Source organism: Methanosphaera sp. WGK6 (assembly GCF_001729965.1).
In the GTDB taxonomy this organism is placed as follows: Archaea; Methanobacteriota; Methanobacteria; order Methanobacteriales; family Methanobacteriaceae; genus Methanosphaera.
In genome coordinates this window covers 1-57,671 of record NZ_JRWK01000009.1, presented here as the reverse complement: position 1 = coordinate 57,671, position 57,671 = coordinate 1, and the positions used below count along the sequence as shown (strand labels likewise).

Sequence of the window (57,671 nt, the reverse complement as noted above, 5' to 3'; positions counted from 1 at the left end):
TAATATAAATAAAATAAAAGGGTGGATGGTTAAAATATGGCCTTTTTTGAAAATCAGAAACAAAAACCTCAAAATAATGAAATAGATAAATGGATAACAATTAAAAATAAACAATGGAATCCAAAAGTAGGTGATACAATTGAAGGAATATTAATAGATAAAACATTAGGACTAGGCAAATACAAACAAAGCATATACCTAATAAAACAGGAAAATGAAATTATAGAAGTATGGGGAAGAACACAACTGGATAGATTAATGATACAAGTTGATATTAAAGACTATATAAGAATAACATATCAAGGAAAACTCAAAACTAGAAATAACAACAACATAAACCAGTACAAAGTAGAAAAAAGGAGTAATTAAATGATACAACAAGAAAACATGGAAGAATTCTGGAATCCTGAAGAAGAATCAGAAATACAAGGAATAGTGGTTGATAAACTAGAAAACATTGGAAAATACAAAAGTAAACTCTATAAAATACAAGATAAAACAATAATCTATAATATATGGGGAAAAACACAACTAGATAGATTAATGGAAACTGTAATGATAGGTGATAAAATACAAATAACATACAATGGACTAATCAAGACAAAAAAGTTTAAAATGAAGAAATACACAGTGAAAATAATAAATGATGATGAAGAATGACAATAAAAGAAGAAATAATAAAACACGCTAATAACAAGCAAAACATACTACTCTACCAAGAAGATCTAATGGAAATATACCAGACAAAAAATCAAGAAGATCACTGGGCATACATAAACAATCCACGAAAAGGAAAATATGCATTAGAAATAATAATAAAAACATTAAAACCAGGTACAATTACAAAAAATAAGTCTGCAGCAAAACTTCTTGACAATATAGCAGAAATAACAAGAAAAACTCAAACAATAATATTCATAGATAACTTTGAACAAGTAAACAAACGAACACTAGAATACTATGAAGAAATAAACACAATGAATGTTAGTTTAGTAGTAAATATCATGGAAGATAAAGAATTTATAGATGAAACATTCCTTAAAAACTTCATAATCCTAGGTGGTGAGTATAATGAAAACAGATCACACAGCATTAACATAAAATACACACTACTTCTACTATTATCTTTTCTTATTTTTCTATTATTTATCAAAGTACAACTTAGTATTATAAGCTACCTTGCATCAGCATTATGGTTTACATTACTCATGTACCGGTCATTTTATTATATGATACGATAGGTGGAATCATGTCAAAAAATATAAATAGCTTTCTAACATCAATAATTCTTTATTGTTTAATATCATACCTACTTGAACTACCATACTTATTAACAGGACTACTATTTACAATAATAGGATCTCAACTAGAATTACTACTTCCAAGAAACTATAAACAATCAATAATAATTATAATACCAATCATGGCATTTTCAATAATATATCCCATAATAGGAATACCTGTAATTATAGGTTATATATCAAGTATAATCACAGCACTTGTAAGTAAAAATGGTTGTAAATTATTATATCCCTACAGTACAATAACATTCACAGGACCATCAAATTACCTAGAACATGGTGGAAAAGAGGAAACATCTGCAACAGTATTTCTATTAGTACTATCAATAATAGCAATAATACTCTCATTATATGGAACACAAATACTAGATGATGTTAATACAAATACAGGAATACAAAACTATTATACAAACAGAAATAGTCTTTCACAAAATAACTATGAATACAATAGATATACTAATAATTCAGGATATATACACTATGTTTATATAAATCCAAGTAGTATAGAAAATAACCGAAATATAACAACATATAACTATAATAATACTACAACAACCATAATAACAGAATACACACAACCCACATAAACTCAAATCCATCCTAATTTTTATTATTTTTTTTCTAGTAGTTTGCCACCATCACACTATAAATATAATACAAGTATTCAAAAAGCAGAATACTTATAATAAGTGAGGTGAAAAACAATGAAACATAAAAAACTAGTAATATCCATAATACTATTAGTACTATCATTATATATGCTAACAACAATCTCTGCTAAAAATACAACAGATATACAAGAAAATACAAGTCATAACACAAATACAGTAAAACAATTAAACAAAACAATAAAAAATACAACAGCCACAACAATAAAAGTAGATAACCAGGAAGCAACAGCAAGATATGGTGGACAAATATACTACAAACTAGATAACAACAAGGTAAACGAGGGAATAGTATCATTATACGTAAACAACACATACATAAAAAATAAAACCCTGAACAATGGAGTAGAACCAATAGAATGGAATAGTAAGGACCAACTATACAATTACCCAGCAGGAGAATATAATCTAAAAATAAAATACAACAATGAAAATATAGAACTTGAAGACACTGCAACACTTACAATAATACCAAAAACTACAATGATTTACATAACAAACACAACAATAACACAAGATAATAACATACAATTAACATTTGAAGTAGTGGATGATGAAATAATACCAGTAAATGATGGAAATATCACTATATTCTCAGAAGGAACACAAATAACAAAATTCAACATAAATAATACACAAACAATAGAAATTAGTAGAAACTATGCAAATAAAATAATAGATTACACATACACAGACAACAACACATACTATGAAGATGCAAGTGATTCTTATAAATTAGATGTTATAATACCCCTAAATGGAGATATAGATACAAACATAATAATAGATGACATAAAATATGTACACTATACTAATAAATACCTGATTGAAGTTAAAACAACAATACAAGATACAAATAAAAACAACATAACAATTGGCAGACTAGAAGCATACTATAAAGATAATATAATAGCAACAAGTAATAATACAACAAGTATAATTATACCCAACAATTACAATGAAAAAGAAGTACTCATAAAATATGTGGCAAGTGATAACTATAAAAATTCAAGTATTTCCGTCACACTATATCCACCAAAAATTACAACATCCATGTATATACCCTACATGTATGGATATAAAAGCACAGGATCCAACATATATATTACAATAACTTCACAATTCCCAGTAACAGATGGAAAAATAGACATATATGTTAATAATAACTTAATAACAACAATAAATGAATTAAACCAGTCAGGATACTATGCAGTAAACCAAAACCAGACAACAATAGGATACTATCTTGATTTAACAGATTTCACTGAAGGAACATATAATATATCCGCAGAATACTATGATAGTATGGTATTTACTAGTAAAAGTGCTGAAACAACACTTAATGTACGAAAAATAAGCACATACATCTATGGATATGATAGAACAATATATGTAAATGATACAATAAGCTTATATGCATATGTATATGCAAATAACAAGGAAATAGTAAATGATGGACTAATGCTTTTTACAATAGATGATATACTAATTGGTGGCAGACTAGTACAAAACAATAGTGCAAGTATAGAATACATTATTCCAACAACACTCACAGTAGGTCAACATACCCTTAAAATAGAATACACTGGAACCGACCTATTTATTAACACAACACGCACAGTAAATCTATCAGTACAAAAAACAAGTACTACAACAACCATTAGATCATGGACAGTAGATGAAAATGAAAACATAATAATAAACACCACAGTACGAGCATGGAACAAAACAGTAAATGGATTAATAACTGCAACATTAAACAATATAACTATAAATTCAACAGTCACTAATGGAAGTGCATTAATAAAACTACCAAGCACTATCACAACAGAAAAAGCATATAATTTAACTATAAACTATCATGGAACTAGTATACTTGCAGAAAGCTCATATAATAATGAAAACTATATATTCTCTAAAATTAACACTACAATCCGAGTATATTCAAGTATTCGAAGAAATGGTACATTAACAGTAACTGCATCCATATACTCAACAAACTATGCTACAATAAACAAGTCACAAGTACAATTATATGTTGATAAACTATGTGTAAGTAGTATAAATCTAACAAGTAATACTGTAAACTTCACATATAACATGTATAACTATAAAGCAGGAAATTACACAATCAAAGTAATATATAATGGTACAAAAATATTTAATTCAGCACAAAACACTACAACAATAACAAAAACAGAATATCATAGAACAACATACATGAAATTCACGGGAAACACTACAATATATGCACAAAAATCAAAAACAATACAAATAAACACAACAATCACAAGCTATAATACAAATATCACAGAAGATATAACTGCAAAACTAGAAATAACAGATAATGCTGGTAAAATAATAGACTATAAAACAAATCTAGTATTCAAGAAGGGAATATTATATTATAACTATACAATTCCAGCAAACATTACAACTATGGATTATAATTTAAGTATTTACTCACAAAATAGTACAAATTTCCTTGAAACAAGTGCTACATGTATATTACGTGTTGGAGGACAATACACGAGAATTTATCAAAAAAACTTATGGGCATATAAACAAAATTCAGTACTATTTAACACAACATTATATGATACAAATAGTAAAATAGTACCTACAAATACAACAGCAACAATAAAAATATACACAACAACAGCTAATATAATAGATTCATTCACAACAAAATTCATAAATGGTATATTAAGTTATAATTACACACTACATGATAAGCTAATAAATAATTCATATGCAGTAAATATTATAAATCATGGAAATGAGAACTATGCAAGCTCATCTCGTATAATAAATATGACCTTAAACAATAGAAGAACATATATATCCTCAAGTAACAAGTACATAAATCTTAAAGACAACATAGTATTCAATGGTACAATAACAGATAGCATAACAAGGAATGTTATAAACACAAGTAATGGTAATATAGAAGTATACATTAACAATATAAAAGTAGCAAATACAAGTATTAAAAATGGAAAATTCTATTATATATGTAATATGAACTTAACTGCTGGAAAACATAATTTAACATACAAATATACAGGAGATAACATATACAACACAACAAATAGAACATACAATATAACAGTATATAAAACAGCACTACGAATACAATTAAAGTCCATAAAATTAGTAATAGGAAGTATTACTCAAATTAATGCAACAATAACTGATTATAATAATAAACTAGTAACAAATACACTTAAAGCAAAACTATTACTCAATAATAAAACAATAGTATCAAATATAAGTATAACTAATGGAAAACTAGAATATAATTATACATTCAATAATCTTAAATCCTCTGGAAATATTCTTACTTTAGTTATTGATGAAAGTTCTAATTACTCTGCACGAAATTCAACAACAACCCTCTCCCTAATTAAAGACTATCAATTCCTACATGTTCCATATACACTGATTACAACAAATACAAATAAAAAAATAGTAATTATAGGAAATATAACAAATCGTTACAATAAACTAATCACAACAAACACAATACTCAATATACAATTAGCAAACATTAACTTAACTACAATCACAACAAACAATGGTAAATTCACATATAACTACACACTTCCAACAAACATAAACACTGGAACATATGATATAACAATAAAAGCACTTGAAAACAACAAATACTACTCCAATGCAGAACATTTAACACTAAAAGTAATATAACCCCGTTTATCCTCCATAAACACCTTCTTTTATTTTTTTTACTAACCTTTTTTTTCTATTAGTATGCTACTATCATACAGATAATATAACTGAGGGACAAGAACTTAGTTTCAGCTGTCATACACTTAAAATCAAGTCCCTCATATATTCTATAAAAATAAAAGACAGGAAGATAAAATGATATCTAAAAAATATATTCTACTATTACTACTATTAATATTACTTATAACAAGTATAACCACAGTAAACAGTACAAATATAACAAATAACACACAACTAAAGAACAATCATGAAATAAATAATACACAACATGATACAACACAAATAAATACAAAAACAATGAAAAACACAAATAAAGAATATGTAAATATAATAACAGGAAAACTAGTAACACAAGTAAACAAGACAAGTAATATAACACTACAAATAACAAGCCAATACAAAAGACCAGTAAATACAGGACAAGTAACATACACAATAAACAACAACACAAAAATAACAAATAATGTAAAAAAGGGAATAACAATACTTCAATACAAATTCAACAAAACACAGCCATACAATATAACAGCCATATATCATGATAATACAGATAACTACTATGATGGAATACAACAATTCCAAGTAAATATAATAGATCCACGACCCACAATAAACATGATAATAACACCAACAAACACAACAACACAAACTACTACAACAATAACAATAAACTACCAGGACACATACAAAAACCATATAGAAAATGGTACAACACAGATAAAAATAGATAAAAAAGAATTAAACACACAAATAGAACACGGACAAACAATACTCAAATACCAATTCAATAAAACAGGAAATCATATTATACAAGTAACATATCATGGAAACACACAATACAAGACAAGTACAATTACTAAAACAATACAAGTAACAAAACAAACAACAAAAACAATAATAACAAAAGTAAACCCAGTAAAAGATACAACCACAACACTACATGCCATAATAAAAGATCAATATGGAAACAAAATAAATAATGGAACAGCCACATACTACATAAATGGAGTAAAAGAAACAACAAAAACAGTAAAAAATGGGGAAGTAAAATACAATAAAACATTTGACACAGCAAGACTAAGAAACCTAACAATCAGATATAATGGTGATAACAACCACCAAGCATCAGTAGATAAAATAACACTCCATATACAAAAAATAAACACAACAACAAAGATAACTAGAACAAACCCAGTAAAAGACACAACTACAACACTACATGCTATAATAATAGATTATAATGGAAAACTAGTTTCAAGTGGAACAGTTACATGCTACATTAATGGTAAAAAAACAATAACCAAGAATATCACAAATGGAAAGATACAATACAACACCCAATTTACTAAAGCACAACCTACAAATCTCACAATCCGATACAATGGAAACACACAATATAATCCATCAGTAAATAAAATAACACTCTATATACAAAAAATAAACACAACAACGACATTAAAACAAATAAAACCCGTTAAAGGAAATAATATAACATTAAACATGACAATAAAAGATGCAAACAACAAAAAAGTATCAAATGGAACAGTAACAATATATATTCATGGAAAAAAAGTAGCAACAAAAACAGTGAAAAATGGACAAGTACAATGTCCTATTATATTTCCAACAGCAGGACAAAAAAATCTCACAATCAGATACAATGGAGATACACAATACAAGCCATCAATAATAACAATGTCTCTAACAATACAAAAAGCAACAACTAAGATAACAAATACTAAGATAACAAAAAAGAACAATAAAACAATAATAAATGCAATAATAAATGATAATCATGGAAAACAGGTAACTTTAAACACGGCAATAACAATTAAAGTTAACAATAAAATAGTAATATCTAACAAATATGTGGTAAATGGAAAAATAAATATGGTAATAAATAGAATCTATCCAAGAAATACTAGTTATTTGATAAAAACACTGGAAAATAGTCAATATAAATCAACTACTGTAAGTATAAAAACATGAAAAAAGGTGGATAATAGTATACATTCAATATGTATTCATATTCATCATTCTATTTTTTTTAATTTTGAAAAGATCTTCTTTTAATTTTCTAATTCCTTCGTGGAGTTGTGTTATATTTGTATTTCTGTTTTAGTATTTTATCTTGTTCTTTTAATTCTATGAAGAAGGTCATTGTATTATCTAATTTAATTTTAAGGTGTGGTTTTATAAGAAGTATGTTTATATATAATATTATAAGTAGTAATTTATGATACAGGTATGGAGAAAAATAAATGTTTGATGAAGATTATCCTGAAGAACCAACAAGTCTTGCAAAAGTAAAATCAGAAGAGTATGATGGTATATTACTTGGAGAAAATGAGTTAGGAACTGTGCATATTCATGGACCCTATGGAAATAAGGATTCTTGTGTGAAAATAGCTTATCTTATTGGTATGCATCCCCTTGAGAGTAAGTCTCATAGAGCTTTATTTGAAACAGTACTTGATAAGTCTAGTGAACTTAATTATTGCTATTATATTTATAATACTGATGTTTATGAGGTAGATGAGGCAACTGAGGGTCGTATGAGTGGACAATTACTTGCACGGGAATTTATAGCACAACATGTAATTGATAATAAGTATACCTTTGTGATGGATGTTCATGCTAATAAGGGTCTTAGAGGTCCTGGTAAGTATGAGAAGACTAATTTTCTTTTTGCACCTGGCTTTGATGAGAATTCTGAGAAATTCATGAATATTTTACTTTCTAATATGGATGATATTGAGTATTATGCTCCTGAGTATCGTACAAGTCCTGAGTTTATAACTATTCCTATAAATGATTCGGGGATACCTGTACTGGTATATGAAACATTTTCTTATGAGCCTATGAGTAAAACATATAGTCTTGCAGAGAAGTTGGTTGTTAATGTTGATAATTTAGAATTTTAGTTGTTTTTTTTAACTTTCTTTTTTTATGATATTTTCATAAGTTCTAATATGATTGAACTATTAATGAAAGTATTGTAATTTTTAATATTTTTTTTAAAGTATATTCCTAAATATTTATTAATGTCTTCTAAGTATAGAGTATATTAGGAATTATAACAATTGTTATATTTTATAAAAGTATATAATTAAACCAAGCTAATCCTATAATTTAATCAAAACAAGCAAAATTTTTGGTTATTACATTATTTAAAAAAATATATAATTACAAATCACATATTTAAATAAAATAAAGGTGAATCAATGAATATAGAAGATATAAATTTAAAAGACAATTTAATAAATGCTTTAACAAAAAATGAATCAGAAATAACACCAGCAGGATCATTTCCAGCAACATGTATGACAGAACTTATGGAAAAAGATGGGGTACGATTTCCAACAGGACATACTGACGCTGAACAAATGGCAAAAATAGCATCATCAGCATACAGATATGTAGGACTAGAAAGCATGGTACTACCATTTGACCTAGGATTTGAAGCAGATGCAATAGGATGTGACGTAGCACTAACAGACCATGACAACTCATCATCAATAACTCACGCACCATTTGACAGTGTAGAAGACTTTGAAATGCCGGATGATTACATACACAATGCACGTTTTCCAGCACTAATAGAAGCAACAGGAATACTCCAAGAAGAATATGGAGACCAAGACATACCAATAGTTGGAGCAATGAGTGGACCACTAACAGTACTAGGACAATGTCTAGGAATAGAAGGAATTCTTAAAAAACTATCAAAAGACTACTATGTAGTAGAAGATGCATTAGATGCAATAAATGATGGATTAATAGAACAAATAGAATTATACAATGAACTAGGCATGGATGCAATAGTATTATATGAACCAAATGGAACACCAGAACTAGTAGCTCCAGAAATTTATGAACAATTACTCATACCATTCCATGAAGACTTAACAGCAGCCACAGACATACCAATAGTATTACACATATGTGGGGATACAAATGCACAAATAGCAAACATGATGAGTGCGGGATATGATGGAATAAGCATAGCAGATGATGTAGATATAAACTATGCTAAAAAAGTACGAGAAGACATAGGAGCAGACACAGCAATATGTGGAAACATATCCACAACAGACACATTATTCATGAAAACTCCAAAAGAAGTAGAAGAAGATGTAACAGAAGCATTAGAAAAAGGAGTAGATGTATTACTACCAAGTTGTATGATTGCACCACTTTCACCATCACAAAACATTAGAGCAATAGTAGAAACAAGAAATAAATTCTTTGAAAATAAATAACTTAAACTCCCATTATTTTTAATTTTTTCTAGGTTAGAGTGTCGGTCAAAACTACTTTTTGAATTTAATGAGTAAATAATATTTCTGATTAAAATGGCCTATTCATTTATCAGTTAGTTCACATTTAAAATGAACTTTGAAATATGAGAATACTCTTACAGTTATGACTTTTGGCCGAGACTCGTTAACTAAACTTCAAAATTAACTTTTGAAAAGAGTTAATATTAATTCTATTTTAAATAAGAATTATGGGAATAAATTTATTTTTAGCGAACATTCTTTATTTATATTATAGGGAGATATGTGGAATGGAGGTTATTTTTTCTAAATAGGCTTTTTTCTATTTAATATAATTATATGTGGCTATACCATTTTCATGTGTTAATAATATTTTATCCTCCTTAACTAGTTGATTTAGCACAGATTTTATCTCTGTTTTTGTTAACGATGCTGGACTATCATAGTATATTATTTTTATAAGGTCTTCTTCGCTTATAGGGTCTTTATTTTTAATATATTGTCTTATTATTTCTGCATTAATCATAAATATCACCAAAGTAATAATTATTTTCAAAAAAGTATTATTAATACTTTAATTAATATTTTTATTACTATTACTTATAAATGTTTTTATTAAAAAAAATGTGAAAACTAAGTTAAAAGTAATAATTTCCTAAAAGGATATAAAAAAGAGGATGAGATGAAATTCATACAATCATCTTTTATTATATGATATTTTCATACAGTCTTACTCTCATATATAGGAATATATCTGAGAATAATAGAATAATAACTGATCCTATGAATATAGACATAGTACCATAGTTCATAATCAATACACCACCAATACTTGTACCAATGGTTATACCAATATTCAGCATACTAAAGTACATTCCATTAGCAAATTCGGGTGCTTGTGGTGCTGCTGATACAACCCAATATTGCATGATATTATTAAGAACACCATCAAATGCTCCCCAAAGTATCATAAAAATAATGGTTGGTATTGTAACATGACCATATATGTAAAGCATGAGTAATATTATACTAAATAGTACTGGATAGATTACAACGGTTTTATCCGGACTTTTCGTAAGAAGTTTTCCACCAGTCCATGTTCCAATAAGAGAAGCTATACCAAACAAGAATAATGTTAATGTAAGTGTTGTATCATATATCTGTGTTACTGATTGTAGAAATTCAGACATATAACTGTAGGATATACATACACCAGTTACAAGAATTACTATTCCAAGACATGACAGGTAGAATAGTTTTGTTTTAGCAGATTTTATCTGTGAACTATGAGTCATAACAGTACCTTTCATATCTGGGAAGAATATCATTGTTGCAATAGCTGCTATTATATTAATAATTGCAAACCAAATCATTGCTGCAGTGTATCCAATTGTTGTTGCAAAGAATGTAGTTATTGGAACTCCAATAATACTTCCTGCACTAACTCCCATGAGTACTTTACTTATTCCCATTTGTACTTCACTTGGTGGTGCAATTTCTTCTACTACTGCAAATGTTAAACTACAATATGCTGGATATATTATTGCAGGGATTATTCTACAAAGTAATCCTATGTAGAAGTTGGTTGTAAATCCACTTATTAGTGATGTTATTGCAAATACTAGTAATACACTTGAAAATAGCCATTTTCGGTTAAGATTACTTACAAGTAGTGGTATGAATATACTTGTTATTGCAATTATAATTGCAAATACACTCACAAATAGTCCTGCTTGATCTATTGTTATATTGAAGTGCTGGGCAATTTGAGGCAGTATTCCTATGATTCCTAGTTCTGTACTTAGAATTCCAAAGGTTCCAAGTACCATGAGTAGAATAATTTGATTATATTGTTTCATTGTAATGTTCCATTGATTAATAAAATTAATGCATATAAACTTTTTATTTGTTGTGTTTGTTAAGTTTAGTGATGTGTTTTTTATGGTTTTATTTTTCCTTTTTTTAAGTTTTATTTTATTTTTTATTCTATTTTTCTTTATTTTAATTACTTTTTCGTAGTACTTATCATACCCTCTGTAGTATTACTTATCAGATGCTCTTTTGTTTTCAAGGTTCATTTCTCTTATTTTATGATTTTTATCTCTTTTTTTATTACAATTATTACTTATCACATGCTTTAAGTAGTACTTATCATGACCCCCTGCTTATTACTTCTCAGAACCCCTTTGAATACTTATCACTTCCACTTAGATTACTTATCATGTGCTCTCATTACTTATCACATGCTCTTACAGACCCTTTATATTAACAAAAAAAGATAAGAAAAGTATGAAAACATACATTTATAGAATTAAAATGTATGATATCTTTAAATAAAATAAATAATGGTGATAAAAAATGTTTGAATCAATAAAACGAAATAAAATACAAACACTCGAACCAAAAAAAAGTATAATAAATAATGACATAGATATAGGGGAATATAGCCTAATTGCAGCATTTACATTAATTGCAGTACCAACAATATTTTTAATATGCACACAACTAATGATAACAATAGGATACCTTTAATAACAAAAAATAAAAGAATCTGATAAAAATGTTAATTCCAGATAGAATAACAAGATACAAATTAAATCAAGATATCAAAAACAATAAAAAAGTGATGAATATAACATTCTACAAAACAGGAAATAAAAAACTAGACTCATTACTCTCAAATAAATAAATACAACAAATCACTTTTTCCACAATATTCTTTTTTAATAACTTATTTTCATAAAATTTCAAAAAAAATAGAATAAGTATTAATGAATATAATTCATAATCTTATACAAACCTTTATGCCAAACAAATGTTTCACTACTAAAATACCCAATAAGTACAGAAACAACCAAGCATAAAATAAATGTCATCAAAGCATTTGCTGGTGAAAATGCAATAAACAATATACTAAAGATAAGCATATCAATCATAATTATCTTATCATTAATACCATGAATCTTCTTCTTATCAACAACACCAAGAACAGATAAAAAGATAATAGGTGTAACAATTGCAAGTAAAATCCAAACAATTTCAACTAAACTAGATGTAGCAGTCCCTGTAAGATAATATAATACACAAGTATTAAGACAAAATGCATATAATAATCCACCAATTAGCTGAGATAATGTATGTTTTCTCAATGTAAGTCTACTCCACATTACAATAGGTATAAGTAGTCCCAATATCCATCCAAGAGGATTTACAAATAATAATGCTACAATAGGACCTGCAAGACCAATAATATGAATACTAATTTTCCATTTGGTATTAATTAAAACAATAATTAATGCATTTATACCAAAACATAACATTAAAGCACAAGTTAATCTATTAGCTCCAATAAACCATAATAAGTATGTTCCTATAAAATAAAACAGAACTGTTATAAGAAGAGGTTTACCACGCTCTTTTCTATTAGTAAAATCCTTATCCATGCCCTTATATTTAATCCAAAAACTCATGACAAGTAATGGTACAACTGTTGTGATAATAAAACTTATACCTTCAACTACTAAAAAATTATTCTTCTCCATAAAATAATTAATAATTAAAAATATGGGAATAATAATAAGTGGTGGCTCACAAATTCTTGAAACCATATTTGCCCAGAAGTCATATTTTTTCTTTGTAATATTCATTAATACACCTCAATATAATTACTAGTATATTTTTTATACTAAATATTCATATTGTATATGTAAGCTAAGTTTTTTATAGTACTAGAGGATAATATAGTTAATAGACTTAGCATAATCAAGGAGACAAGAAAAATGGATGCATTTGATAGTTTTATCATAGGAGATACAGGAAATATCGAGTTTTGTTTTGAAAACAAACACTTCATCAAAAGACTTGATGACAATAGAATATCAAGAGAGTATATTGTAGATACGATATTTTATGAAGATCCAATAAGATATGAGCCAAGTGGCCAAAATATGTATGAGGTAATTTATCCAGCACCTGAAAACAAGGATTATGCAGAAATAAAAGTAGTACTAGCATGTAAAGGAAATAAAATAGACTTAGTTACAGTAATTCCATTAGGTAAAACAAATAGACAAAAAAATAAGTATAAATCAGATAGTTATAAGAAAGTTGAGAAAAAAAGAATACAAGCAATGCAGAAAAGAAAATACTAATTATCAGGACATTTTAGAAATAGGATTAATTGGTTTAATAAATCCTATTAAAAAAGGAAAGTAGTAATTTAAAATAGTATTAATCATGATATTGTGCTTGATTTTAAAGTTTTTTCCAGATGTTCTACTTATTTCATGTTTTCATGTATTATGATTATAATTAGTATCCTTATTCATTTTAAATAATTAATGATTTTTGTATTTTTAAAGTACTTATAAAAATATATTCAAAAGATTTATAGTTGATGTGATATTAAAGTATTAAATATAATATATCAAGTATAGGAATAATATATTTGATAGGAATTGTTACTGAGTAATATGTAGTGGATTTATTTAATCTAAACTCAATGACTTTTTAGTGGTATATAAAGCATATGAGTGTTTACATGATACTTGGATAAAAGGATTATTCTTTGTTATAGGATTGGCTTTCATAAAAAAAGTGATTGTTTAATACCAGAAGAATTTTTTTTTGGAATGTAAAATATATTCTCAGAGTATTTCATAAAAATAACAATTTATATGATTTTTTTAAATCCAATGTGTTTTAATTATTAGTTATATTTTCTACTTAGTAATTCTAAAAAAATGATTTTATCTAGAATATTATTATACTAAATATACATCTATTTATCTAAAAATCAAAGATTAAAAATAAGTTTAAAAATAATTATATTATTGATAAATTTAAAGTATAGTAGATAAAATATTTTTAATTTAAATGTGGATAAAATTAATATAATCTAATGGAAAATATAAACTGAAATTAAAGAATGTTAAACTTGGATAACTTAACCTGAAAACTAAAAAAATATAGTTAAATAACTATACACAACACAAAATATAGTGATTGTCATGGTTGAACTCAAAATAATAAAAAAAATACAAGATGCAATATCAAATGAAAATATATTAGACATGTTAGATGGAGATGTACTTCCAAAAAAAACAATAACTGATTATGAAGACTACTTCAAAGATCTAAAATACACACTACTAGGAAATGGTGCACTATTTCTAGTAAATGATTCTACAAATGAAATAAGACAACATTATGACAACACATATCAGAAAACCATAAATTATGACAAATTCATCAAAAGTCAAGAATCAAAACAAAACTACTTTGATAATAAAAACATACAATATGAGTTATTTGTAGTTCCAGATAAAAGCATATTACTTCAAGAAAAATTACCATTCAAAACAAACTATCCTAAAAGACATATTGACTACTTACTGGATGTAGCATGTGACTTACTAGAAGTATTAGATGAAAAAGATACAGATGTAACTGATACTCTAATAAACAGGGAAGCAGGAATAAAAATAACTGCATTCATATTATCTAGATTACATGATGAAGAAGACTCAGATTACTACTTGGAACAATTATTCAATAGATTAAATATTGAAACAATAGATAACTACAAAGGGGATTTATTATCTGATAAAAATTGGTCCTATACCGATGATAAAGAATTAAAAGAAGAATTACACATATCTACGAAAAATGTGACATTAATAGAAGATAAAACAATTAACTTAAAAGAAGAAATACCAGAAGAATTCAAGATATGTAATACAAGAGCATCAGAACATATTAAAAATCCAAAAAGTATGACTGATAAAAAATTACTCATACTAGGAGATGCAAGTTCACAAAGAGTAATAATACCACTTGAAGCATACTATGGGGAAGTATTCTACTATAATGATTGTAGATACTTCAATGAAGATTTAATAAATTGGTATAAACCAGATGATGTAATAGAAATAATTACAGAAAGATATCTTGACACAGCATACTGTCCAATAATCAATGAGGAAGTAATACAACTACCAGTAATTGATGATATTAACATGGAAATAAAAAATGGTAAATTAAATATTAATGCTAGATTCAATGATTTACGTAATATTCCTGCAAAAGGAGTATGTATGTTATATATTAATAAACAACTTGTGGATCAAAGAGATACTGATGGAACATATACTAAACAATACACTCTAGAAAACTTTGGAGATAAAATAGAAGTAGTGTTAAAACTTAAATCAGGTATTTCTACTAAGAAAAATGTGGTTGTATATAAAAAATATATACGTCCAACAAAAATTTAAATTATTATATACTTTTTATTTAAATTTGAAAAAGAAGAAATAAGTTAGAATATTTATTTTAAATTAGATTTAATCTTCTGTTTTTCAAAACAATCTACTACTTCTTTTAATTTTTCAGGTATGTTTATTTTCTGAGTACAAATACTTAAACATTTACCACATTCAATACACTCAGATGCAGCAGGTTTTACTGCAGTTTCCTGTATATATAAGGCAGCTATTGATGATACGGGATGAATACTGTAATTATTATAATATTCAAAGTAATCTGATATTGGTATTTGTTTTGGACATTCTTTTAAACAGTACCCACAATAAGAACAAGGTACAGCTATAAGTTGTTGATATTTTCTAGCAATATCTTCAAGGAATTTTTCATCTTCACTACTAATAGGACTAAATTGAGTGAATACTTCTGAATTTTCTTTTAAATCTTCAATAGAATTCATTCCACTTAATACTACACTTATATTTTGTGGAGTTCCTGCAAAGTTAAGTGCCATTTGTGCTGGTGTAGTATTATATTGTATGAATTTTTCATTTAATTGTTCTGGAAGATTTACGAGTATTCCACCTTTAATAGGTTCCATTACAACTACTTCTATGTCATATTTTTCACATAATTCATAACATTTCCTGGATTCTGTAAGGGTACTATTCCAGTCAAGATAATTTAGTTGTAATTGCACAACATCTAATATGTCTCCATATTTTTCTAGTATTTCTTCTAGAAGTTCTGCCCTGTCATGGAAGCTTATTCCAATTTTATGGGCTATTCCTTCTTTTTTCATTTCTTCTATGTATTGGAATGTTTTTACTTTTTTAGCTAAGGGGTAGAATGTTTGGTTAATGTTATGTATGAGAAATACGTCAAAGTAATCCACACCTAGACGTTCTAGCATTTCATCAACAAATTTCTGATTATCATCAGCACTACTTAGTAACCATGTTGGCATTTTATCTGCTATTTTAAATGATTCACGTGGATATCGTTTTACCAGTAATTCTCGTAGTATGGTTTCAGATGCTCCATTATGGTATGCATATGATGTGTCAAAATAGTTAAATCCTTTATCCATGTAGTAGTCTATCATTTCTTTTACTTTGTTTTCATCAATTGTTGTAGGGTCATCTTCATCGGTTAATGGTAGTCTCATTGCTCCAAATCCGAGTATTGTATCTTTACTCATCATAATCACCTATTTAATAAAAAGAGTTAATATCTTTATATAGTTATTATATTTTACATATTATATAATGTTATATAGTATAACTATTGTTATAGGAAAGTAATTACTATGAAAGTTCACATAATATACACACATCCAAGTAAAAAAAGTCTAACACATAAAATAAAAGAATCCTATATAAAAGGACTAGAACAATCAAATATAAAATACACAATATCTGATTTATATGAAGACAATTTCAATCCAGATATGACTGAAGAAGAATATTTAAGAGAATCAAACTACACACTAGAACCAATAAAAGATAAAACAATACTCAAAGAACAAGAACAAATAAACAATGCAGACATACTCACATTCATATTTCCACTATTCTGGATGGATGCACCAGCAAAACTAGTAGGCTGGTTTACAAGAGTATTCACACATGGATTCAGATACCACATAGAAGAAAACAAGGAAACAATGAAAACAATAAACAAAGTAAACTTTCTAATAATAACTGGTAGTAACTATGAAGATTTAAAAGCAGATGGAAAAATAGATGCACTAGAGACAATATTCAAAACAGATAGAATAAATAATAAAGCTAAAAAAACAGAATTCACTTACTTCTCAAGTGCAAGTCATGATAAACTAGATAAAACAAGAGAAAATAAGTATATAAAACAAGCATATGAATTAGGTATTAAAACATCAATAAAAAACTAAAAAGAAAAGATTATCTTCTTCTCTTTCTATAATATCTTCTTCTAGCTCTCCACCTAATAATAAAGTATGCTACAACAAGTAATGCACCAATTCCAATAAATGGAGTTAATTTAGTAATAAGAGAATCACCATTTACTTTAACAAAATTATACTCCCTTGCAAAGTCCATATCACTACTACTTGTATGATTTTCAGTTATCTTAGCAAAATTATAAACAAGATCATAATATCCTATACGTGCACCATCATATTCAATGTAGTCAGGAGCTTTCCCATTCACATCCATGAATTCCTTTACCTTTGTTCCAATTGCAATATAATCATAATAAGTATAAGAACTTTTAGCAAATGTTGAATGTTTATCAGGATTACTTGGTGGATTATAACTTGCTGGTTCTTCTAGTCCTGTACCATTAAGATATGAAGCAGCCATATACAATACCTGTGGTGCAGTATATGAGTTATATGTATCATTCATGGATAAATCACTATCCATTACTTCAGAACTTGCCTTTGCCATTACTGATGGTGATAGAGTATGTGTTTCTATGAGACTTACATCATATGTTTTATTTGAACTATCATAGTTATTAATTGAATTCACAATTTCTCTGGCTATATACTGATTTATTTCATCAGTAGATCTTGTAAGAACACCATCACTTCCTGCATCAGAATATTCTTGTAATGGTTGAATATATGTTATCTGAGCATCATTAAGAAATTTACCAGGGTCATGTATTCCTGCAAAGTTCATACTAGAATAATTATCATCCCATGCTCTTCTTACAAAAGTATTACTAGTTAAGTCAAGATTTCCCATATTTACGAAAATTACCTGTTTTTGTGAACTATATGTTTTATTAACAAGTAAGTTTAGATTAGCTGCATCTACTGCTGCAAGATTCACACTCACATCAGCATTACTTTCAATAGCTCTTGTTCCCTCACCAGGACTTGGTGCCATACTATCTATAATTACTTCTATTTCACCATTACTTATCTCTTCAATATAGTCTTTTATAGAATTTAACATGGATAAATCATTATTACTATCACCTACATTATCTGATGTTAGAAAGACAGTAGTTGAACTTACACTGGGAATTGTTAATAAGATAATTATTAATAAAATTATTCCCGACTTATGTTTCATAATAATATAGAACATCCCCCTTTTAATGTTTTTAATAATTTATTTATTCTCTTAAGTAATTATATTTATAAGATTGAATTGGATAAGTTAATTCTCTTCTTATTTATTGTTCATAAATAATATCATATTCTATGCCAAAAGTAAATTTAAAGAAATCGTGCATGTTCTCATTATTCATGATATTAGATAGGCCTTGTCTAAAAATAATAAGATTCTTTCTTCCCTTTGGTGTTAGGTGATATATAAGTACTCTTTTATTTTCATGAATTCCATTATAACTTTCAATCATACCTCTTTCTCGTAACTCCTTTAATATGGGATATATTTTACTAGGTCTTGTTTTACGTAGTAATCCTAATTCAATACTTGTCTTGAAAAAATCATCTATCTTTGACATTAATTTATAACCATATATATCTTCTTTTGAAAGATTCCATAGAATGATTTGTCGTATAAGTGTATTATACAAATAAAGCATTATTTTTTTATAATCCATATCTGATTGATTAATTAAGGTATACTTATATTCTTTATCCATTTTCTTCACCCTAATGAGTAGTTATAATTATATTTTTTTTAATTACTCCTATTTTATATAATGATTAATTGTTATAATTTAAGAAAAATTCTAATAAAATGTATATATTTCATATATTATATAATTATTTATTCTACTAAGTTTAAGATAATAATATAAATAATCTAGTCATAAATTATCAAAAAAAATAAGTAATGAAAAAAATAGTAATACAAGAAGGAATTACATGAACATATTAATAATTGGTACTGGAGCCATAGGAATAGCACTAGGTGCATCAATGATATCACAAAAAGCAAATGTATCATTCTATGCAAGAGAAAAAACAGCACAAGCAATAAAAACAGAAGGAATACAAAGAATAGGAATATTCAATCATCTTAAATATGATAGTAATAAATTCACAGTATATACAAACTATGAGGAAATACCAAGTAATATATTTGATTACATACTAATAACAAGCAAAACAACAGCAAACAATGATATAAGCAGAGCATTACATGAAAATAAAAGAATACTTGGAAAAAATACTAAAATCATTATCTTCCAAAATGGATTTGGAAATGATGAACCATACATACAATACTTTGACAAAACAAGAGTATACTGTGCAAGAGTAATAACAGGATTTACAAGACCTCAAAGACATATAAGTGAAATAACAGTACATACTCAACCAATACTGATAGGATCACTACAAAATCAAGACACACAAGATATAGAAGTAATATCTGAAATGATTAATAAATCAGGAATACCATCCAAGACAACAAAAGATATAGATAAATATCTATGGGCAAAAATGTTATACAATTGTACATTAAATCCACTAGGAGCTATACTTGACGTAAATTATGGAAAACTAACAGAAAATAATTACTCCATAAATATAATGAATAAACTAATTGATGAAATATTTAATGTAATAACTGCCTCAGGTTACTCCACACTATGGAAAACAAGTGATGATTATAAAAAAGAATTCTATTCAAAACTAGTACCAGACACATATAATCATAAACCATCAACACTACAAGATATTAAAAAGAAACAAAAAACAGAAATAGACACATTAAATGGGAAAATAATACAACTAGCAAAACAAAATAATGTAGAAGTACCAGTAAATGAGATAATATATGACATGATAAAAACAATAGAATCAAACTTTGAGGAAAGTGAATAAAATATGCAATTAACCTGTGATGTATGTGGATGTGAATTTGATCATAGAAGGGCTGGAAAATGTGATTGTGGATATGGTTGTGGAGGAGGAACAGTTAAATGTCCACAATGTGGAATACATGTGGATTTACCACCAGAAATAAGAGATAAAGCAAAAAAAGCATTTGATAATAATACATTATATGCAAGACTTGAAAGAGAATTTAATCTAGATGAATAGGTGATATTGGTGAAATTAGCATTAGCACAGATGAGTATGAGTCAATCAATGGATGAAAACTATGAAAAATCATTAAAACTAATAAGAAGAGCAGCTAAAACTAATGCTGATTTAATATGTTTCCCAGAAGTACAACTAACACAATTTTTTCCACAATACATGAAATTAGATAAAAAACAATATTCAATAGAATTAAACTCAGAATATATAACTGGAATGTGTGATGTATGTAGAGAAAATAATATTCATGCTAGTCCTAACTTCTATATCTTGGATAATGGTAAATACTATGATATGAGTCTACTTATAGATAATCATGGACAAATAATTGGAAAACAAAATATGGTTCATATAGCCCAATGTAAAAAGTTCTATGAACAAGACTATTACACACCATCAGAGGAAGGATTTAATGTATTTAACACACAATTTGGTAAGATAGGTATTGTTGTATGTTTTGATAGACATTATCCTGAAAGTATAAGAACTCAAGCTCTACGTGGTACAGAGCTTATAATCATACCAACAGCAAATACGACAGAAGAACCAGAAGATTTATTTGAATGGGAGATAAAAATACAAGCATTTCAAAATAGTGTAAATATTGCAATGTGTAATAGGGTTGGAGTTGAAGATGAAATGAATTTCTATGGTAAATCAGTAGTCTCTGATTATAATGGAAAAACAATAGCAATAGCTGGTACTGGTGAGGAGTTATTATTTGCTGATGTTGATTTGAGTGCTAGTAGTATGTGTAGGAAGTCTAAGTATTATACTAGTTTAAGAAGAAAAGAATTTTATGAATAGTATTATAAAGTTTCTTCTATTTCATTTAATTCTTTTATAAGTACTCTTTTTCTTTTATTTTTATTTTTTAAAGTTTTAATTAATGGTTTTACAGTTTTTGCTCCTTCAGGGTATTTTAGCATGTTTTTAAGGTATTTTGTTATAATTAAGTAGGCTCCTTTATGTTTTGCTGTTTTTGCTTCTTCACGTACTAGTTTTTCATATATTTTTATTATATCCTGTCCATGTTCTTTTTCATAGAATTTCCTGTATGTGTCTATGGAATCTATGGGGCAATTTGTTATTATATTTTGGTATAGGTCTTCATATCTTTCTTCACTTATGTATATTTCATTTAGGAATTCATAGTGGTGTGTTTTAGTGTAATTTGTTATTAATTGTTCAAGTTCTATAATCCATTCTTCTAGTGTACATACATTTTTTAGTTGTTGGATATATTTCATTTCAGGTATGTTTTTGTATAATAGTTTTTTTAGTTGTTTTTTGTATTGTGTTGTGTCGTCTGTTTTGAGGTATAATTGCATTAGTTTTTCTGTGTCTTCTAGTGTTTCATGAGTTTCTTGTTTTTCTTCAAGTAGGTCTATTGCTTTTTGGTATTGTTTATCTTTAATTTGTTTATCAACTAATATTTCTAGTATTTGTGGACACATTTTGTATTTTAGTAGGTAGTTTTCCTGATTTTTTATAGGGTATTTCATTTTCTTCATAAGTTCATACTTTAAGAGTAGTATTTCTTCGGATATATTACTTGTTTCTTCAATTAGTTCATCTAATACTTTTTCAAGTTGTTTTTGGTAATCTTTAGTAGTATAATATGTTATACCAATTCGTGCTAAGTGTGGTGTTGTGTATTGATTATATTCATATTTTATATTATTTGTAATATAATTAAATGTTTCATCCTGCTCTATCTTATCCTGTACTTCAATTATCATTGATAAATAACTATCACAGGCTGCTAAAATATCATCTATAATTATATATAAATCAATATCTTCTTTTGTTGCAATTTCTTCATATATTGTATATAATAAGTCTTGTACTTCCACATACTTCTCTTGTTTATAAAGTAATCTTATATCCTTTTCAATAAATGATTCAAGCAACTGATGAAATGGTGTTTCCTCATAATACTCACTATAATTATATAATTCTTTCATATCTACGTTAAAAAGGTTATTTAATGTTGACACTGCTTCCCAGTATGCTATATTAGAGTCGGATTCTTTTTGAAATTCATTTAAAAAATCAGATATGAAATTAGTATCATGATTATATTTATTATAAATATAATTTTTCAAATCATTTTCATTAAGATCATATAGTGTATTATAGAATTGGTTATTTTTATTTCCCGGACTAATTATTTTTTTCTTGGATTTCCTTATTTCCTCCATTTTATGGAGTGTTGCTACCATGTGTTTACAATTATCACTACTGTATGCATAAGGACATGTACAATACATTGACTCAATTTCATCATCATTGTATGTTATACTTACATCATAGGTATTATAATAGGATCCTTCTACTTTACTTGTTACTAAATTATTATTAATAACAATATCATATACATACCCCTTCTTGTAATATTCATAGCCACGTTCTAGTCTTGTTTCATCAAAATATTTTTTCCAATTCATTTAATACATCTTCTAGATTTTATTTATAGTATTTATCTTTTCTAGTATGTTAATATTAATTTTATTAAGAATAATGTTAAGTGCTTATGAAAAAATTTAATAAAAAAAAGATTTGTAGGTTATTGGTCTTTAATAACAATTTCATTACGAATTAGTGTTATTATAATTTCTCCTTCTTCATCAAGGTAGTATGGTGCTGGAAAATGCATATCATAGTGGTTTGGTTTGATACTTTCATGATTCATTGGAAATGTCATTCCAATTGCTTCTGCTCGTAGTGGTTGAATGTATTCGCCTTGATCTATTGCTCCTAGTATGAGTTGTATGTCTGGGTCATTAATATCTTCACCACTATACTCAAAATCTAGTTCACCACTTGAGGTAGGAAATAGTATGTCATCATATAATCCATTTTCATCACGTGTTACTTTAAATTCAACAGTTTTATTATTATAAGTACATTTACAGTGTTGAATTATAATGTCAATATCTATTTGTTTTGGAATAACTTCTATTGTCCTGATATCCATTTTTAGAAACTCCTTTAAACTTTTAACTACTTATTTTTTAATTTTATTTTTAATAATATATATAATATACAATTATTTTTTTCTATATTTATCATGGATATGGTTAGTGATGAAAAACAGTGTTAATAGTAAATCATAGTTAATCGTATATTATTGGAATTTTACGGTAATTTCCATTGTTAAAAATGAATTAGAAAAGAATAATATTCAAGCTACAGATACGTCAAGACTTGATGAAGTGGGTGAAGAATGTGTTAAAAAAAGTTTGTAATGTAATTTAATACAATAAGCAAAATAAAATAAAGTGTTTTTAGTAGTTTTAACTATATTACACTTTTCTTTTTTTCAATAGCACCGCTTGGACAAGCATTTATACATAATCCACAATCTACACAGCCAAGTATTTTAGCTTTAGGTTTATCTTCAACTACATTTAACATGCCTAGAACACAGGATTCAAGACAAGCTCCACAATTACTTACTCCATTACAGTTATCTTCATTAATAATAACAGTCATATTCTTAACTTCCTATATAAATTTTCTTTCTTTTAATGTATTTGTTTTGTATGTTAATTCTTTGTAGAATTCATGCATTACTTCTTTATCTTTAAATTCTAATAATAGTTTCATAGAAGCAACATGTATTGTAGCATAATTAGTATCATTAACAATCAATGTATTTATTAAATCAATTGATTTATAATAAATTAATGTGTTACCTGTCCAGTTATTTTCATCAAGGGAGAATTTAATTATTTTCAAGGTACTTTTCTGTAATATGAGTATGCATTTGTTTTCTATAATTTCTTCATCTATCTTGTCTTTTATCATAGCTTCAAAAACAAGATTTCGTTTATTTAAATCAGTTATATATTTAAATTCATCATTATTAATATTTAATAAATTGATTATTTTTTCTTTATTATTAAAATTCATATAAATATTCTCATAGTCTTTTTATACATTATTTATATAGTTATAAGATTATAAATTATATTATAACAAAAAACTGGGGTAGAGGAAAAAATCAATGTTAATTAATTCTTTTAATGATTTCTTTAGTGAAAATGTTTTCAGAAAGATTGATGCCTTTTCAGTAGAGGAAAAAATCTATAACGATGTTTTAGAAGAGATTATATCCTCAGTAAATGATTTAAATTACGATAGTGATGATTCTTGTTTTATGAAAATGGTACGTATTGCAAATAATTTCGTAACATGTGTCTATGAGGGAGATGATGGGGATGTTGGCCATTATAGTGCTAATGTAATCTTTTTAACCCATGGTATATGTGAATCTGAGTTAATAGCTACAATAATTCATGAATTAACCCATCATATTATATGTGAAATAATGGGAATAATATTGGCTAGAGTGTTGGATTGTGAGAAAAATGTTATTATTGAATCATTCACATGGTATTGTACTACTTATACACCTCTCATGATTTTAATTAATGAATTTGCAGCACATACTACTGAAAATTATTTTCTACCACCAGAATATAATAGTTATGGATCATTTATTGAATTACTGGAGTTAATCAGAGCTAATAAGAAAGAATATGTATTAACTGATGAATTAATTCAGGAAGCTATATTATTTGGTAAATATTTAGCAGAAGATGTGATAGATATTTTAAGTAATTTTATAACTGATGATTTAATGTTAGAAATTCATAATCAGTTTTTAAAGGATTCACGAGAAGAAATACATATGGATTTAACATTGGATGATAATATGGATGTTAATTTTAAGTATGATACTATTAGAGAATTCATGCAATTAACTTATCTTTTATCTAATAATAGAGAATCTATTCAGGTTTTAAATGATATTAAATCTAATTATGAATATTATTCTGTTTATGATAATATAGTAGATGATGTTATCCAATTAAACTAATTTTCTTTAAATTTTTTCTTATATTTCTAAATATTTTATATTTTCAATTTTTGATATTTTTAATAATTATATATATTCTGAAGTATAAATATTATATTGTAAAAGAAGTGATGTGAAATTCTTGAACTGTCACTTTGATAAATATACATCAGTCACATTTCTATTTTTAATGTTATTTAAATCACAATTGAATTATTTCAACAATCAACTAAAAGATAAAGAAATAGCTATGAAAGACATTCCAATACTAATGGAATTAAATGGACGAGGATTCGTACATCAAAAAGACATAGCAAAAGACTTAAAAATGGATAATGGACTGTTAACAAGAAATTTAAGAACACTTGAAGATAAACAACTTATCGAAAGAGTCGAAGATGATAAAAACAGAAGACAAAATAAGATAAGATTAACACACGATGGAACAAATTTAATTAGAAAAATTAATGAAGGAATACTACAAAGAGAAAATGAAATATTAAAAAATAGTAATAGTTCCCGTGAAGAAATATATCCATTCTTAATAACACTTCTGGAAAAATCAATAGAATTTATGAAAATAATACAGATGATGAAGTATAATGGAGGTTATATATGAGCCAAAATGAAAAAGGAAAAAATAGTAATATAGATTTAATACTCGGTGACTACAAAACAGCTATAAAGAAATTAGCATGGCCAATGATGGTCAGTATGTTTTTAATCATGGCATACAACCTAGCTGACAGTATATGGGTAGCAGGACTAGGAGCAGATGCATTAGCAGCAATAGGATTTATAACACCATTATTTATGATACTTGTAGGTTTAGGTAATGGAATTGGAGCTGGAGCAAACAGCCTTATTGCAAGATTCATCGGATCAAAAGATTATGAAGGTTCAAACAATGCAGCACTACATAGTCTACTGTTAACATTAATAATAAGTATACTTGGTTCTATTATAATGTATTTTATACTTCCAACAATTCTTGAATTAATGGGTGCTGGAAGTTCATTAAATCTCGCATTATCCTATGGAAACATTGTATTCATGTTCATGATAGTATTCATATACAGTAATGTAGGAACTGCAATTCTACGTTCTGAAGGTGACGTTAAAAGAGCAATGTACTCTATGGCAATAACTGCAATACTTAACATAATTCTTGATCCAATATTCATATACATAATTGGATGGGGAATAGATGGAGCAGCATGGGCAACAGTACTCTCTGGATTTGTTAGCTGTCTTGTACTATTATATTGGATGCATTACAAAAAAGATACATACCTTGATTTATCATTTAAAAACTTCAAATACAGTACGGAATTAGTAGGTAATATATTAAATGTAGCAGTACCATCAACTGCAGAAAACCTAATATTCAGTGTACTTGGTATGATTGAAAACTACTTATTAGTATTAGTATCAGGAACAATAGCAGTAGCAACATATACAGCAGGTTTCAGATTAATTCAACTTGCAATGATTCCACTCATGGGATTCGGTACAGCACTACTTACAGTAGTAGGCGCATCATATGGTTCTAAGGATTACAAACGTTTACAAGATTCCTTTGTTTACACACTTAAACTTGGATTACTTGTAACTACAGTAATGGTAATACTATTCTATATATTTGCACCACAAATTAGTATGGTATTTGCATATAGTTCAAGTGCATCTCTAGCACCATTAATTTCAAATCTATTACGTATAATATGTTTATTCATATATGGTGTATGTCTTGGTATGTGTTCTGCTATGATGTTCCAAGGTGTTGGAAAAGGAATTACATCATTCATATTAACATTTATCAGAGCATTCTTACTTGAAGTTCTATTCTCATACTTATTTGGTGTAGTAATGGGAATGGGAGAAATTGGTATTTACTGGGGTGTAGTTGTAGGTTCAATACTTGGTGGATTAGTAAGTTTAACCTGGGCAACCTTATTTATCAGACGTCTTAGAGGAAACTTTGGACAAAAAAGTAGTAGTGAATAATTAAATTAGTTATTTACTATTACAATAACTTTTTTTTAAAAATATTTTTCAAAAAATAAAATAATTCTAATTCTAAAAAATTTAACTTATTTTTGTTTAATTAAGTTAAAAATAGCTAATTTTTACATAAAATAATTCTAATAAAATTTAGTAAAAATATGGGAGGTTAAATTCAATCTTTTTCAAGAATTGATTTAATTTTATCATTAATTATACATGTGGGCTCTTCTAGCGCCACATGTATGTTATTTAATGTGTATAGTTCCGTTAGATTCACTATTGTTGACCACATTAAATCTAATGTTTTAGGTATATCACTTAGGTCTTCATCAGTTAATTCCGTTAATTTCTTTCCAAGTAAATCTTCAAAATAATGAGTGCACTCATGTAATACATTGTACTCGTTTTTATATAGTCCGATTTGATGATTATTACAATATTTGATGAAGTAACGTAGATAATCGTTTATAAAACGTATTTCTTCACTTATTCCTAAGTCATATATTGTATGATATATCATGGTACTATTTATATTATACTTAATATAAATAAATTCCTAGTTTTGCACAGGAATTCTTAATTTCTTTATTTTTTTCCAGGTTCTCTTTTTCTAATTCATTGATATTGTTTATGATATTGTTTAGTTCGATGTTGTTCTTATGATATAGGTTAATGTATCTTGTGAAGTTTAAATTATAATTATTTTCTCTAATTTCATCTATTGTTGTTAAGTGAGCCATGTCTGTTATTTCTTCTGGTTTATTATATATTTCCATGAGATAATCAATATCTTTATCTGTTGGTTGGTAGTTAATATTGATGAAATATATTTTATCTTCACGGTTTTTGTCTTTAATTAGTAATATGTATTCTTGTTTTCCAAAGAGTTTATTTATCTGTTTTGATGTTGAAATAATGCTTGTAATGTGGTGGTTTTCTGTTAAATCTCTTCTTATTTCTTCATAGTTATTAGTATATAAATAATTTTCTTTTGTAATGTATAAGAGAATACCTTCTTCTTTTAGGTATTGGTGAATTGTTTTATAAGATGTAATGTTAAGTAGATCTTCTCTATTATCTGTTGTATCTTGTTTTATATCTTGTATCCAGTTGTCATGTTTGATTTCTGGAATATTTAATATTATATCATATTTAGTGTTTTGTGTATCAGTAAATAGATTATTTCTAGGTATAATATTGTATTGTTCTTCATCTATGTTCTTAATTGTAATTAGCATTAAAATTAAGCTATATTCAATTATGTCATTAACATAGGCATCTAATTTAATATTATTTTTTTGTAGGTAATCTATGGTAAGTGAATTTGTTGTCATGTTGTATTCAAGAATTTTAGGTTGTTCTTTTTGTAAGTGGTTTTCTATGAGTTTTTCTTCTATTTTTTTGAATACTTGTATGTTTTCTTGTATTTTTCTAAGTTTTGGTTTGTGTTGTGTATTATTTAGTATTGTCTTATAGAGTATTTCTGATTCTTTTGAGTTTAATGGTTTTGTTATCTTGTATATTTCCTTGTATAGTGTGTTTAGTGATTCTAGTCTACTTTTATTGTATATGTTGTAGTTTTCTATGAGGTATATGTTGTTGAATACTTGTTTTGATTTTCTTATTTTGTTGAAGTTGTTGTTTAGTGTATTTAGGTAGAATTTATCTTGTGTTTCATCATAGATTGTTTCATCAGGTTGTACATGGTATGTGTTTTCAGGTTTTGTTATTGTATTGTAGAAGAGTAGTTCTAGTGTAATGTAGTATGTGATTTCTGTTTTTATTCCTGTACTTTTTTGTATTTTGTTTATTTGGTCTAGTAGGTGGTTGTATTTTTTTGTATTAGTCATCAATATCACCTTTGAAGTTGGATTCTTCAAGTATTTTTGTGAGTATTGTGTTTTTTAGTTTTTGTTCTTCTGTTATTATCTTGGATAGGTTGATTATTTTATCATCAATTAATTCTATGAGGTGTGTGTATTCATATTGTTTATTTAGGGGTAGTATTGGTATTTTTATTTCTTTTAGGTTGTTTATGGATAGTATTGATCTTGTTCCACTACTTGCTTTTCTTATCTGGTTTGCTACGTAGGGACTTTTTAGTGCTTGGTATATGTAGTCGGGATGGTATTGGTTGTATGAGTCAGGATCTAATCGTATTATAGCATATCCTGAGGATATTATGCCTGGTGTGTTTGTTTTTGTTTTTCCTTGGTTGTAGTGTATTGTGTTTGGTTGTTGTGTTTTGATTATTATATCATTTTCATGTAGGAAGTATTTCTTGTATTTTAGTTCATCTAATTCTTTGGATAGTAGTTCTTCTTTGAATTGGAAGTGGTTGAAGTAGAGTTGTTCTATGGTGTGTTCTTGTTTTTCTTGTGGTTTGTTATCTATTTTGTTTTTTATTTCCTTTGAGAATTGGAATACATGATTTATTGTTATGTTTGGTGCAAATTCTAGGTTTAAACCTTCTGATATTATGTCTGTGAAGTTTTCTTTTAGGTCTATTATGTTGTTGTTTTTTGATGAGGATATGATTGAATATTTTTTTAAGTTTAGTGTTTTTCTATATCTTGATAGTGGTAGTCCATTGAATACTAGTGCTATGTTTTTTAGTGGAACTAGTTTTATTTCTTCATTTGACATTGTATTTTTACTTTCCTTTTTTAGTGTATTTTTTTTCTTTAAATTGTGATTATTTTTTTAGAAGAAGATATTGTTTATTCTTCTTTATCTTCTTCTTTTTCTTCACTACCATCTTCTACTGTGATATCTACTGTTTTTTCTTCTTTATTAAGTAGGGTTTTAACTAGGTTTGCTCTTGCTTTGTATAGATCTTTTTTAGAATCTATTACTTGTTGTAGTGCTTCTTTTTCATCTTCAGTTAGTTTGGATGTGAATTTGCTTAATTCATCTAAATCTAGGTCTACATCACAGCTTAGTATTTTGTTTATATAGTTTTCTTTTTCATTATTGGTCATTGCATCATATGTTTCATTGAATTTTTCTTGTTGTTTTAGTAGGAATTCTGTTTTTTCATCTGCTTTTTTGTTGTAGTATTTGTTTATATCTATGTATGATAGTATTTCTGGTGTTTCTATGATTTCTTTTAGATCTCCATTGTCCATGGATTCTTTTATTTTGTTGATTTTTTCTTGTCTTTTTTGTGTTAGTTCTATTTCTCTTTCTATTCCTTTGTTTATTATGTCTTTTACATTTATTTTATCAAATATCATTTTTTTATCACTCTTTTATTTTTGTTTTGCATCTTGAAATACATTTTATTTTATATTTAAAAATATTATTTTTCTTCTTATATAAGTATTTTGTTTTGCATGATGAAAAACATAGTAATTTAGAAAACAGAACTATTTATAAAACAAGTATAAACCACTAAAAAGATAAAATAATACATAAAAAGTACTAATTAATAAATTAAACAACACATTACCAAAAAAATAAAAAAGAGAATAAAAAAAATAATCTATAAATTATCCACAATATCCCTAAATACATCAACACTTATTTTACTACTATTGGGCTTATTATCACAGTTAATATTATCAGTAGAATTCATATACTGGCCATACTCATTATTATCCAAAGCATCAAGAAAATTATTAATACTACCTATCATATCAATTAATTCATCCCTATTATTAGGATAATCCAAGTAAAGTGATGGAATATGCATTTTTCTTAGATATTTAATAATAATCTTATAAGTATTATAACAACCAGTACCTCCACCAAATAATATTAAATTATTCAAGGTATTATACATCTGCTCTGCTTTTCTAGTTTTTCTACCAAGAATAATTGTAGCCTCAGCATTACTTAAAATATTATCATATAAACATAATCTGCCACGTACACCTGATGGAACTTCACTAGAGGTGTACTTATTTCCAGTCATAACACTATATCCTTCCATATTAAATGGTGGTGCATTTCTATCAAAATCACTATCATCATATGGATCTTTTTCACGTAAATCATCCTCTGAAATATTAGTAGCTGATAAAACTTCATGTCCTCGTTTATTAACAATATGCTCAATTATCATTGCACAATCTGGAAATACTGCAATCTTCATTAGAATAACACTCCAATATAATTAATATCTTATATATAGAATTAAATTAATAAAGATTTTATTTAATAAAAAAAGTTAACTAAAAAAAGGATAAATGGGGTTTAAGAACGATTTAATGTATTTTTATCAGCTTGGTATAATGAAAAGCTTTCATTTACTGTAGAACCATTTTGCCAGAATACATGTGATAAAGTACCATTAGTATATTGTCTAACATACCCATTAGAATAAGTTACAATATATGAATTATCTGTACCATTTAATGTCCTTGTTCCTGTTATAGACACATTACTTTCCATGGTATTATTTTCTACAACATGTTCTGTATTATTTGTTGTATCATCTTGGTTTTGCATAACTCCCAATCCAATTATTAATGCAACTGCAATGATAAATAATGTTATTGGAACTAATAGTTCACTTTTCAAGATTATACTCCTCCATTCACTTATTAAAACTAAACATTTATAGATTAATAACATATTGGATTAAAATAATATAAATACTTTTTTAGTTAATACTCCAATATAAATAAAAGTGAAAAAAAACATCTTCTATGAATTAAATAAATAATTATAAAATATAAATGCTATTAAACAGGAAGGAGGCATATTTACATGAGTGAAGGAAGTAAAGAAACAGAAAATACTAGAATAGAAAAAGATGCAGAAAACATATCTGAAATAGAATTATTATACACATTTGATGTTATTATATTTGAACATACATTACTCGAATCAGAAAAATATTCCTATAGTATATGTTGGACAAATCCTAAACAAATATATGATGTGGTTATAGAAGATAAACAAAAAGGCAAACTTGTAAAATACGAAGTTGTTAAAAAATCATCACCAAAATTAAGCAAATACTTCAATTTAATAAAAGGTGAAAAACTAGTTGATGATGGATGTCAAATAACATGTACAAGTCATTCAATAGAATACAAACTATAATGGTATTTCAAAAAAAGGGTAGTATTGTGATTTAAACAAATCACTTATTAAGAACACAACCATATCCAGGATTTTTTATACAAAAATTACAGGATATACACTTAGATGGTGTATTATCTCCACCAAGCCATTTATTTGGTAAATCAGGTTCACATAACAATGGTCTGGATAATGAAATAGCTTCAAAACCATCAAATAAATCCTCTTCAGCTTCTTCCAAGCTACGTATTCCACCAACAAGAATAACAGGACAATACACCTGTCTCATAACTTCCATACCTACATCTTTATTATATCCCTCATTTTCATAAGCCTTAATACCAGCAACAATAGATGGAGTACAACTAAGCTCAATAGCACCAATCTGCATATCCGATAAGTATTTACATGTTCTCACACAATCCTCTGGTGTAATTCCATTATCAGCATTCACAGTATCTAATTTAATCCATATTGCAAAATCATAACCTACAACATCACGAATAGCAGTAAATATTTCACCTAAAATAGTACAATTATCAACACCATACTTATCACTACGATGATTATAATTACTATTTAAAAACCTACTTAATAAAAAACCATGAGCTGCATGAATCTCAACACCATCAAAACCAGCCTCTTTCACACGACGAGCACCATCAGCATGATTTTTTATAATCTGTTCAATATCACTAGTACTTAAATTATCAACATCTACTTCTTTATTATCCTTAATATAATTAGCTTGAGTTAATTGTACTATTGCAAGACAATCTCCTTCATGAATAACAGATGCAAGACGAGTATATTCACTTATTCTTTCATCACAATCAATTCTTGGAAAATGTTCATAACCTCTACAATTACTAAGAATACTAGCCTCCACTATAATTGTTCCAACACCACCATATGCTAAATCATGATAAGTCTCATATACCTTATCATTTAAATAACCCTCCTTATCAGCATAACCTGTAACAGTAGCTGATCTTACAAGTCTATTTTTCGCAATAAAATTTCCTCTATGTACTGAATATGATAACATATTTTTATAACATCCTATTTTTTTTAAATATATACAAATATTAGTAAACTATAATTATTTACAACTTTCGATTAATTATATTAACACTACTAAAATTAGATACAAAAAGAATAATATGACAATATTCATAATAAAACATCTAAAAAAAGTTCATATATAATCTATTTAATTTATAAGTATATTTTACAATAATTTATTCATTATACTCATGTTTTATTTGAATTATTTTTTTATGAATTTATGAATATGCAGTGTATTTTTTTTGTTTTATACATTTTCAATGTCCTAAGAATATATTTCATAACTTTTTTAGAAAGATTATAGTGAAATTTTTTACAAAATGTAAAAAAAGTAAAAAATATTTATTAATACTTGTAATATATGAATATAATATATTGAAAAAATTGTGTTTAGAGGGAATATGATTTTATTATAAAATTAAAAGAAGGATACTATCATGATACTCGAAGAATTATTTGGAAAAACTGCACGAATAAAAATAATGGAAGAATTATTATCTAAATGGGGACAATTTCTTACAGCAGAAGAAATATCCACTATGGCAGAAGTTTCTAAAAAAACAGTTTATATTCATATGAATAAACTTGAAGAACTTGGACTTATTACAGTTGAAAAAAAATCTATGAGAAGATATAAATTAAATGAAAATGATGAACGTGCATTAGCTTTAGGATTAATTGAAACAAATGAATATTCAAGACAAAATAGTTCTATGGTTGTGGATTAGGAAATTTCTTCAGAAACACAGGAAATATTCATTAACTTATCCAAAAACACAGTTTAACAATGATACTTTATTTAAATTAAATATTAATCCTGATGAAGAAATTAAAATATATACTTAAGGAGGTAATAACATTGAATGAAGAAAATATTAAACAAAACAATATATTAATTCCTGAAGATTTACCTGAAATACATATAACTGGTTGTGCAGTAGCATCAACACCATATAATATACGTTTGATTTTATTCAATGAAGAATTAGAAAAAACAGGAGATATTTCAGATACTTTAGAATTATTTAAAACTGCAAAAGCAGAAGTAATTATGCACCCTGCAGTAGCAAAACAAGTAGCAGACTTATTAAATAATGCAATTGAAAATTATGAAAAAAATAAGTAATTTAAATTATCATGTCTAAACTAGAAAAAAATATTAATTCTATATTATTTGTCTTAGATATATTAGATATCTGAATAATGTTGTACTTTTAAGTCTGTATAATCCTGTTTTTGATTGGGTTTGATTGGTATTATATTAAATGAGTTTAATTCTTCATTTATTATTTTGCGTATTGGTTCTGTATCATATGCTTTGTCTGCTACTATATAATATGGTTTATATTGTTTTATACTTCTTAAACATGCTTTTGCAAACTGTGTATCATGTTTATGGTTTTTGTTGGATTCTTTTATATTTATCATTTTATTGTCTTGTACTTGTTCTGGTATAATTGTCATTATATTGTTGTTTATTTTTTAATTGAATAAATGGTTTTATATTAGTTATATTTTTTTAAATTTATTTTTTTTAATTATAAAAGGGATTATTTTGAAAATTTAATGTTAATTTTTTAAATTATATTGTTAATTATATTTTTAAGTATTTTATTTGTATTGATTCATATTTTAAATAATAATTTTATTTTTTTGTAGATTTAATTGATTATACTTTTTTAAACTTATATAAATTTATATTAAAAATATTTATTGTCATTTTAATTATAAAAAATTATATAATAAAAATATGACAAAATATTATTTATGGAAGAGAATAATATGAAAGTTATTGGGGTAAGATTAAAGTCATTAAGAGAAGAAAATAACTTCACTCAAAAACAGATTGCAGACTATTTAGATTATGATCAAAGTTATATAGCCAAATTAGAAAAAGGTGAGAGAAATCTAACTGTATATGCATTAGAAGAGTTATGTGATTTATATAATTGTTCTGAAGATTATATACTAGAAGGAAAAGGAACATGTGTTCAATTAAAATATAATTTTAGAAAGAATGTGAAAAAATTAAATATTCATACAATTGCAAAAATGAATAAATTAGTAAGAAACTTAGATTTTTTATCTGAAATAGCAAAGGAGATCGATGATTAAATGAATAAATATCCTAAATATTATTTGGAATTAGATGAAGAAGCAAAAAAATGTAGGGAAATGTGGGATGTATCTGTTGATGATTCTATTGATCTATTTGCTGTAGTGTTAGGTAAAATTAAAGATTTAACAATTATTTTTTTAAATTTTGATAATGATTTTAGTGGATGTTGTCATGAATCTGAAAATAATCAGAAAATAATTTTCATAAATAAGAATCATTCTTATGGAAGACAACGTTTTACTTTGGCTCATGAATTGTATCATTTATTAGTTGAAAAAAATGGGGATTATCCTAATAAATCTAGTGAAAAAAATGCAAATATATTTGCTTCCTGTTTGTTATTACCACATACAGCTTTAAGAAAATATGAGGAAAAAGAGATTAAAGGATGGAATATGGAGAATATTATTAAAGCAGAACAATATTTTCAAATTAGTCACAGTGCTTTTTTAAAAAGATTATTACTGTTAAAAAAAATAAATAAAACCGAATATAATACATTACAATATAATGTGAAACGTAAGGCTATGGAGTTAGGATATCCTACAAAATTATATGATGAAAGTTATGAAAATAATGAAGTAGTTTTAGGAAATTATTTAAAACTAGTAAAAAAATTAGAAGATTATGGATTAATATCTCATGGAAAAAAAGAAGAAATCTTGATGGATGCCTTTTATGATAATTTGGTATTTGATCAAGAGGAGGTTTCAATTGATTAAAACTCCCATAATTTATGATACTGATTGTCTAAGTTGCTTTATAACTATTAATCAAATAAATATTCTTCAAAATTTATTTGAATCAATAATTATACCTAAAACAAGTATTTAAAGAATTTGAAAAAAAAGAAAGATAAACGATTTGATAAACTTATTAATGATGCTATCAACTCTAAATTTATAATAATTAAAGAAATAGAAATAAATACTCCTGCCCAATACATAAACAAAGAACTAAAACGTGGTACTTATACAAAGTATCATATTGGAAAAGGAGAATCAGCAGCATTATCATTAGCAATAGCTAATAATGGAACATTAGCTAGTAATAATACAAGGGATGTTATAGAAATTGTTACTAAGTTTAAAATTGATTGGGTTACTACAGGTGATATTCTTATAGAAGCATATCATAAGCGAATAATCACAGAAGAGGCATGAAATAGTTTATGGAAACAAATGTTAGATAAAGGAAGACATTTAACAACAACTACTTTTACTGAATATTTAAATAATGATAAAACACATCCTCCTAATTATAAAAGATCAATGAACTGATGAACATATATATTCATTAAATTCAATATGTATTTTTTCATATTTTCTTGTTTTTTCTATAATTGTTTATTATTTTAAACTTTTGAAGTTTTTTTAGAATTAGTTTTTTTAGAAGTGGGTGGTGAGGGGTTGGAGAGTTGTTTATATTATGTTTTCTCCTACTTTTCTTGCTTTTTCAAGTTGGTCTTCTTTTTCTTTGATTGCTAGTGGTTCGTTGTTTTCAGATAAGGTTACTATTTCTCCTGTTTGGAATCCGAGCATTCCGAATGCTTGAAGTTGTGCTTTAACTTGTGGCATGTATACTTCTTCTTCTGATGCACCATTGGTTGTGATTATTGAGAATGTTTTTTTGGAGAAAAGTTCTTGTGATGGTTCGTGCATGAAATATGAGTACATTCTGTCTATTACGAGTTTTGCTTGTGCTGTTACGTCGATAAAGTAAATTGGTGTTCCAAGGATGATTCCATCTGCTTCTTCGATTGCTTTGTATACTTTTTGCATGTCGTCATCTATTGCACATTTTCCGTCGTGTGCTTTACAGTAGTTGTCTGCTTGACATCCCATTATTTGTAGTTTTGCAACGTCGATTAATTCTGTTTCTGCACCTTTTGCAGCTGCTGCTTCAAGTGCTGTTTCTAATGCTATTTTCACGTTACTGTTTTCGCCTCTTGGGCTTGCACATAATCCTATTACTTTCATTTTATATCACCTATTATATTATGTTAGTTATTTATAGGGTTTTTAGTATTTATATTGTTGTGTAGTTAATGTTTGTTTTTAGTTTTTCAATGTTTTTTATACTTTAAAAGTTCTTATATGTATTTATTTCGATTTTAATGGTTTTTAAAGTTGTTTTATTTTTTTAAATAATCTTGTTGTGTATTATTTTCTTATTTATTTTGTATTACTTCTTTTTTATGTGTATGGGTTTCTATTTATTTATAATGTTTATTATAAATCATTATGGTTTAAGTTATTTTGGTGCTTGTCTTAGGGGTTTGTTCATAGTTTATTATAATGGTGGTTATGTGGTGTTTTTTTGTTTTTTGTGGTTTAATGTTTTTGGAAAACTGTGTGTATGATAAGAATTTAATATTTCTATTTATGTTGGTCTTAATTTGGATTTAAATATAATTAAGGGATTAGAATTAGAAAATAAGCTTATTTTTAAGGGGTATATTTATATGTGAATAGAAAGTAATATAGTAGTAAGTTAGTTATTAATGTATGATAACTAACGATTTTTTTAGAAGAGAAAAAATAATTATATACCCATGATTATATAATTACAAGGAGGTTTTATAATTAAGGGTTATTATGGATTGATCTTCTTAGTAGTAACAGTAATGTTACTCATAGGATCAGCTGCGGCTACTGATACAACAGACAATGATATAAACAATATGGGTGTATCAGATAGCTTATCAGTAAGTAGTACTTCAAGTATGAATACTACTGGTAATACCGCAACTGCTACAACACAAAACAAGATAAATTCAAGTAGCACATCAAGTAAAACAATTAATAGCATAACTAGCAGTACTACTTCTAGTAGTACAGGAAGTTCATTAAACAATTCATCAACAGCAAGTTCTATTTCATCAGGGACAAAATCAATTAAAAGCAGTTCAAGCAGCACTAATTTAACTACCAAGACATCTGTTACTTCAGTGACAGGGTCTCCTGGTAAAACTGTGACTTTAAAAGCAGTTATAAGATTAAGTAATGGGACATATGTTAAGAATGGTACTGTTGCATTTAAGATTAATGGTAAGACTATAGGTCAAACTAGTGTATCTGGTGGTGGAGCAAAATTAAATTATACAATTCCATCATCATTTGTTAATACTAAATATACTATTACCGCAGTATATGGGGGAAACTCTGTATATGCATCATCAAAAAGCAATGGAAATTTAACATTAACACCAAATACAAGTACAAAAGTATCAGTAAATAAACTAACAGCTTATGCTGGTCAAAATGTACTATTGAAGGCTACTGTTAAGACAAGTAGTAATGTGGGTGTAACTTCAGGAAAAGTTGCATTTAAGATTAATGGTAAAACTGTTGGATATGGTTCTGTATCTAATGGTGTAGCAACATTAAATTATACAATACCAACAAGTTATAAGGATTCAACATATACAATTACTGTAGTTTATGGGGGAAATGGTAAATATATAACTTCCCGTTCTAATGGTGTTTTAAGTGTATATCAAAGACAAGCTACCAGTGTAACTGTAAGTAGTATAGCTTCTGCGGCTGGTAAAACTGTGACTTTAATAGGTACAGTAAAAACTAGTGGTGGAGCATATGTTAAGAATGGTACTGTTGCATTTAAGATTAATGGTAAAACTGTTGGATATGCTAATGTATCTGGAGGTGTAGCTAAGTTAAATTATAATATACCTTCAAATTTCAGAGATGCATCATATACAATTACAGTAGTGTATGGAGAAAACAATTATTATAACTCAAATAAGGCTAATGGTACATTAAGATTATCAAATTCTGCTAATATTATTGTACCAGCAGGTTATGAGAAGTATGTTGTATCTACATCAAATTGTAATATTAAGGCTTCTAATATTCAATCACTAGCTAATAGTATTTTAAATAAGATGTCTGGTTCAAGTACTTTAAGTGTTGCAAAGTATATATTCACATATATTAATAGTATTACATCATATAGTGGTTATTATAATACACGTTATGGTGCTTCAAAGACTTTATCTAATAGGTATGGTAATTGTGTTGATTTAGCACACCTTGTTATTGCAGTTACAAGAGCTTGCAATATACCTGCACGTTATTGTCATGCTACATGTTATTTCCGTAGTGGTCTTGTTACAGGTCATGTATGGGCAGAAGTATATGTTGGTGGCACATGGTATAAATGTGATGCTTCATCTAAAAGTAATACATTTGGTAGTACTGTGAATTGGCGGACTAGTGGGTCTGTTACAAGGTATATTTCATTACCATTCTAAATTCCCATCTTATTTTTTTTAAAACTTTTTTTCTTATTTTTATACTAGACTTTTATTTTTATCTAATTCAGACTATTTTATGAAATACTTTTTTTTTGAAATGGAATTATTTTTTAACAAGAACATATAGATATTATACATATAATATTAGGTGATTTATAATGAAAGTATTATTAGTAAATGGTAGTCCTCGTGAAAAGGGATGTACCTACACAGCATTAACTGAAATAGCACAACAATTAAAACAAAATGATATTGATAGTGAGATATACTGGATGGGATTGAAAACAATTCGTGGATGTATTGCATGTGGTGCATGTAAGAAAAATCCTGGTAAATGTGTATTTGATGATGATATCTGTAATGAGTTAATTAATAAAATGGTTGAAGCTGATGGTGTGGTATTTGGTTCACCAGTATACTATGCGAGTGTACGTGGAGAAGTATGCACATTACTTGATCGTGTATTTTATGCAGCAGGCAGTAAATTTGCTGGAAAACCTGCAGCAGGTATTGTAAGTTGTCGTCGTGGTGGTTCTACAGCATCATATGATAGATTTAATAAGTATTTTGGTATTTCAAGAATGCCTATAGTATCTAGTCAGTACTGGAATGGTGTTCATGGTAATACTCCTGATGAAGTAAAAGAGGATCTTGAAGGATTACAAATTATGAGAACTCTTGCTGATGAAATGGCATGGCTACTTAAGGCTATTGAAAATACTCCAAGACCTGAAGCAGAGAAACCTACACCTACAAACTTTATAAGATAACTTATTATTCTCTTTTTTACTTTCTTTTTTTTGGGGACGTGTTTTATTTCTAAATTATAATTAATTTTATTAGTTTTGTATACTATTTTTTCATAATTATTATACAATATATATAATAATATTATATTCAATTTAACTTTATCAGTGAAAATGAAAACTATTTATATAATTGTAGTATAAACTATTATTTATATCAAAAAAACATTAAACTATTTTGATTATAATAAGGAGTGATGAGAATGGTAGAAATAGTATTAGAAAGAGATGATTGTACAAGTTGTGGAAATTGTGTAGAAATAGATGAAACATTATTTACATTTGATAGTGATGATAAGGCAACAATGGTTGGTGCACAAAGAGATGATGATATGGATGAACTGGAAGTAGAAGATGCATCAATATACCAGCAAGCAGCAGATGCATGTTCTGGTGAATGTATTGAAGTGTATGATGATTAACTTCATCAAAAAAATATACACTTTCCACTTTAAAAGGGAGTGCTTAACCAAATTCATAAATTATAAAAGATAGGTTAATAATCCCCATTATTTTTTTTATTCAATATTTTTAATATCTAGAACAGGTGTACCATCAAGTAGGTCAACACCAGAGAATATTATGAAATTATCTTCAATTCGTTTTATGTTAATTTTAGTAATGCCTATTGGATTTGGTCTGCGAGGAGCATTTGTTGAGAAAAGACCTGTCATTGGACCTTTACCATTAAGGGGAACAGTTAAATCATAACCTTTTGATTTATGAAAGTGAAATATAACATAGTATTCTTCATTAACTTTTAAATCTGCCATAGCTTCTATAAATTCAGGATTTACTTCTAAACTGGCTTCAATAATACCAAAATCTCGTGAATTTTTAGGTAGGTCTTCTAAATTATTGTAGATGGAATGTATTTTTCCGATTGGCTTGTAACTAATCTTTTTAACCAATTTAATCAACCTCTATTTTTGAAAAAATAATTTAAAACTATATAATTATATAACTTGTTTTAAGTTTAAATACTTTTATAAAAAAATATGAACATATTATGATACAATACATATATTCATATAAAAAGATATAATAATTAATTAAAAAGAACAAATATTATTATAATTAATCATTCATAATGGGAATGTTGAATATGAATTTATTTGAAAAATCAGATCTCATAGAATTTAAAACATTAAAATATATCATAGATAATACAGAAGAACATCATATTACTTGTAAAATAAATATAATGATGCAATCAGATAAAATTGACACACCATATTATATGGATACAAAAATAGCAATAACTCATTGTAGTGAAACTGAAAATAAGGGAATAATTCATGCAATGGATGTGTTAAGTCATCATAGAATGTATAATCTTACAGAAGAAAAATATAATGAAATGAAAAATATAATAGAGTATAGTTTTAGTAAGAAAGAACAAACAAAGATATTAACAGTAAATATGACAGATACTAAATATGAAATAGAAATAAGAACGCTCAATAAAACAAAACTAGATAAAATACTATCACAATATAAAATATTATTTGATAAGATAGATGAACTAGCATGAGAAAATACTAAAATAAAATAGTAACTCATATCTCTTTTTTTATTAAAATTTATTCTTAACTAATATGGATAAATAATATAACTTTGTTATACAAATACATTTACCTTAAATTATATTATCTAAAATATACAAAGTATATGTAATTATATTTAATTTCTCAACAAATACAATAAGAGAAATGCTATTAATATAATTTCTTAAAAATATTTAATGTGAGAGGACATGTCAGAAAATAAACAAAAATGGGACAGTAATCTCAGCTTTCTTTTTGCAATGATAGGCTCTGCAGTAGGACTAGGTAATATATGGCGTTACCCCTATGTTGCATATACAAATGGGGGAGGATCATTTCTAATACCCTACATAGTTTCAATAATATGTATGGGTATACCACTACTATTTGTTGAATACGGAGCAGGATTCAAATTTAAAGCAGGAATGAGTAAAATTGTCCGTGAAATAAATAAGAAATATGAATACCTTGGATGGTTTATATTAACACCAACATTTTTTATATTAACATATTATTGTTGTGTAGTAGCATGGGATTTAATATATCTACCACTAAGCTTTACAAAGGGATGGGGAGCAAGTCCTGATAACTTCTTTACAAATATAGTATTAGATGCAGGAAATCCTGGAGGATTATTCCACATAGCAATACTAGTACTATGTGCTGTAGTAATAGTATGGTTTATATTATGGTTTATATCACATCGTAATCTTAATGAAGGTGTAGGTAAATTTAATAAAATATTCATACCATTACTATTTGTAATGATGATTATCATAGTATTATCAGCAATAACTCTTCCTGGAGCAAGTATAGGTATTGCTAAACTATTAACACCAAATCTAAGTGCAATATTTGACCTAAATATATGGTTAGCAGCATTTGGACAAATATTGTTTAGTTTAAGTGTGGGAATGAGTATAGCTCTAGCATATGCAAGCTATCTTGATGATAAAACTGATCTTCCAAAAAATGCATTAACAGTAGCTATTGCAAATTCATTATTTGAAATATTTACAGCTATTGGTGTATTTGCAATTCTTGGATATATGAGTACAACTCATAATATTCCAATAGATCAACTGGTAAGTCAAGGTACAGGTCTTGCATTTGTGGTTTTCCCTCAAATATTTAATGTAATGGGAACACTTGGATATATTATAGGACCATTGTTCTTCTTCTGTTTATTATTTGCTGGTTTAACATCAAACATATCAGTTATAGAACCATTAGCACTTGCAATATCTGATAAATTTGCATTATCTCGTTCAAAAGCAGTTACAATTGTCTGTGGTGCAGGATTTATAATATCCTTAATTTATACAACCTCTATGGGTGGTGACCTACTAGGTATTGTAGATACATTTGCTAATAACTTTGGAGTAGTATTTAATGTTATACTTGAAATAATTATATTTGCATGGATTTATGGTCTTGAAAACATAATTCCAAGTATTAATAAAAATGCTAAGTTTCTTAAATTAGGACATAAATGGACAATACTAGTTAAGTATGTGATTCTAGTAATAGTATTATGTATATGGATTTCTGGTATTGTAACAACATTACTAAGTGGTGAAACATTAACTGTTACTGTTGAATTAATATTATTTATTGCACTAATTGGTATTCCAGCAGTATTAACAAAGCTTCCAGCTAGAAATGATGACTATTAGATAAAATAGTTATCCTCTTAACCACCAAATTATCTTTTTTTTAAAAACATTATTACTCTTCATATATTTCTATTCCAACAATCAAAAATCATATAACCCAATAATAAAATATATTAAATATATATAGATTTCATGTAAACTAAGGGAGATTAAATAATAATGGAGTATAGAACAATAGGAAATACAGGAATTAAGATAAGTGAAATAGCATTTGGAGCAGAATGGATGGGAGCATTCTCTGATGAAGAAGTAACAGAACTTGTCAAGTACTGTAAAAAACAAGGAATTAACTCACTAGATTGTTGGATGTCTGACCCAGATATTAGACGAAAACTCGGAAATGCAATAGCTGATGATAGAGAATACTGGATAATACAAGGACATATTGGTTCAACATGGCAAAACAATCAATATGTACGAACAAGAGACATGACACAAGTAAAAAAATCATTCAAGGACCTACTAGATAAATTTAATACAGACTACATGGACTTTGGAATGATACACTATGTAGATGAAGTAAAAGAATATGAAAAAATAATGAATGGAGAATTCATAGAATACGTAAGACAACTAAAAAAAGAAAACAAGATACATCACATAGGAATAAGCACACATAATGCAGATGTAGCACTACTTGCTGCAAGAGAAGAAGAAATAGAATTAATACTATTTAGTATAAACCCTGCATTTGATATAATGCCTGCAACAGAAGATCTTGAAGTCTACAGAGACAATTCCAAGTACACTGCAGACTTAAATAGTATAGATCCAAAAAGAGTAGAATTATACCAGTTATGTGAAGATAATAATACAGCACTAACTGTGATGAAGGGATATGATGGTGGAATACTCTTCGATGAAAAAGAATCACCATTTGGTGTAGCATTAACACCAGTACACTGCATAGAATATGCATTATCAAGGCCAGCAGTAAAATCCATATTTGTGGGAATAAAAACAATAAAAGAATTAGATGGAGCACTAGAATATTATAATGCAACAGAAGAAGAAAAAGATTATAATAAAATCCTTGCAAAGTCAACAAAACGTTCCTTTGAGGGTCAATGTACATACTGTGGGCACTGTGCACCATGTCCTGTAAATATTAATGTTGCAATGATAACAAAGTATCATGATTTAGCAGTGATACAAGAAGAAGTACCTGAAAGTATACGAGAACACTATAATAACCTCCAAGCACATGCAAGTGATTGTATAGAATGTGGTGGCTGTGAGGATAGATGTCCATTTAATGTGAAAATAATAGAACTCATGCATAAAGCAGAAAAACTATTTGGAAACTAGTATTAATAATACTATTATCTTCTTCTCTTTTTTTTAACTCATATTCTCTTTTAGAAAAGATTTAAACTAAAATTATCCTTATAAAAACTAGAAATTAATCATTAAAAATAATAAAAAAAGCCCCAAATAAGGGGGAAGTTAAAGGGGATTAGAATTATAATACACAACTAATTAAACATATTTAAGTTCATCAGCAGAACATGGATACTGATTAATTAAGTCATACCTGAATAATGCATAACCATTAGATCCACCATCAACTGCTGCTTGTGCATCACTTTCAAGTGTTGTTTTATTTAATTTCACATAACTTCCATTTGATGTTTTATATGTTTGAAGTATAGATACAACTTTTGAGTTTATAGACTGAGTTACTGTATAATTAGTCACATCACTAATCCATGACGTGTTTTTATTATAATCATACCTATAAGCCATTACCATAATCACATCAAGATAATTACTTAAAGCAGTGCAATCCTGTCCATAATATGTTTTAGTTGCACCTTTTTCAGGAAATACAGTTCCAGATAATATGATATTTTTATCATAGCCTTTAACAATAGTGTTTACTTTTTTAACAAAGTCTGTTACTACACTACTATTTACGCCATAAGTACTACCAGAGTATCTAATATAATCAAGACATACTCCATCTACACCATTAATTCTTACAACTTTTTGTATGAATGTTGTAATCATATTTTGTTGTGTGCTATTCATATTTATACCATCACTTGTCTTAAAACATACAATCCATGCATGTACACGTATACCTGTATTATTACATAACTTGATAACATTTTCAAGTGTGGTTGTACTATTTATTGAAGCTCTTGCCTGTACATATACATCTGTTATTCCACTATTTTTCCATACTGTTACATTATTTTTATTAACAACTGCTCCTATTGATACAAAGAGTCCTGTGGTCTTATCTGTATTATTATTTTTTATTGTTATATTGTTTGTGGTCATAGCTGATTTTATGGTTCCATTTGTGTCCACGTAGTATGCATTGATACTTGTTTTTCCATTTAATGTTGTTGGTAGTAGGTATTTATAGGTTGTTGTTGCATTTTTCACACTACTGTTTCCAATTATGGTATTGTTTAGTATGTATATTATTGTTCCATTGTTTAGTTTAGTGTTTTTTAGTGTTATGTTTGATACTTTTATTGTTATATTGCTTCCTGCATCTGCAGTAGTTGGTGTTATGAGTGTTAGGCCTATTTCTGGTTTTCCAACTATTATGCTTGTCTGTGTCTTATTGGTTGAGTATGTGTTTCCTGTTGTGGTGTAGTATGCTTCTATTTTGTATGTTCCATTATATGTTGTTGGTACTTGATAGTATGTTGTTGCAGTATTGTTTTTAACACCTGTCTTTGAGATTATGGTATTGTTTAGTAGTATTGTGACTATTCCATCATTTATTCGGTTGTTTTTATTGTTTAGAATCACATCTACTTTTAGTAGTCCCATACGTACTGTTTTTGGTGGTGTGTTTATTGTTATTTTATTTACTAGTTCTGTATTGTTTTCAGTGTAGAATGCATTATTTATGATGGTTTTAGCACTGCTTAATTGATTGTTTCCACTGTATGTTATTGTTATATGATTAAATCCTATCATGGACTTACTTGTTTTTATAGTAAATTCTACAATTCCATCAACAGGTTTAAGGGTGTATGCTGTGTTATTTACTTTATATGTGTTATCATTTATTTTAAGTCCTATTTTTCCACTTCTTGCCAGGTAATCTGTTCCATTAGTTATATTTACTCTTATTTTCACTGTATCTCCAATATATGATGCATTTGTTGTAGTAACACTTATTACTGGAGCATATGGTGTGAGTGTTAGTGTGGATGTGGCTTGTGTGCCTTGAAGGTAGTTTGTCTCATTTGTCCTGAATGTTATATTGTATTTTCCACTACTGTACTTGTATGGTGATATTTTAAATTTATATGTTGCTGTTCCATTAATGATATTAGTTGTTCCAAGTAATTGATTGTTTAGTAGAACTTCTACTTTCTGTTTTACAACATTAATACCTTTTATTGTTTTAAAGTTTGCTCTAAGAGTTGCAGTATCTCCAAGCTTTGTTGTAGTATTATCTACTACTGCTACTACTTGACTTTTATTGTTATTATCAATAATTAATGCATTAATAAAGTCAACACGTGCACCTGCTATTTTACTATTTCCACTATAGGTTATGGTTATATTATTTTTTCCAACCATTTTACTTGTAGTATTTATTGTAAATGTAGCAGTTCCATTTCGTACTTTTACTATATATGCCGTGTTATTTATCATATAGGACTTCTTATTTATCTTTATTCCAGCATTTCCATTTGTAGAATAAGTGGAATTACTAGTTATATTTACTGTAATCATTACAGAATTTCCAGATACGTTATTTGAAGTAATTTTTACTTCTGGCTTATATCCTTCTACTACAAGTAGAGAATCTGCTCGTAGACCCTCATAGATGTTACTTCCACCATACACATAGTTTACAGTATAATTTGTCTTACTATAAGTGCCTGGTTTAAGATAAAATGTATAATTTATCTCATTATTATTTATCTTTGTCTTACCAATTGTCTTATTATTAAGTTTCACAGCTACATTTTCACCATTTATCACAGAATTATCCCCTGTTTCTATCATAGCATGTAATGTTACATTAGATCCAAGATATTCATGAGTGGTATTTGTAGTTAGACTTGTTTTAATCTTATGATCTTCAATTACACTTTCATAATCTGTAGAACTCGGAGTATCTGCAGGATAATAAATTTCACTAGGACTACCAATATTTCCAGAAGAACTAGCATAATCCATACCATGATAAGAAGTACCACTAGATACTGAACTACCGTCATCATCATAGTCTTCAGCACTAACAACAGATACACTAAAAATCATGATAAATGCAATTAAACATAAAATCTTAGTATACTTAGATATCTTAAAAACCTCCATTAAAATTTAATCATAAATAATTATGTAATTAACAATATATAATGATAATCTTAATAAACAAGAGAAAAACCATAAAAACAACAACCAACAACACATATAAAACCAAAACAAAACATGAAATAAAATTGATTAAAAAATAAAACTTAAATAAGTCAAGTAATAAAAATATATAATAACAAATGGAAAAAAAGTAAATCAACACTTAAATTCCACAAAAAAAATTTAAAGGATTAAAAAAAATCACATGGTGAATCACAATGGAACCACCCCAAAAAAGTATAAAATGCACAATAGATGAACTAACAAACATCCAACTACCAGTAAACACTCAATTTGACCTAACAATAACAAAAAACAATATAGACTATGAATTCAAAATACACCTAAAAGATGACAGTGACAAACTACTAGTACTAGCACCCGATGCAATAAGAGACACAAGCCATGACAGAACAAAACCATACTATGAAAGACTAGACTGGAACTTCACAGAATCAACAATCCACTTCAACGATCCAACAACATACATCCACGATGACATAAAAGGTGGCTGGGGAATAGGAACCATGGACGACTGGTACCTAAAAAATATAAGCCAAATAATCCAACAAATAGCCCAAAAAATATACAAATACAAAAACACCAACAAATACACAAACATACTATTCTATGGAAGCAAAATGGGAGCATTCATGGCACTAACACTAGCAATACTAACACAAGAATCAATAGCAATAGTAGAAATGCCAAAAACAAAAGTATTTGACAGACAAAAAGAATCACTAATAACCAACATATTCCAAAACAAATCACTAAACGAGATAAACAATAAATTCGGACACAGAATAAACATATTTGAACTAATCAAAAAAGAAGAATACATACCAAACACATACATCATAACAAACCTCAACAAAAAATACATAACACTCTTCAAAAAACTAGGAAAACTACCATTCATCAAAAACCAGAAAAACAAAATACACATAAGACTAGACAATGAAAACACAACACAAAAACCACTAGAATCCTACGAACTAAGAAACCTCATACACAACATAAACAAACTAAACGACACAAACTACTTCACAGAATCACAACTACTACACAAAAAAGTACGAGAAGAAAACCAGAAAATAAGCCAATACCAAGAAGAACTAACAATACAACTACAAGAAGCACAAAAAAACAACCAAAAAATACAAGAATACGAACAACAACTACAAACAGAAAAAGAAAAACTAGAACAAAACAACAAAACACTCGAAGAAAACACACAAAAACTAACAGAAAAAGTAAACAAAATAAAAACAAACACACAAAAACTAGAACAACTAGAACGCAAATTCATACTATCCAAAAAAGAAAACATAGAACAAGAAAAACAAATACAAGAAAAAACACAAGAAAACCAAGAACTAACAACACAAATACAAGAAAACAATAAAACACACACACAACAAATAAAAGAACTAGAAAAGAAAAACACAAAAACACAAACAAAACTAGACCAATCAATAAAATACATAAAACAATACAAAACACTACTACAACAATACAAGACAAGAGAAATAAAAAGAGAAGACCAACTAGCATACAACAAAATAAGCATGGACTACTACCAACTAAAAACAACACTTAAAAAGAAACTAACACAACCACTACCATACATATACATAATCCTAAAATCCAGAAAAAACACAACAACAAACATAAAACTACACAGAAAAATACAAAAAAACAGATGGCTAGACATAGGATACTACCTATCCAAAAACAAAGACCTAAAAAGAGACAAATGGTGCAAATGGCTAACACCCGAAACACACTACATATGCTACGGAATAGACGAAAAAAGAAAACCATACGAAAACTACACACAACCACTAAACAGACAAGAAATACTACAACAACTAAAATAAATATTAATCACCCAAACTATTTTTTTTAAAATAAAATGTTTAAAAATGTCGAGTACACACGACAAAATAATATAAAATACAAAATTTGTTCAATACACACGACAAAAAAATTATTTATAAACGTCTATTCTTATAATTATTATAGACATAACTATTTTATATATAATAAACATACCTATATTCATATTAAAAATGTCTGTTATACAAGACAGAATCTATATAATTTATATTTTTGTTTAATATATAAGACAAAAAAAATAATCTTGTGAGGAAGCAGAATATGTCCCAAAAAATACTAAAAAGAAAACAATACACAGAAAAACTAGAACAACTAATAGATACAGAAACCATCAAAGTTCTCACAGGAGTAAGAAGATGTGGAAAAACATACATACTTAAATCAATAGAAAAAACACTTAAAGAAAAACAAATACCTCCTAAAAATATAATATACATATCATTCGAATCATTTGAATATAATTCTATCAAAAACTACATAGATTTAGGTAATCATATCAAAAAAATCACAGAAGAAATAGAAGGTAAAATATATTTCCTATTTGATGAAATACAAAATATAAATCAATGGGAAAAAATAATCAATGCATTACGAGTAGATTATCACTGTGATATATACATCACGGGATCAAACTCAAACATGTTATCTGGAGAACTAGCAACACTACTAGCAGGACGATATATTCAATATCAAATATACCCATTTTCATACAATGAAATTCTAGAATACCATAAAGAAATATTACATGAAGAAATAACACCCACCAAAGAAATAGAAATATTTAACAAATACATGGAATATGGTGGATTTCCAGAAATACTAAAATATCCAGAAGAACTAAAACAGAAGTATCTAGACTCTTTATACAATACAATCATACTTAAAGACATAGTAAAAAGAAATGAAATAAGAGACTATGACTTCTTAGAAAGATTATTATCATACATAATAAACAACATAGGAGGACTATTTTCTGCAAGAAAAATATCAAAATACTTCAAACATGAAAACAGAAAAATATCACTTGATAAAATATTAAGATATATTTCCTACATAATAGATGCAAATATCATCATGAAAAGCAAACGTGAAAACATGAAAGGAAAACAAATACTAACAATAAATGAAAAATATTACTTAGTGGATGTAGGATTATACAATAATTTAATACCAAAACAATACAGAAATATTGGGAGTATTCTTGAAAATATAATATATGTAGAACTCATAAGAAGAGGCTATAAAATCACAATAGGAAAACAAGATAACCTAGAAGTAGATTTTATATGTAGAAACTTAGAAAAAACAATATATATCCAAGTATCATGGTCAATAGTTGACCAAACAACACAAGAAAGAGAAATTAAACCCCTACTAAACATTAAAGACAATAACCCAAAATATATACTATCCATGGATACATTTAATTTCTCAAGAGACAACATCACTCATATAAATGTAATAGACTTCTTAAAAAATGAAACAATATGAGAAATCATATTTTTTTGAAAAGGAGTGAATACACTAGAACAACTATATGTTATTCAAGGTATTCTATTAAAAAAATGAATAAACAAAAATATGTAGTGCTAAGTAATGTTTCCACAATATATAGTCTATTTTAAACACTCTCAATTGGCCTTGTTAATTCATATGGATTATCTGAGTTTCCATACTATATAGTCTATTTTAAACCCGTATTACTGTTCTATAATTTCTTTTTGTTGCTTCTTTGTTTCCATACAATATAGTCTATTTTAAACTATTTTTATTTTTTCAAAATTCATCATAAAACACCTGGTTTTCATACTATTACAGTCTATTTTAAAATTTTGTTCATAATATTTTTTTTCTATTAATTTATTATGAATGTATTTTCTTTGAATTTATACTTCAAATCAAGTTTCCATACTATTATAGTCTATTTAAAATGATTATTTATATGTCTTTTTTTATAATGTAATAAATTTTTTTATTTAATCTTATTCTTCATATCAATAAAAAACATTTATATACTTCAAATTATAATAAGTATAATTAAGAAGAAATTGAAATTAAAATTAAATTGATACTTTCTAAAATGGAGGTTTTTATGAGATTAATTCTAAAATTTAACCCATTAAAAAATAGTAATTATTATGAAATTGGTAAATATGATATTCAAGGTTTTATTTATAATTTAATTAAAGATACTGAATTTAAAAATTATCATAATGTTAAAGGATTTAAGTTCTTTAATTTTTCTAATATTTTTCCAGTTACAGATTTTAAGCAGGATGAATATAAAAACTTAATTATATCATCCCCGAGTAGTGCTTTTATCAAACTACTTTATTATCAATTATCTCATATGGAAGTATTTAGATTAAATAAGTATTATATGGAAATTATTAGTTTAAAAATTTTTAATAAACAGTGTACGGGTTCTATAATTACTGGAACACCTATTGCATTGTTTGAAGATAATTATTCCAATAAATATTTTTCATTTAATAATAATAGTTTTGATTTTTTCTTCAATAGGTTAAAAGATAATGCTATAAAGAAATATGTAGCATATACGGGGGATGATTTTAATTTAGAATCGGATATTTTTGATTCATTTGAATTAACGAGAGAAGTTTCTGTTAGGATTTCTATGAAAGATAATACTTTTATTATTATAGGTAGTCTTTGGAAAACTCTGGAAAAGGAACTTAATAGAGATAATAAGCAATTTTATAATTTTTTATTAGACTGTGGGTTAGGTGAAAAAAATAGTTTAGGTTTTGGATTTATTAATAATAGGAGGTGAAATTTTGATTAATAGTATGTATGAGTTAGGTAAATTTTGGATTAATAAAGATAATTTGGATCAGTTATCTGTTATTTTAGATGCTGATAAATTTGAACATACTCGAAAAGTATTATATGTTAATATTAATATGGATGATTTGTCTTATGATGGTATTATTGAAGAAGATTATAAAAAAGAGGATGATTTACATTATTTATATAAAAAGGGATCATCACGAGGTACTAATCTTTCACCATCAGCATTCATTACTGATGTTGATAAGACATTTGATGGTAAATTTATTAAATGGTTTAAAAATCATGCTAAAAAAGATGAATTTATAAATAATGTTTATACAATTCTTGAAGAGAATAGAAATGTTATATTAAGTAATCTTGGAGAATATTATGGAAATATATCTCCTGAAAATAGGCGTAATGTTTTATTAACAATTCGATTTAAAGATCAGAATGAGTTTAAATATTTGGATAATATGGATGAACCTTATAATATTTTTAGAACTTTATTGTTAGATAAAGCTAATGAAAAATATTATTCTATGACATCGCCTAAAATAAAAAGTAGTGGAAATGCAAAATGCTATCTTTGTGATGAGAAAAAAGAGGTTCATGGTCTAGTTCCAAGTTCTATTGGTTTAACATTTGGAACTGTTGATAAACCTGGAAATACTCCTGAATTAAATAGGATAAATCAATGGAAACAATCAAGTATTTGTGCTGATTGTGCATTATATTTAGAAGCTGGGAAAAAGTTTGTTGAACGTTTCCTGAGTTTTTCAGAATTTGGACTTAGATTTTATGTGATTCCAACAGTATTTTTTAATAATAATGAAGTATTAGATGAATTATATGATGAATTAGTGGACCTTGAAGATAAAAGAAAATATTCTGAAATAAGTGATGTAGAGGAGGAATTATCTGATTTAGTCGAGGATTTGAATGATATTTTGGAATTTAAATTTTTATATTATGAAAAAAATAATAATTCCTTCAACATATTAGGTTATGTTGAAAGTATTATTCCATCATGGTTACAAAAAATATATTTAAGTCAAAAAGAAGTAAAATCATTAACTATTTTCAATGAAGATCATATGAAAGAAATATTTGGAGATAAAGTTACAGGAGATTTTATTAAGTTAGTATCCACTAATAATAAAACATATTTAAGCCAATATAATTGGTATCTTGGATTTTTAAGAGATTTTACATCAACAAGAAATAGTAATAAATACTATCTTGAAATAGTAAACTCCATAATGAGTAATAATACGATTGACTATGATTTTTTATTAGAACAAATAATGAGTGTTATACGAAAAAATTGGAGAAATTATGATGAAGAATATGGATTTATGAGGTATAATGTATTTAAAGGATTACATTTATTGATACTATTAGATAAGTTAAATTTATTTAAAGGAGGTAAAAAATTGTCTTTTGAAGATAAAAAAGGAGAAGATATACTAACTATGTTGGATACTCCTGAAAAAAGAGCATGTTTACTTATAGGTATATTAACAAAAAAACTCACAAGAATTCAATATAAAAGATTGAATTCAACACCTTTTGTTAAAAAATTATGGGGTTTAAACTTAGATAACAAAAAATTAAAACAAGCATATAAAGAAGTAATTAATAAATTAACTGAATATGATTCACTTTATAGTTATAAGAAAATTGAAGAATTGATTTCAATTAATTTATTAGAATCAGATAAAAGTTGGAAATTAAATAAAAATGAAACTAGTTACTACTTTGTATTAGGTTTCACAATAGGTGATAATTTTAAATTAGATGATAAAGGAGTTGATTTAAATGAATAGGTCTGAATTATTATTCATATATGATATAAATGATGCAAATCCTAATGGTGATCCATTAGATGAAAATAAACCTAGAATAGATGAAGATACTGAGAAAAATATAGTTACAGATGTTAGATTAAAACGTACTATACGTGATTATCTAGAAGAATATGCTGATGAATCAATATTTGTAAAAGAAAAAGTAAGTGAAAGTGGTGAAGGAATTCAAGATGCTAAAGCACGTGCAAAGGATTTTTTACCTGAAGGTGATTATGAATCATTAGATGATGCAAAAAAAATCATGAAAGAAAATATTTTATCTGAATGTATTGATGCTCGTCTTTTTGGTGGTACAATACCTATTGAAGTTAAAATAAAAAAGAAAAATCAATCTGGTTCCATAACATTAACAGGACCTGTACAATTTAGAATGGGTAGATCACTTAATAGAGTTAATATTGAACATATAAAAGGAACAGGAGCATTTGCTTCTGGAGATAGTAAATCTCAAAAAACATTCCGTGAAGAATATGTAGTACACTATTCATTAGTTACATTTTATGGAGCAATTAATGAAAATGCTGCAAAATATACTCATATGGGTGAAGAAGATATTAATAAATTACTTGATGGTATGTGGAATGGTACTAAAAATCTTATCACACGATCAAAATTTGGTCAAACACCAAGATTATTATTACAAATTGAATATTCAGAAAATAACTTCTTTATTGGTGATTTGAACAATAAATTATCTATAAAACATGATTTTGATAGTGATAAAGAAATAAGAAGTATTAATGAATTTACATTAGTATATGATCAACTATTAAATAGTTTTGAAAAATATTCTGATAAGATTAGTAAAATTTATTATAAATTAGATGATAGTTTGAAAACAGAGGATAATTCAAATAAATCATTAATTGAAAACATTAATTCCTTAGGAATAGAAACTGAAGAACTTCTATTATAAAGGTGATTATTATGAATCTAGTAGTGTTTGATGTATGGGGTGATTATGCATATTTCAGACGTGGATATACAACTACTTCCACTATTTCATATCCATTTCCCAGTCGAACAACAATTGCAGGTTTCATTTCAGGAATTCTTGGAAAAGAAAGAGATTCATATTATGATTTATTTCAAAAAAACAATAGTAAAATTGGATTAAAAATAATTAATCCTATTGAAAAAACTCGAATTAATTTAAATTATGTTAATACTAAAGAAAGTATTGTTTTATTTGAAATTAAGGGAAATGGAAAAAGAACACAAGTTCCTGCTGAATTTCTTAAAAATGTAAAATATAGAATATATTTATCTTTAGATGATGACGATATTCTAAATGAGTTCTATGGATTATTAAAAGAACATAAAAGTGTTTACACACCATACCTTGGAATATCTGAATGTTTAGCTAATTTTAGTTTAGTAAGTGAAGATATATTTTCTGTAGAACCGATTAAAGAAGAAAATGTTCATATTGACTCAGTAGTTCTTAAAAATAGTGGTAAACTAGTTATAGAATCTGGAAAACGTTATGGTGTTATAAAATCACCAGGTTATATGGATGAAAACAGAGTTGTTTCTGATTTTCTTGAATATTACTATGAAAGTAATGGTAAAAGTATATTGTTAGATTCTTGTGAATATTATAAGGTTGGAGAAGATAATGTCATACTATACTAGTACGCTTTATTCACATCCTGATAAGAAATTAACTGAACATTTATTGAATGTAGCTGATAATTCAAAAAATATTTTTGAAACACTTTGCATAGAAAATAATTCTTTCTATGCAGATATTTCTTTTTTAATTGGATTAGCTCATGATTTTGCAAAATGCACTAGTTTTTTTCAAAGACATTTATTTGATAATTATCAAAGTGAAAAAACATATCATAGTTTTTTATCTGCAATTTTTGGATATTATATCATTAAAGACTATGTGAACAGAAAATGTATTAATGATGTATATTCACCTATTTTAGGATATATTTGTATAATACGTCATCATGGTGATTTAAAAAATATTCATGATAAATCTATGACTTCTGAATATCATAATATAAAAGAGATTCCACCATATATATTTGAACAAATAAATGATATAAAATCCAATGATTTAGTTGAGTTTAAAGATTTTT

59 protein-coding genes are annotated in these 57,671 nt (G+C 26.8%); 38 read left to right on the top strand and 21 right to left on the bottom strand.

Annotated elements, in window-relative coordinates:
* The first annotated feature begins 36 nt into the window (after nt 1-36).
* The 8 genes from NL43_RS05825 (at nt 37) to NL43_RS05790 (ending at nt 9,981) form a co-directional block, all read left to right on the top strand.
* Entirely contained in the window at nt 37-369 is a 333-nt protein-coding gene (locus NL43_RS05825; protein WP_069593112.1) for a hypothetical protein, read from the top strand.
* A complete protein-coding gene (locus tag NL43_RS05820) occupies nt 370-660 on the top strand; it encodes a hypothetical protein (protein ID WP_069593111.1) in 291 nt (96 codons plus the stop codon). It abuts the gene before it with no gap.
* Nucleotides 657-1,241 carry a hypothetical protein gene (locus NL43_RS05815; protein WP_069593110.1) on the top strand — a complete coding sequence of 195 codons (585 nt, stop codon included), beginning with the start codon at nt 657-659 and terminating at the stop codon, nt 1,239-1,241. The genes NL43_RS05820 and NL43_RS05815 overlap by 4 nt, the downstream gene beginning before the upstream one ends.
* 8 nt (nt 1,242-1,249) lie before the next feature.
* The gene (locus NL43_RS05810; protein WP_069593109.1) at nt 1,250-1,888 is read left to right on the top strand and encodes a hypothetical protein; all 639 of its coding nucleotides are present in this window, start codon (nt 1,250-1,252) and stop codon (nt 1,886-1,888) included.
* A 117-nt stretch (nt 1,889-2,005) separates the two neighbouring features.
* Nucleotides 2,006-5,677: a hypothetical protein gene (locus tag NL43_RS05805; RefSeq protein ID WP_069593108.1), complete on the top strand. Its 3,672-nt coding sequence runs from the start codon at nt 2,006-2,008 to the stop codon at nt 5,675-5,677.
* Nucleotides 5,678-5,854: 177 nt separating this feature from the next.
* On the top strand, nt 5,855-7,708 hold the full coding sequence (locus tag NL43_RS05800) for an Ig-like domain-containing protein (RefSeq protein ID WP_069593107.1): 1,854 nt from the start codon (nt 5,855-5,857) through the stop codon (nt 7,706-7,708).
* A gap of 272 nt (nt 7,709-7,980) precedes the next feature.
* Nucleotides 7,981-8,643, top strand: a complete 663-nt coding sequence (locus tag NL43_RS05795; RefSeq protein WP_069593106.1) for a hypothetical protein — start codon at nt 7,981-7,983, stop codon at nt 8,641-8,643.
* Between the two features lie 300 nt (nt 8,644-8,943).
* On the top strand, nt 8,944-9,981 hold the full coding sequence (locus NL43_RS05790) for a uroporphyrinogen decarboxylase family protein (RefSeq protein WP_084790433.1): 1,038 nt from the start codon (nt 8,944-8,946) through the stop codon (nt 9,979-9,981).
* Between the two features lie 340 nt (nt 9,982-10,321).
* On the opposite strand, the gene NL43_RS05785 is transcribed toward NL43_RS05790, so the two are convergent.
* Both NL43_RS05785 and NL43_RS05780 read right to left on the bottom strand, forming a co-directional pair.
* A complete protein-coding gene (locus tag NL43_RS05785; protein ID WP_069593105.1) occupies nt 10,322-10,525 on the bottom strand; it encodes a hypothetical protein in 204 nt (67 codons plus the stop codon).
* Between the two features lie 181 nt (nt 10,526-10,706).
* A complete protein-coding gene (locus NL43_RS05780) occupies nt 10,707-11,858 on the bottom strand; it encodes an MFS transporter (protein WP_069593104.1) in 1,152 nt (383 codons plus the stop codon).
* A gap of 499 nt (nt 11,859-12,357) precedes the next feature.
* Here NL43_RS05780 and NL43_RS08300 point away from each other — a divergent pair, with 499 nt between their 5' ends.
* On the top strand, nt 12,358-12,531 hold the full coding sequence (locus NL43_RS08300) for a hypothetical protein (protein WP_158005560.1): 174 nt from the start codon (nt 12,358-12,360) through the stop codon (nt 12,529-12,531).
* Nucleotides 12,532-12,559: 28 nt separating this feature from the next.
* Complete coding sequence (locus tag NL43_RS08495; protein ID WP_256365394.1) at nt 12,560-12,688, top strand: hypothetical protein; 129 nt, start codon at nt 12,560-12,562, stop codon at nt 12,686-12,688.
* Nucleotides 12,689-12,767: 79 nt separating this feature from the next.
* Here the strand turns inward: NL43_RS08495 and NL43_RS05775 are convergent, their stop codons facing one another.
* Complete coding sequence (locus NL43_RS05775) at nt 12,768-13,646, bottom strand: hypothetical protein (protein ID WP_069593103.1); 879 nt, start codon at nt 13,644-13,646, stop codon at nt 12,768-12,770.
* Nucleotides 13,647-13,778: 132 nt separating this feature from the next.
* Between NL43_RS05775 and NL43_RS05770 the strand changes: the two genes are divergently transcribed.
* Entirely contained in the window at nt 13,779-14,150 is a 372-nt protein-coding gene (locus NL43_RS05770; protein ID WP_069593102.1) for a DUF4258 domain-containing protein, read from the top strand.
* A gap of 858 nt (nt 14,151-15,008) precedes the next feature.
* Complete coding sequence (locus tag NL43_RS05765; RefSeq protein ID WP_069593101.1) at nt 15,009-16,274, top strand: hypothetical protein; 1,266 nt, start codon at nt 15,009-15,011, stop codon at nt 16,272-16,274.
* 53 nt (nt 16,275-16,327) lie between these two features.
* Here the strand turns inward: NL43_RS05765 and NL43_RS05760 are convergent, their stop codons facing one another.
* On the bottom strand, nt 16,328-17,467 hold the full coding sequence (locus NL43_RS05760) for an aldo/keto reductase (RefSeq protein ID WP_084790432.1): 1,140 nt from the start codon (nt 17,465-17,467) through the stop codon (nt 16,328-16,330).
* A 105-nt stretch (nt 17,468-17,572) separates the two neighbouring features.
* Here NL43_RS05760 and NL43_RS05755 point away from each other — a divergent pair, with 105 nt between their 5' ends.
* Nucleotides 17,573-18,175: an NAD(P)H-dependent oxidoreductase gene (locus NL43_RS05755; RefSeq protein WP_069593099.1), complete on the top strand. Its 603-nt coding sequence runs from the start codon at nt 17,573-17,575 to the stop codon at nt 18,173-18,175.
* A 10-nt stretch (nt 18,176-18,185) separates the two neighbouring features.
* On the opposite strand, the gene NL43_RS05750 is transcribed toward NL43_RS05755, so the two are convergent.
* Both NL43_RS05750 and NL43_RS05745 read right to left on the bottom strand, forming a co-directional pair.
* The gene (locus NL43_RS05750; RefSeq protein WP_069593098.1) at nt 18,186-19,331 is read right to left on the bottom strand and encodes an adhesin; all 1,146 of its coding nucleotides are present in this window, start codon (nt 19,329-19,331) and stop codon (nt 18,186-18,188) included.
* Nucleotides 19,332-19,434: 103 nt separating this feature from the next.
* Nucleotides 19,435-19,869 (bottom strand): PadR family transcriptional regulator, encoded by a 435-nt coding sequence (locus NL43_RS05745; RefSeq protein ID WP_069593097.1) that lies wholly within the window; start codon nt 19,867-19,869, stop codon nt 19,435-19,437.
* Between the two features lie 226 nt (nt 19,870-20,095).
* Between NL43_RS05745 and NL43_RS05740 the strand changes: the two genes are divergently transcribed.
* The 3 genes from NL43_RS05740 to NL43_RS05730 are packed head-to-tail and all read left to right on the top strand — an operon-like array spanning nt 20,096 to nt 22,084.
* Nucleotides 20,096-21,058, top strand: coding sequence for a ketopantoate reductase family protein (locus NL43_RS05740; RefSeq protein ID WP_069593096.1), 963 nt, complete (start codon nt 20,096-20,098; stop codon nt 21,056-21,058).
* A 3-nt stretch (nt 21,059-21,061) separates the two neighbouring features.
* Complete coding sequence (locus NL43_RS05735) at nt 21,062-21,277, top strand: hypothetical protein (protein WP_069593095.1); 216 nt, start codon at nt 21,062-21,064, stop codon at nt 21,275-21,277.
* A 9-nt stretch (nt 21,278-21,286) separates the two neighbouring features.
* The gene (locus tag NL43_RS05730) at nt 21,287-22,084 is read left to right on the top strand and encodes a carbon-nitrogen hydrolase family protein (RefSeq protein WP_069593094.1); all 798 of its coding nucleotides are present in this window, start codon (nt 21,287-21,289) and stop codon (nt 22,082-22,084) included.
* 2 nt (nt 22,085-22,086) lie between these two features.
* Here the strand turns inward: NL43_RS05730 and NL43_RS05725 are convergent, their stop codons facing one another.
* From NL43_RS05725 to NL43_RS05710, 4 genes are all read right to left on the bottom strand, one after another.
* Nucleotides 22,087-23,727, bottom strand: a complete 1,641-nt coding sequence (locus NL43_RS05725; protein WP_069593093.1) for an SWIM zinc finger domain-containing protein — start codon at nt 23,725-23,727, stop codon at nt 22,087-22,089.
* A gap of 119 nt (nt 23,728-23,846) precedes the next feature.
* Nucleotides 23,847-24,257, bottom strand: a complete 411-nt coding sequence (locus NL43_RS05720; RefSeq protein ID WP_069593092.1) for a hypothetical protein — start codon at nt 24,255-24,257, stop codon at nt 23,847-23,849.
* A gap of 323 nt (nt 24,258-24,580) precedes the next feature.
* Complete coding sequence (locus tag NL43_RS05715; protein ID WP_069593091.1) at nt 24,581-24,775, bottom strand: 4Fe-4S dicluster domain-containing protein; 195 nt, start codon at nt 24,773-24,775, stop codon at nt 24,581-24,583.
* Nucleotides 24,776-24,787: 12 nt separating this feature from the next.
* Nucleotides 24,788-25,195, bottom strand: coding sequence for a hypothetical protein (locus NL43_RS05710; RefSeq protein WP_069593090.1), 408 nt, complete (start codon nt 25,193-25,195; stop codon nt 24,788-24,790).
* 94 nt (nt 25,196-25,289) lie between these two features.
* Here NL43_RS05710 and NL43_RS05705 point away from each other — a divergent pair, with 94 nt between their 5' ends.
* The 3 genes from NL43_RS05705 (at nt 25,290) to NL43_RS05695 (ending at nt 28,151) form a co-directional block, all read left to right on the top strand.
* The gene (locus NL43_RS05705; RefSeq protein WP_069593088.1) at nt 25,290-26,165 is read left to right on the top strand and encodes a hypothetical protein; all 876 of its coding nucleotides are present in this window, start codon (nt 25,290-25,292) and stop codon (nt 26,163-26,165) included.
* A 121-nt stretch (nt 26,166-26,286) separates the two neighbouring features.
* Nucleotides 26,287-26,763, top strand: a complete 477-nt coding sequence (locus NL43_RS05700; protein WP_069593087.1) for a MarR family winged helix-turn-helix transcriptional regulator — start codon at nt 26,287-26,289, stop codon at nt 26,761-26,763.
* The gene (locus NL43_RS05695; RefSeq protein WP_069593085.1) at nt 26,760-28,151 is read left to right on the top strand and encodes an MATE family efflux transporter; all 1,392 of its coding nucleotides are present in this window, start codon (nt 26,760-26,762) and stop codon (nt 28,149-28,151) included. The genes NL43_RS05700 and NL43_RS05695 overlap by 4 nt, the downstream gene beginning before the upstream one ends.
* A gap of 172 nt (nt 28,152-28,323) precedes the next feature.
* On the opposite strand, the gene NL43_RS05690 is transcribed toward NL43_RS05695, so the two are convergent.
* The 6 genes from NL43_RS05690 to NL43_RS05665 all read right to left on the bottom strand — a co-directional run bounded on the left by NL43_RS05690 (nt 28,324) and on the right by NL43_RS05665 (nt 32,675).
* Nucleotides 28,324-28,671: a hypothetical protein gene (locus NL43_RS05690; RefSeq protein WP_069593083.1), complete on the bottom strand. Its 348-nt coding sequence runs from the start codon at nt 28,669-28,671 to the stop codon at nt 28,324-28,326.
* A 19-nt stretch (nt 28,672-28,690) separates the two neighbouring features.
* Complete coding sequence (locus NL43_RS05685; RefSeq protein WP_069593081.1) at nt 28,691-30,001, bottom strand: N-6 DNA methylase; 1,311 nt, start codon at nt 29,999-30,001, stop codon at nt 28,691-28,693.
* Nucleotides 29,994-30,797, bottom strand: coding sequence for a hypothetical protein (locus NL43_RS05680; protein WP_069593079.1), 804 nt, complete (start codon nt 30,795-30,797; stop codon nt 29,994-29,996). Before NL43_RS05680 ends, NL43_RS05685 begins: the two co-directional genes overlap by 8 nt.
* A gap of 74 nt (nt 30,798-30,871) precedes the next feature.
* The gene (locus NL43_RS05675) at nt 30,872-31,387 is read right to left on the bottom strand and encodes a hypothetical protein (RefSeq protein ID WP_069593078.1); all 516 of its coding nucleotides are present in this window, start codon (nt 31,385-31,387) and stop codon (nt 30,872-30,874) included.
* 248 nt (nt 31,388-31,635) lie between these two features.
* The gene (locus NL43_RS05670) at nt 31,636-32,247 is read right to left on the bottom strand and encodes a DUF2112 family protein (RefSeq protein ID WP_069593077.1); all 612 of its coding nucleotides are present in this window, start codon (nt 32,245-32,247) and stop codon (nt 31,636-31,638) included.
* A 101-nt stretch (nt 32,248-32,348) separates the two neighbouring features.
* Nucleotides 32,349-32,675, bottom strand: coding sequence for a hypothetical protein (locus NL43_RS05665; protein ID WP_069593076.1), 327 nt, complete (start codon nt 32,673-32,675; stop codon nt 32,349-32,351).
* A 189-nt stretch (nt 32,676-32,864) separates the two neighbouring features.
* Between NL43_RS05665 and NL43_RS05660 the strand changes: the two genes are divergently transcribed.
* On the top strand, nt 32,865-33,203 hold the full coding sequence (locus NL43_RS05660) for a hypothetical protein (RefSeq protein ID WP_069593075.1): 339 nt from the start codon (nt 32,865-32,867) through the stop codon (nt 33,201-33,203).
* Between the two features lie 40 nt (nt 33,204-33,243).
* On the opposite strand, the gene NL43_RS05655 is transcribed toward NL43_RS05660, so the two are convergent.
* On the bottom strand, nt 33,244-34,230 hold the full coding sequence (locus tag NL43_RS05655; RefSeq protein ID WP_069593074.1) for an NADH:flavin oxidoreductase: 987 nt from the start codon (nt 34,228-34,230) through the stop codon (nt 33,244-33,246).
* A 457-nt stretch (nt 34,231-34,687) separates the two neighbouring features.
* Here NL43_RS05655 and NL43_RS05650 point away from each other — a divergent pair, with 457 nt between their 5' ends.
* Both NL43_RS05650 and NL43_RS05645 read left to right on the top strand, forming a co-directional pair.
* Nucleotides 34,688-34,978, top strand: a complete 291-nt coding sequence (locus tag NL43_RS05650; protein ID WP_069593073.1) for a winged helix-turn-helix domain-containing protein — start codon at nt 34,688-34,690, stop codon at nt 34,976-34,978.
* 131 nt (nt 34,979-35,109) lie between these two features.
* Nucleotides 35,110-35,376 carry a DUF3467 domain-containing protein gene (locus NL43_RS05645; RefSeq protein ID WP_069593072.1) on the top strand — a complete coding sequence of 89 codons (267 nt, stop codon included), beginning with the start codon at nt 35,110-35,112 and terminating at the stop codon, nt 35,374-35,376.
* Nucleotides 35,377-35,438: 62 nt separating this feature from the next.
* Here the strand turns inward: NL43_RS05645 and NL43_RS05640 are convergent, their stop codons facing one another.
* Entirely contained in the window at nt 35,439-35,714 is a 276-nt protein-coding gene (locus NL43_RS05640) for a transposase (RefSeq protein WP_069593071.1), read from the bottom strand.
* A 318-nt stretch (nt 35,715-36,032) separates the two neighbouring features.
* Between NL43_RS05640 and NL43_RS05635 the strand changes: the two genes are divergently transcribed.
* The 3 genes from NL43_RS05635 to NL43_RS05625 all read left to right on the top strand — a co-directional run bounded on the left by NL43_RS05635 (nt 36,033) and on the right by NL43_RS05625 (nt 37,532).
* On the top strand, nt 36,033-36,365 hold the full coding sequence (locus tag NL43_RS05635) for a helix-turn-helix domain-containing protein (RefSeq protein WP_158005559.1): 333 nt from the start codon (nt 36,033-36,035) through the stop codon (nt 36,363-36,365).
* A complete protein-coding gene (locus NL43_RS05630) occupies nt 36,366-37,091 on the top strand; it encodes an ImmA/IrrE family metallo-endopeptidase (RefSeq protein ID WP_084790431.1) in 726 nt (241 codons plus the stop codon).
* Nucleotides 37,092-37,208: 117 nt separating this feature from the next.
* Nucleotides 37,209-37,532, top strand: coding sequence for a hypothetical protein (locus NL43_RS05625; protein WP_069593069.1), 324 nt, complete (start codon nt 37,209-37,211; stop codon nt 37,530-37,532).
* Between the two features lie 258 nt (nt 37,533-37,790).
* Here NL43_RS05625 and NL43_RS05620 read toward each other — a convergent pair whose 3' ends face one another.
* Entirely contained in the window at nt 37,791-38,348 is a 558-nt protein-coding gene (locus NL43_RS05620) for a flavodoxin family protein (protein WP_069593068.1), read from the bottom strand.
* Nucleotides 38,349-38,971: 623 nt separating this feature from the next.
* On the opposite strand from NL43_RS05620, the gene NL43_RS05615 reads away from it, so the two are divergent.
* The 3 genes from NL43_RS05615 (at nt 38,972) to NL43_RS05605 (ending at nt 41,873) form a co-directional block, all read left to right on the top strand.
* Nucleotides 38,972-40,642 carry an Ig-like domain repeat protein gene (locus NL43_RS05615; RefSeq protein WP_069593067.1) on the top strand — a complete coding sequence of 557 codons (1,671 nt, stop codon included), beginning with the start codon at nt 38,972-38,974 and terminating at the stop codon, nt 40,640-40,642.
* 161 nt (nt 40,643-40,803) lie between these two features.
* A complete protein-coding gene (locus NL43_RS05610) occupies nt 40,804-41,415 on the top strand; it encodes a flavodoxin family protein (protein ID WP_069593066.1) in 612 nt (203 codons plus the stop codon).
* A gap of 239 nt (nt 41,416-41,654) precedes the next feature.
* Nucleotides 41,655-41,873 (top strand): ferredoxin, encoded by a 219-nt coding sequence (locus NL43_RS05605; protein ID WP_069593065.1) that lies wholly within the window; start codon nt 41,655-41,657, stop codon nt 41,871-41,873.
* Between the two features lie 96 nt (nt 41,874-41,969).
* On the opposite strand, the gene NL43_RS05600 is transcribed toward NL43_RS05605, so the two are convergent.
* The gene (locus tag NL43_RS05600; protein ID WP_069593064.1) at nt 41,970-42,362 is read right to left on the bottom strand and encodes a TrmO family methyltransferase; all 393 of its coding nucleotides are present in this window, start codon (nt 42,360-42,362) and stop codon (nt 41,970-41,972) included.
* Between the two features lie 194 nt (nt 42,363-42,556).
* On the opposite strand from NL43_RS05600, the gene NL43_RS05595 reads away from it, so the two are divergent.
* From NL43_RS05595 to NL43_RS05585, 3 genes are all read left to right on the top strand, one after another.
* Nucleotides 42,557-42,985, top strand: coding sequence for a hypothetical protein (locus NL43_RS05595; RefSeq protein WP_069593063.1), 429 nt, complete (start codon nt 42,557-42,559; stop codon nt 42,983-42,985).
* 222 nt (nt 42,986-43,207) lie between these two features.
* Complete coding sequence (locus NL43_RS05590) at nt 43,208-44,674, top strand: sodium-dependent transporter (protein WP_069593062.1); 1,467 nt, start codon at nt 43,208-43,210, stop codon at nt 44,672-44,674.
* A gap of 159 nt (nt 44,675-44,833) precedes the next feature.
* Entirely contained in the window at nt 44,834-45,982 is a 1,149-nt protein-coding gene (locus NL43_RS05585) for an aldo/keto reductase (protein WP_069593061.1), read from the top strand.
* 171 nt (nt 45,983-46,153) lie between these two features.
* Here NL43_RS05585 and NL43_RS05580 read toward each other — a convergent pair whose 3' ends face one another.
* Nucleotides 46,154-48,973 (bottom strand): hypothetical protein, encoded by a 2,820-nt coding sequence (locus tag NL43_RS05580; protein WP_158005558.1) that lies wholly within the window; start codon nt 48,971-48,973, stop codon nt 46,154-46,156.
* 257 nt (nt 48,974-49,230) lie between these two features.
* On the opposite strand from NL43_RS05580, the gene NL43_RS05575 reads away from it, so the two are divergent.
* From NL43_RS05575 to NL43_RS05545, 7 genes are all read left to right on the top strand, one after another.
* On the top strand, nt 49,231-50,895 hold the full coding sequence (locus tag NL43_RS05575) for a hypothetical protein (protein ID WP_069593059.1): 1,665 nt from the start codon (nt 49,231-49,233) through the stop codon (nt 50,893-50,895).
* Between the two features lie 280 nt (nt 50,896-51,175).
* Nucleotides 51,176-52,405 (top strand): ATP-binding protein, encoded by a 1,230-nt coding sequence (locus NL43_RS05570; RefSeq protein ID WP_241776226.1) that lies wholly within the window; start codon nt 51,176-51,178, stop codon nt 52,403-52,405.
* A 601-nt stretch (nt 52,406-53,006) separates the two neighbouring features.
* Nucleotides 53,007-53,708, top strand: a complete 702-nt coding sequence (gene cas6 / locus NL43_RS05565; protein ID WP_069593058.1) for a CRISPR-associated endoribonuclease Cas6 — start codon at nt 53,007-53,009, stop codon at nt 53,706-53,708.
* 4 nt (nt 53,709-53,712) lie between these two features.
* Nucleotides 53,713-55,536 (top strand): TIGR02556 family CRISPR-associated protein, encoded by a 1,824-nt coding sequence (locus NL43_RS05560; protein ID WP_143741330.1) that lies wholly within the window; start codon nt 53,713-53,715, stop codon nt 55,534-55,536.
* On the top strand, nt 55,529-56,494 hold the full coding sequence (gene cas7b, locus NL43_RS05555) for a type I-B CRISPR-associated protein Cas7/Csh2 (protein WP_069593056.1): 966 nt from the start codon (nt 55,529-55,531) through the stop codon (nt 56,492-56,494). Before NL43_RS05560 ends, cas7b begins: the two co-directional genes overlap by 8 nt.
* An 11-nt stretch (nt 56,495-56,505) precedes the next feature.
* Entirely contained in the window at nt 56,506-57,213 is a 708-nt protein-coding gene (gene cas5b, locus NL43_RS05550) for a type I-B CRISPR-associated protein Cas5b (protein WP_069593055.1), read from the top strand.
* On the top strand, nt 57,197-57,671 hold a 475-nt coding region (locus tag NL43_RS05545), incomplete at its 3' end, for a CRISPR-associated endonuclease Cas3'' (RefSeq protein WP_069593054.1). The genes cas5b and NL43_RS05545, both read left to right, overlap by 17 nt.

Coding starts and splice junctions, on each gene's coding strand:
- NL43_RS05760 (WP_084790432.1), bottom strand. CDS start 17,467: ATGATGAGTAAAGATACAATACTCGGATTTGGAGCAATGAGACTACCA.
- NL43_RS05780 (WP_069593104.1), bottom strand. CDS start 11,858: ATGAAACAATATAATCAAATTATTCTACTCATGGTACTTGGAACCTTT.
- NL43_RS05805 (WP_069593108.1), top strand. CDS start 2,006: ATGAAACATAAAAAACTAGTAATATCCATAATACTATTAGTACTATCA.
- NL43_RS05685 (WP_069593081.1), bottom strand. CDS start 30,001: ATGACTAATACAAAAAAATACAACCACCTACTAGACCAAATAAACAAA.
- NL43_RS05825 (WP_069593112.1), top strand. CDS start 37: ATGGCCTTTTTTGAAAATCAGAAACAAAAACCTCAAAATAATGAAATA.
- NL43_RS05740 (WP_069593096.1), top strand. CDS start 20,096: ATGAACATATTAATAATTGGTACTGGAGCCATAGGAATAGCACTAGGT.
- NL43_RS05815 (WP_069593110.1), top strand. CDS start 657: ATGACAATAAAAGAAGAAATAATAAAACACGCTAATAACAAGCAAAAC.
- NL43_RS05785 (WP_069593105.1), bottom strand. CDS start 10,525: ATGATTAATGCAGAAATAATAAGACAATATATTAAAAATAAAGACCCT.
- NL43_RS05570 (WP_241776226.1), top strand. CDS start 51,176: ATGTCCCAAAAAATACTAAAAAGAAAACAATACACAGAAAAACTAGAA.
- NL43_RS05800 (WP_069593107.1), top strand. CDS start 5,855: ATGATATCTAAAAAATATATTCTACTATTACTACTATTAATATTACTT.
- cas6 (WP_069593058.1), top strand. CDS start 53,007: ATGAGATTAATTCTAAAATTTAACCCATTAAAAAATAGTAATTATTAT.
- NL43_RS05735 (WP_069593095.1), top strand. CDS start 21,062: ATGCAATTAACCTGTGATGTATGTGGATGTGAATTTGATCATAGAAGG.
- NL43_RS05580 (WP_158005558.1), bottom strand. CDS start 48,973: ATGGAGGTTTTTAAGATATCTAAGTATACTAAGATTTTATGTTTAATT.
- NL43_RS05610 (WP_069593066.1), top strand. CDS start 40,804: ATGAAAGTATTATTAGTAAATGGTAGTCCTCGTGAAAAGGGATGTACC.
- NL43_RS05605 (WP_069593065.1), top strand. CDS start 41,655: ATGGTAGAAATAGTATTAGAAAGAGATGATTGTACAAGTTGTGGAAAT.
- NL43_RS05680 (WP_069593079.1), bottom strand. CDS start 30,797: ATGTCAAATGAAGAAATAAAACTAGTTCCACTAAAAAACATAGCACTA.
- NL43_RS05790 (WP_084790433.1), top strand. CDS start 8,944: ATGAATATAGAAGATATAAATTTAAAAGACAATTTAATAAATGCTTTA.
- NL43_RS08495 (WP_256365394.1), top strand. CDS start 12,560: ATGTTAATTCCAGATAGAATAACAAGATACAAATTAAATCAAGATATC.
- NL43_RS05655 (WP_069593074.1), bottom strand. CDS start 34,230: ATGTTATCATATTCAGTACATAGAGGAAATTTTATTGCGAAAAATAGA.
- NL43_RS05675 (WP_069593078.1), bottom strand. CDS start 31,387: ATGATATTTGATAAAATAAATGTAAAAGACATAATAAACAAAGGAATA.
- NL43_RS05630 (WP_084790431.1), top strand. CDS start 36,366: ATGAATAAATATCCTAAATATTATTTGGAATTAGATGAAGAAGCAAAA.
- NL43_RS05750 (WP_069593098.1), bottom strand. CDS start 19,331: ATGAAACATAAGTCGGGAATAATTTTATTAATAATTATCTTATTAACA.
- NL43_RS05695 (WP_069593085.1), top strand. CDS start 26,760: ATGAGCCAAAATGAAAAAGGAAAAAATAGTAATATAGATTTAATACTC.
- cas7b (WP_069593056.1), top strand. CDS start 55,529: ATGAATAGGTCTGAATTATTATTCATATATGATATAAATGATGCAAAT.
- NL43_RS05765 (WP_069593101.1), top strand. CDS start 15,009: ATGGTTGAACTCAAAATAATAAAAAAAATACAAGATGCAATATCAAAT.
- NL43_RS05635 (WP_158005559.1), top strand. CDS start 36,033: ATGAAAGTTATTGGGGTAAGATTAAAGTCATTAAGAGAAGAAAATAAC.
- NL43_RS05650 (WP_069593073.1), top strand. CDS start 34,688: ATGATACTCGAAGAATTATTTGGAAAAACTGCACGAATAAAAATAATG.
- NL43_RS05620 (WP_069593068.1), bottom strand. CDS start 38,348: ATGAAAGTAATAGGATTATGTGCAAGCCCAAGAGGCGAAAACAGTAAC.
- NL43_RS05670 (WP_069593077.1), bottom strand. CDS start 32,247: ATGAAGATTGCAGTATTTCCAGATTGTGCAATGATAATTGAGCATATT.
- NL43_RS05770 (WP_069593102.1), top strand. CDS start 13,779: ATGGATGCATTTGATAGTTTTATCATAGGAGATACAGGAAATATCGAG.
- NL43_RS05720 (WP_069593092.1), bottom strand. CDS start 24,257: ATGGATATCAGGACAATAGAAGTTATTCCAAAACAAATAGATATTGAC.
- NL43_RS05725 (WP_069593093.1), bottom strand. CDS start 23,727: ATGAATTGGAAAAAATATTTTGATGAAACAAGACTAGAACGTGGCTAT.
- NL43_RS05820 (WP_069593111.1), top strand. CDS start 370: ATGATACAACAAGAAAACATGGAAGAATTCTGGAATCCTGAAGAAGAA.
- cas5b (WP_069593055.1), top strand. CDS start 56,506: ATGAATCTAGTAGTGTTTGATGTATGGGGTGATTATGCATATTTCAGA.
- NL43_RS05595 (WP_069593063.1), top strand. CDS start 42,557: ATGAATTTATTTGAAAAATCAGATCTCATAGAATTTAAAACATTAAAA.
- NL43_RS05690 (WP_069593083.1), bottom strand. CDS start 28,671: ATGATATATCATACAATATATGACTTAGGAATAAGTGAAGAAATACGT.
- NL43_RS05575 (WP_069593059.1), top strand. CDS start 49,231: ATGGAACCACCCCAAAAAAGTATAAAATGCACAATAGATGAACTAACA.
- NL43_RS05775 (WP_069593103.1), bottom strand. CDS start 13,646: ATGAATATTACAAAGAAAAAATATGACTTCTGGGCAAATATGGTTTCA.
- NL43_RS05745 (WP_069593097.1), bottom strand. CDS start 19,869: ATGGATAAAGAATATAAGTATACCTTAATTAATCAATCAGATATGGAT.
- NL43_RS05795 (WP_069593106.1), top strand. CDS start 7,981: ATGTTTGATGAAGATTATCCTGAAGAACCAACAAGTCTTGCAAAAGTA.
- NL43_RS05710 (WP_069593090.1), bottom strand. CDS start 25,195: ATGAATTTTAATAATAAAGAAAAAATAATCAATTTATTAAATATTAAT.
- NL43_RS05585 (WP_069593061.1), top strand. CDS start 44,834: ATGGAGTATAGAACAATAGGAAATACAGGAATTAAGATAAGTGAAATA.
- NL43_RS05640 (WP_069593071.1), bottom strand. CDS start 35,714: ATGACAATTATACCAGAACAAGTACAAGACAATAAAATGATAAATATA.
- NL43_RS05705 (WP_069593088.1), top strand. CDS start 25,290: ATGTTAATTAATTCTTTTAATGATTTCTTTAGTGAAAATGTTTTCAGA.
- NL43_RS08300 (WP_158005560.1), top strand. CDS start 12,358: ATGTTTGAATCAATAAAACGAAATAAAATACAAACACTCGAACCAAAA.
- NL43_RS05660 (WP_069593075.1), top strand. CDS start 32,865: ATGAGTGAAGGAAGTAAAGAAACAGAAAATACTAGAATAGAAAAAGAT.
- NL43_RS05755 (WP_069593099.1), top strand. CDS start 17,573: ATGAAAGTTCACATAATATACACACATCCAAGTAAAAAAAGTCTAACA.
- NL43_RS05590 (WP_069593062.1), top strand. CDS start 43,208: ATGTCAGAAAATAAACAAAAATGGGACAGTAATCTCAGCTTTCTTTTT.
- NL43_RS05810 (WP_069593109.1), top strand. CDS start 1,250: ATGTCAAAAAATATAAATAGCTTTCTAACATCAATAATTCTTTATTGT.
- NL43_RS05715 (WP_069593091.1), bottom strand. CDS start 24,775: ATGACTGTTATTATTAATGAAGATAACTGTAATGGAGTAAGTAATTGT.